Origin of the sequence: Devosia naphthalenivorans (assembly GCF_003056355.1) — a bacterium.
Lineage (GTDB): Bacteria > Pseudomonadota > Alphaproteobacteria > Rhizobiales > Devosiaceae > Devosia > Devosia naphthalenivorans.
This window is the reverse complement of sequence record NZ_PYVW01000014.1, coordinates 56,262-113,251: the sequence shown is the minus strand read 5'-3', so window position 1 is coordinate 113,251 and position 56,990 is coordinate 56,262. Positions and strand designations below refer to the sequence as shown.

At 63.0% G+C, this 56,990-nt stretch carries 51 protein-coding genes and 1 riboswitch (2 of these 52 cut by a window edge); of the genes, 26 read left to right on the top strand and 25 right to left on the bottom strand.

Going from position 1 to position 56,990, the window contains the following annotated elements; genetic code table 11:
* Together C8264_RS16420 and C8264_RS16415 are read left to right on the top strand one after the other, a co-directional pair.
* Positions 1–474: the 3' portion of an HD domain-containing protein gene (locus C8264_RS16420; protein ID WP_108462053.1), read on the top strand. The gene continues 129 nt to the left of window position 1, outside the view; only the last 474 of its 603 coding nucleotides appear in the window; its start codon lies off the left edge, out of view; it ends in the stop codon at positions 472–474.
* A gap of 123 nt (positions 475–597) precedes the next feature.
* Positions 598–1,053 carry a hypothetical protein gene (locus C8264_RS16415; RefSeq protein WP_108462052.1) on the top strand — a complete coding sequence of 152 codons (456 nt, stop codon included), beginning with the start codon at positions 598–600 and terminating at the stop codon, positions 1,051–1,053.
* 119 nt (positions 1,054–1,172) lie between these two features.
* Here the strand turns inward: C8264_RS16415 and C8264_RS22955 are convergent, their stop codons facing one another.
* The 3 genes from C8264_RS22955 to C8264_RS16400 all read right to left on the bottom strand — a co-directional run bounded on the left by C8264_RS22955 (position 1,173) and on the right by C8264_RS16400 (position 5,498).
* Entirely contained in the window at positions 1,173–2,210 is a 1,038-nt protein-coding gene (locus tag C8264_RS22955; protein WP_108462051.1) for a cell wall hydrolase, read from the bottom strand.
* A 377-nt stretch (positions 2,211–2,587) separates the two neighbouring features.
* On the bottom strand, positions 2,588–3,148 hold the full coding sequence (locus C8264_RS16405) for a hypothetical protein (protein ID WP_162783699.1): 561 nt from the start codon (positions 3,146–3,148) through the stop codon (positions 2,588–2,590).
* A gap of 64 nt (positions 3,149–3,212) precedes the next feature.
* Positions 3,213–5,498 (bottom strand): putative PEP-binding protein, encoded by a 2,286-nt coding sequence (locus C8264_RS16400; protein WP_162783698.1) that lies wholly within the window; start codon positions 5,496–5,498, stop codon positions 3,213–3,215.
* 100 nt (positions 5,499–5,598) lie between these two features.
* Between C8264_RS16400 and ispH the strand changes: the two genes are divergently transcribed.
* From ispH to rnhA, 3 genes are read left to right on the top strand one after another with little or no spacing between them, the layout of a single operon-like run.
* Entirely contained in the window at positions 5,599–6,570 is a 972-nt protein-coding gene (gene ispH / locus C8264_RS16395; RefSeq protein WP_108462048.1) for a 4-hydroxy-3-methylbut-2-enyl diphosphate reductase, read from the top strand.
* A complete protein-coding gene (locus C8264_RS16390; RefSeq protein ID WP_108462047.1) occupies positions 6,567–7,088 on the top strand; it encodes a GNAT family N-acetyltransferase in 522 nt (173 codons plus the stop codon). The genes ispH and C8264_RS16390 overlap by 4 nt, the downstream gene beginning before the upstream one ends.
* Positions 7,085–7,555, top strand: coding sequence for a ribonuclease HI (rnhA, locus tag C8264_RS16385; protein ID WP_108462046.1), 471 nt, complete (start codon positions 7,085–7,087; stop codon positions 7,553–7,555). Before C8264_RS16390 ends, rnhA begins: the two co-directional genes overlap by 4 nt.
* On the opposite strand, the gene C8264_RS16380 is transcribed toward rnhA, so the two are convergent.
* The 8 genes from C8264_RS16380 to C8264_RS16345 form a co-directional block, all read right to left on the bottom strand.
* Entirely contained in the window at positions 7,556–8,536 is a 981-nt protein-coding gene (locus C8264_RS16380; protein ID WP_108462045.1) for a DUF808 domain-containing protein, read from the bottom strand.
* A gap of 256 nt (positions 8,537–8,792) precedes the next feature.
* Positions 8,793–10,817, bottom strand: coding sequence for a glycine--tRNA ligase subunit beta (gene glyS, locus C8264_RS16375; protein WP_108462044.1), 2,025 nt, complete (start codon positions 10,815–10,817; stop codon positions 8,793–8,795).
* 82 nt (positions 10,818–10,899) lie between these two features.
* Positions 10,900–12,822 carry a DUF2207 domain-containing protein gene (locus tag C8264_RS16370; protein WP_162783697.1) on the bottom strand — a complete coding sequence of 641 codons (1,923 nt, stop codon included), beginning with the start codon at positions 12,820–12,822 and terminating at the stop codon, positions 10,900–10,902.
* A gap of 146 nt (positions 12,823–12,968) precedes the next feature.
* Positions 12,969–13,529, bottom strand: coding sequence for a LemA family protein (locus tag C8264_RS16365; RefSeq protein WP_108462043.1), 561 nt, complete (start codon positions 13,527–13,529; stop codon positions 12,969–12,971).
* A gap of 141 nt (positions 13,530–13,670) precedes the next feature.
* A complete protein-coding gene (locus C8264_RS16360) occupies positions 13,671–14,591 on the bottom strand; it encodes a glycine--tRNA ligase subunit alpha (protein WP_108462042.1) in 921 nt (306 codons plus the stop codon).
* A 52-nt stretch (positions 14,592–14,643) separates the two neighbouring features.
* Positions 14,644–14,868 (bottom strand): hypothetical protein, encoded by a 225-nt coding sequence (locus C8264_RS16355; protein WP_108462041.1) that lies wholly within the window; start codon positions 14,866–14,868, stop codon positions 14,644–14,646.
* A gap of 3 nt (positions 14,869–14,871) precedes the next feature.
* Positions 14,872–15,705, bottom strand: a complete 834-nt coding sequence (locus tag C8264_RS16350) for a S49 family peptidase (RefSeq protein WP_108462040.1) — start codon at positions 15,703–15,705, stop codon at positions 14,872–14,874.
* Between the two features lie 48 nt (positions 15,706–15,753).
* Complete coding sequence (locus C8264_RS16345) at positions 15,754–16,539, bottom strand: tRNA1(Val) (adenine(37)-N6)-methyltransferase (protein ID WP_108462039.1); 786 nt, start codon at positions 16,537–16,539, stop codon at positions 15,754–15,756.
* A gap of 96 nt (positions 16,540–16,635) precedes the next feature.
* On the opposite strand from C8264_RS16345, the gene C8264_RS16340 reads away from it, so the two are divergent.
* A complete protein-coding gene (locus C8264_RS16340) occupies positions 16,636–17,649 on the top strand; it encodes a polyprenyl synthetase family protein (RefSeq protein ID WP_425430689.1) in 1,014 nt (337 codons plus the stop codon).
* A 199-nt stretch (positions 17,650–17,848) separates the two neighbouring features.
* Here the strand turns inward: C8264_RS16340 and C8264_RS16335 are convergent, their stop codons facing one another.
* From C8264_RS16335 to C8264_RS16325, 3 genes are read right to left on the bottom strand one after another with little or no spacing between them, the layout of a single operon-like run.
* Positions 17,849–18,724, bottom strand: a complete 876-nt coding sequence (locus tag C8264_RS16335) for a 4-(cytidine 5'-diphospho)-2-C-methyl-D-erythritol kinase (protein WP_108462038.1) — start codon at positions 18,722–18,724, stop codon at positions 17,849–17,851.
* Between the two features lies 1 nt (position 18,725).
* Positions 18,726–20,540, bottom strand: a complete 1,815-nt coding sequence (locus tag C8264_RS16330; RefSeq protein ID WP_108462037.1) for a tetratricopeptide repeat protein — start codon at positions 20,538–20,540, stop codon at positions 18,726–18,728.
* Between the two features lie 30 nt (positions 20,541–20,570).
* Positions 20,571–22,274 carry an electron transfer flavoprotein-ubiquinone oxidoreductase gene (locus tag C8264_RS16325; protein WP_342748706.1) on the bottom strand — a complete coding sequence of 568 codons (1,704 nt, stop codon included), beginning with the start codon at positions 22,272–22,274 and terminating at the stop codon, positions 20,571–20,573.
* A gap of 10 nt (positions 22,275–22,284) precedes the next feature.
* Between C8264_RS16325 and C8264_RS16320 the strand changes: the two genes are divergently transcribed.
* From C8264_RS16320 to moaB, 3 genes are all read left to right on the top strand, one after another.
* A complete protein-coding gene (locus C8264_RS16320) occupies positions 22,285–23,088 on the top strand; it encodes a uracil-DNA glycosylase (protein WP_108462035.1) in 804 nt (267 codons plus the stop codon).
* Between the two features lie 109 nt (positions 23,089–23,197).
* A complete protein-coding gene (locus C8264_RS16315; protein WP_108462034.1) occupies positions 23,198–24,529 on the top strand; it encodes an MFS transporter in 1,332 nt (443 codons plus the stop codon).
* Complete coding sequence (gene moaB / locus C8264_RS16310) at positions 24,516–25,052, top strand: molybdenum cofactor biosynthesis protein B (RefSeq protein ID WP_108462033.1); 537 nt, start codon at positions 24,516–24,518, stop codon at positions 25,050–25,052. Before C8264_RS16315 ends, moaB begins: the two co-directional genes overlap by 14 nt.
* 192 nt (positions 25,053–25,244) lie before the next feature.
* Here the strand turns inward: moaB and C8264_RS16305 are convergent, their stop codons facing one another.
* Positions 25,245–26,732, bottom strand: coding sequence for an MDR family MFS transporter (locus C8264_RS16305; RefSeq protein ID WP_108462096.1), 1,488 nt, complete (start codon positions 26,730–26,732; stop codon positions 25,245–25,247).
* A 432-nt stretch (positions 26,733–27,164) separates the two neighbouring features.
* Between C8264_RS16305 and C8264_RS16300 the strand changes: the two genes are divergently transcribed.
* Positions 27,165–28,313 (top strand): PA0069 family radical SAM protein, encoded by a 1,149-nt coding sequence (locus C8264_RS16300; RefSeq protein WP_245893294.1) that lies wholly within the window; start codon positions 27,165–27,167, stop codon positions 28,311–28,313.
* Here the strand turns inward: C8264_RS16300 and C8264_RS16295 are convergent.
* On the bottom strand, positions 28,310–28,996 hold the full coding sequence (locus tag C8264_RS16295; RefSeq protein WP_108462094.1) for an HAD family hydrolase: 687 nt from the start codon (positions 28,994–28,996) through the stop codon (positions 28,310–28,312). The two genes, C8264_RS16300 and C8264_RS16295, sit on opposite strands and share 4 nt — an antisense overlap.
* Positions 28,997–29,190: 194 nt before the next feature.
* Between C8264_RS16295 and C8264_RS16290 the strand changes: the two genes are divergently transcribed.
* From C8264_RS16290 to C8264_RS16280, 3 genes are all read left to right on the top strand, one after another.
* Positions 29,191–29,967 (top strand): phosphotransferase family protein, encoded by a 777-nt coding sequence (locus C8264_RS16290; RefSeq protein WP_342748705.1) that lies wholly within the window; start codon positions 29,191–29,193, stop codon positions 29,965–29,967.
* Positions 29,968–29,992: 25 nt separating this feature from the next.
* Positions 29,993–30,646, top strand: a complete 654-nt coding sequence (locus C8264_RS16285; protein ID WP_108462032.1) for a ribonuclease HII — start codon at positions 29,993–29,995, stop codon at positions 30,644–30,646.
* Positions 30,647–30,748: 102 nt separating this feature from the next.
* Positions 30,749–31,882 (top strand): site-specific DNA-methyltransferase, encoded by a 1,134-nt coding sequence (locus C8264_RS16280; RefSeq protein ID WP_108462031.1) that lies wholly within the window; start codon positions 30,749–30,751, stop codon positions 31,880–31,882.
* Between the two features lie 236 nt (positions 31,883–32,118).
* Here the strand turns inward: C8264_RS16280 and C8264_RS16275 are convergent, their stop codons facing one another.
* Positions 32,119–33,171 (bottom strand): A/G-specific adenine glycosylase, encoded by a 1,053-nt coding sequence (locus C8264_RS16275; RefSeq protein WP_108462030.1) that lies wholly within the window; start codon positions 33,169–33,171, stop codon positions 32,119–32,121.
* A 481-nt stretch (positions 33,172–33,652) separates the two neighbouring features.
* Between C8264_RS16275 and C8264_RS22230 the strand changes: the two genes are divergently transcribed.
* The 12 genes from C8264_RS22230 to gcvPB all read left to right on the top strand — a co-directional run bounded on the left by C8264_RS22230 (position 33,653) and on the right by gcvPB (position 46,715).
* A complete protein-coding gene (locus tag C8264_RS22230) occupies positions 33,653–34,171 on the top strand; it encodes a DUF721 domain-containing protein (RefSeq protein ID WP_162783696.1) in 519 nt (172 codons plus the stop codon).
* A 117-nt stretch (positions 34,172–34,288) separates the two neighbouring features.
* The gene (locus C8264_RS16265; RefSeq protein WP_162783695.1) at positions 34,289–35,134 is read left to right on the top strand and encodes a thioredoxin domain-containing protein; all 846 of its coding nucleotides are present in this window, start codon (positions 34,289–34,291) and stop codon (positions 35,132–35,134) included.
* A 183-nt stretch (positions 35,135–35,317) separates the two neighbouring features.
* Positions 35,318–38,773 (top strand): chromosome segregation protein SMC, encoded by a 3,456-nt coding sequence (gene smc / locus C8264_RS16260; RefSeq protein WP_108462092.1) that lies wholly within the window; start codon positions 35,318–35,320, stop codon positions 38,771–38,773.
* Positions 38,774–39,019: 246 nt separating this feature from the next.
* Positions 39,020–39,409 (top strand): AtpZ/AtpI family protein, encoded by a 390-nt coding sequence (locus C8264_RS16255; protein ID WP_108462027.1) that lies wholly within the window; start codon positions 39,020–39,022, stop codon positions 39,407–39,409.
* Between the two features lie 21 nt (positions 39,410–39,430).
* On the top strand, positions 39,431–40,204 hold the full coding sequence (locus C8264_RS16250; RefSeq protein WP_281261459.1) for a F0F1 ATP synthase subunit A: 774 nt from the start codon (positions 39,431–39,433) through the stop codon (positions 40,202–40,204).
* A gap of 71 nt (positions 40,205–40,275) precedes the next feature.
* The gene (locus C8264_RS16245) at positions 40,276–40,503 is read left to right on the top strand and encodes a F0F1 ATP synthase subunit C (RefSeq protein ID WP_108462026.1); all 228 of its coding nucleotides are present in this window, start codon (positions 40,276–40,278) and stop codon (positions 40,501–40,503) included.
* Between the two features lie 98 nt (positions 40,504–40,601).
* Complete coding sequence (locus C8264_RS16240; RefSeq protein ID WP_425430692.1) at positions 40,602–41,237, top strand: F0F1 ATP synthase subunit B; 636 nt, start codon at positions 40,602–40,604, stop codon at positions 41,235–41,237.
* Between the two features lie 6 nt (positions 41,238–41,243).
* Positions 41,244–41,729 carry a F0F1 ATP synthase subunit B family protein gene (locus C8264_RS16235; protein WP_108462024.1) on the top strand — a complete coding sequence of 162 codons (486 nt, stop codon included), beginning with the start codon at positions 41,244–41,246 and terminating at the stop codon, positions 41,727–41,729.
* Between the two features lie 295 nt (positions 41,730–42,024).
* Positions 42,025–42,112, top strand: a riboswitch (glycine riboswitch).
* 156 nt (positions 42,113–42,268) lie between these two features.
* On the top strand, positions 42,269–43,435 hold the full coding sequence (gcvT, locus tag C8264_RS16230; RefSeq protein ID WP_108462023.1) for a glycine cleavage system aminomethyltransferase GcvT: 1,167 nt from the start codon (positions 42,269–42,271) through the stop codon (positions 43,433–43,435).
* A 12-nt stretch (positions 43,436–43,447) separates the two neighbouring features.
* Positions 43,448–43,813, top strand: a complete 366-nt coding sequence (gene gcvH, locus C8264_RS16225; protein WP_108462022.1) for a glycine cleavage system protein GcvH — start codon at positions 43,448–43,450, stop codon at positions 43,811–43,813.
* A gap of 14 nt (positions 43,814–43,827) precedes the next feature.
* Complete coding sequence (gcvPA, locus tag C8264_RS16220; protein WP_108462021.1) at positions 43,828–45,171, top strand: aminomethyl-transferring glycine dehydrogenase subunit GcvPA; 1,344 nt, start codon at positions 43,828–43,830, stop codon at positions 45,169–45,171.
* Positions 45,168–46,715 (top strand): aminomethyl-transferring glycine dehydrogenase subunit GcvPB, encoded by a 1,548-nt coding sequence (gene gcvPB / locus C8264_RS16215; protein WP_108462020.1) that lies wholly within the window; start codon positions 45,168–45,170, stop codon positions 46,713–46,715. The genes gcvPA and gcvPB overlap by 4 nt, the downstream gene beginning before the upstream one ends.
* Before the next feature lie 177 nt (positions 46,716–46,892).
* Here gcvPB and C8264_RS16210 read toward each other — a convergent pair whose 3' ends face one another.
* The 3 genes from C8264_RS16210 to C8264_RS16200 all read right to left on the bottom strand — a co-directional run bounded on the left by C8264_RS16210 (position 46,893) and on the right by C8264_RS16200 (position 48,936).
* Positions 46,893–47,480 (bottom strand): hypothetical protein, encoded by a 588-nt coding sequence (locus tag C8264_RS16210; protein WP_108462019.1) that lies wholly within the window; start codon positions 47,478–47,480, stop codon positions 46,893–46,895.
* 19 nt (positions 47,481–47,499) lie between these two features.
* On the bottom strand, positions 47,500–48,012 hold the full coding sequence (locus C8264_RS16205; protein WP_245893286.1) for a peroxiredoxin: 513 nt from the start codon (positions 48,010–48,012) through the stop codon (positions 47,500–47,502).
* Positions 48,013–48,126: 114 nt separating this feature from the next.
* Complete coding sequence (locus C8264_RS16200) at positions 48,127–48,936, bottom strand: protein-disulfide reductase DsbD domain-containing protein (RefSeq protein ID WP_108462017.1); 810 nt, start codon at positions 48,934–48,936, stop codon at positions 48,127–48,129.
* 130 nt (positions 48,937–49,066) lie between these two features.
* Here C8264_RS16200 and C8264_RS16195 point away from each other — a divergent pair, with 130 nt between their 5' ends.
* The gene (locus C8264_RS16195) at positions 49,067–49,642 is read left to right on the top strand and encodes a YqgE/AlgH family protein (RefSeq protein WP_108462016.1); all 576 of its coding nucleotides are present in this window, start codon (positions 49,067–49,069) and stop codon (positions 49,640–49,642) included.
* Between the two features lie 138 nt (positions 49,643–49,780).
* Here C8264_RS16195 and C8264_RS16190 read toward each other — a convergent pair whose 3' ends face one another.
* The 5 genes from C8264_RS16190 to C8264_RS16170 form a co-directional block, all read right to left on the bottom strand.
* Positions 49,781–52,660 carry an EAL domain-containing protein gene (locus tag C8264_RS16190; RefSeq protein WP_108462015.1) on the bottom strand — a complete coding sequence of 960 codons (2,880 nt, stop codon included), beginning with the start codon at positions 52,658–52,660 and terminating at the stop codon, positions 49,781–49,783.
* Between the two features lie 186 nt (positions 52,661–52,846).
* The gene (locus C8264_RS16185; RefSeq protein ID WP_425430688.1) at positions 52,847–53,422 is read right to left on the bottom strand and encodes a GNAT family N-acetyltransferase; all 576 of its coding nucleotides are present in this window, start codon (positions 53,420–53,422) and stop codon (positions 52,847–52,849) included.
* A 40-nt stretch (positions 53,423–53,462) separates the two neighbouring features.
* Positions 53,463–54,725, bottom strand: a complete 1,263-nt coding sequence (locus tag C8264_RS16180) for a M16 family metallopeptidase (RefSeq protein WP_108462013.1) — start codon at positions 54,723–54,725, stop codon at positions 53,463–53,465.
* A 51-nt stretch (positions 54,726–54,776) separates the two neighbouring features.
* Entirely contained in the window at positions 54,777–56,171 is a 1,395-nt protein-coding gene (gene thrC, locus C8264_RS16175; RefSeq protein WP_108462012.1) for a threonine synthase, read from the bottom strand.
* A gap of 69 nt (positions 56,172–56,240) precedes the next feature.
* Positions 56,241–56,990: the 3' portion of an SURF1 family protein gene (locus tag C8264_RS16170; RefSeq protein ID WP_108462011.1), read on the bottom strand. 6 nt of this gene lie beyond the right edge of the window; the window shows 750 of its 756 coding nt (coding positions 7–756); the start codon falls outside the window, past its right edge; its stop codon occupies positions 56,241–56,243.

Genomic DNA, 56,990 nt, shown 5'->3' with positions numbered 1-56,990 from the left:
AACGGGCAGACTCAGGGGGACTACCCCTTTTCGGTGGCGCAGCATTCGGTCCTGGTGCTGGAACTGTTTCGCGGCATGGACCCCGACGCCAGCCCCGTCTGGCAATTGCAGGCCCTGCTCCACGATGCCCCCGAATACGTCATGGGCGACATCATCTCGCCCTTCAAGGCGGCGATGGGCGGCAATTACAAGGACGTGGAAAACCGGCTGCTGTCCGCAATCTTCCTGCGCTTCTCCCTGCCCGCCAGCATGCCGGCGCAATTGACCAAACTGGTCAAGAAAGCCGATCGCGAGGCCGCCTTTTTCGAGGCAACCTATCTGGCTGGGTTTGAAGATGCCGAGGCCCGCAAATTCTTCGGCGAACCCAGCCAACCGGCCTTCGACCTCGACGCCTTCGAGCGGCTGATTCGCCCCTGGCCAACCCGGGAAGCCCATGACCGCTTCGTGGCGGCGTTCGAGGAGATTGCGGTTTAGGGCGGGCACGCCCCACCCGCGCTATTAACCCTAACAAGAGATTAATTTTGCCCCGCTCAATTCGGCATGGTTACTGATCCGTTAAGATCGCGATACTAGTCGCACCAGATTGGGACGGAAGCCATGAACCTGCCGACGCGCCATGCTTTGATCGGAATGACCCTGGGCGCGCTGGCCGCCTCCGTGATCGCGATGACCGGCCCCGGCATGACTTTGCCGGCCGTGGCCGACGAGATGATCGCGGCAGTGGCGCCGGGTTTTGATCCTGACAATCTGGTCAAGTTCAATGATCGCGAGTACCGGATGGAGCACGAGGATTGGGTGAGCACCGAGCCGCTCAAGAAGGTCCGGCTCAAGAAGATCGAGGGCGGCCGGGTTTCCTATGTGGATATCACCACGACCGCTACGGGCACCTATTCGACCGACGCCATGTTTTCGCGCCACGTGCAGTACCCCGGCGTCAGCGTCGAGGAAGTGCTTCCGCGAAATCGGTTTTCGTTCTGGAGCAGCAATGGCTGGCAAAGCTTCTCCAGCCGCATCGGCGACTCGTTCGTGTATCGGCATTACAGCCGAAACTAGCCCCTGAGACCTCATGGTGAGCTTGTCGAACCACGAGGTCGGGCGCACCGATCGTGCCACGACCTCCTCCTTCGACGGGCTCAGGATGAGGTCTACTGCATCACCCGGCTCGAGAGGCCCTACCCAAACAACCAACCACGCTTGAACTCGTAGAACACGTGCAGGCCGATCTGTGTCAGCTTGACCATGCGCGGCGCCCAGGCGGGACGGACATAGGTTGCGTGATAGTGCGTCGCCTTGCCGACTTCGGTCAGGTAGAGCTCGCCATCGGCGAAGCGCTTGGCGATGTCCTGGGCCTGGGCCCAGGAGGATTTGTCGTTGATGACTTCGGGGATGCCGTCGCAGGCGAACGAGAACTGGCAGGAATTGCGGCGGTTCTGGTTCTGGAACACGACGCCACAGATGGTGTCGGGATAGCGGCGGTCCCTAACGCGGTTCTGCACCACCTGCGCCACGGCGACCTGGCCGCGATAGCTTTCGCCCCGGGCTTCGAAATAGATCGCGGTGGCAAGGCACCACAATTCCTTGTCGGTCGTTTCGATGGGCTGCCCCGTCGCAAAGCCGCCGGTGATCGGCGCCTCGGCTCGGGCATAGGCGAGTTGTTCGGAAGCGACGACCGGCATGGGCGTCGACATTTCAGGTGCAATGCCGGCAATGGCGTCCAGCGCCGAAGCGCGCGACGGATCGATCGATGCGACGGACATGCGCGGGCCGATTTCAACGTCGCCGGTGGGTGCTATATCGAGCGCCGCGAAACGGGATTGTCCCAGATCGGCCGGGTCGGAGCGCAGGGCAGCGAGGCGAACGCGCACTTCCTCGAAGCTGCGGGACAGCGCCAGAGCATCGACCTTGGGACGTACGCGGTCAGCCTTTTCGGCCCGATTGGGCCCTGTGAAGCTGGCGGTGGTGAACAGGTGATCGACCGAACCGGTAATAACCGGATCGACGCCGGTATAGGACAGGCTGGCCTGGACTAGATCGACCTTGGGCGGCAGCGCCTCCGCCAGGTCGGACGCCGGCCCGAACGCGCCTGCGGTGAGGCCGGTATAGGTCAGCGCACAAAAAATCCCGACAGCCAGAATTCTGGTGAAGGGATGTGTGCGACGAACCGCTCTAGCCGGGCGCGAAGGCGCCGCCGGCCGGTGTGGATAGACCATCAATGCTACTCAACTCAACGCAACAAAACTACTGGCCGGCAAAAGTGACGCTAGAATGCCGATGTTTGTGATGATGTCTGATTAGGGTTAGCGGCGAGTAAACAGCCAATGGGGCGTAGCGATGGATTAACCATGGCGAGCCCCGGGCAGAAATGTGGAGGTCTAATTTGTCGCGGGGGCCGGTTCACTCTGTATCATTCCCGCGAGGTTTCAAACGGCGTCATTCCCGCGAAAGCGGGAACCTCACTTCTGGAATGAAGGAAAGTAGAATTCCCGCCTTCGCGGGAATGACGCATTGATAACTAAAAAGCCGACAAGTGCCGGGAATGAAAACTCCCGCTCAGGGCAAACATAATCTCCCGCCCGTACCCGGCAACTTAAACCCCGCAAGCAGCCCGTACCGGCTCAACCTGTTCCATGATCGTATCGACCCGGAAGCGCACCGAAAGCGAGCGGGAATTAACCGGGGTCACGCGCGCCGTGAGATTGTTCGTGCCGGCGAGCCCGTCAAGGAAGGCTGCGGCATCGCGCGTGTTGTCGAGCAGGATGGCGGTGTTGCTGTCATTGACCGGCAGGGTACGGCTGCGCGCGGCCTGAAGATCGCTTTGCAGCGTCAGGCCCGCGTCATTGCCCAACGCCGACATAGTGTTACCGGCGAAGGCGAAGGCAATGGTGAGAACATCAGCCTCACAGGCGATGGTCATGGTGGCGGGACCGCGGCCGGTCGGACGAGCGGGGATCAACTGCTCGGATTCAACGGTCACGCTGATGGCACCCGCTTCCGATCCGCCCTCATTGCGGAACAGACCATCGTAGCAGGCCAGGCGCTCCGCATCGGCGGCCAGTGCCACGCATTGGGCAACCCCGGTTTGCGCCATGGTCGCAGGGACAGGAAGCGCAAACAGCGGCAGGAGCGTCAGCAATGGCAGGATTTTCACTTCGATTGGGTCCCCCTCGTGCCGCCGTTGCGGCTACGCCCCTGATATAGGCATGGTGTCGTGGTTATTTAAGCATGGCTTGCGCCAGCGTGAGACGCGCCACCGGGACACGATAGGGTGAGCAGCTGACATAGTCGACGCCAAGCCCGGCAAAAAACCGCAGCGAAGCGGGATCACCGGCATGTTCCCCGCAAATGCCGATCTTGAGGCGCGGATTGGCCGCCCTGCCCCGCTCGATGGCAATGGAAATCATCTCCCCAACACCCTTCTCGTCGATGGTGACGAAGGGATCGCGCTCGTAAACGCCTTTGCGCTGGTACGCGGCTAGGAAGGTCGGCGCATCGTCGCGGGAAATCCCGAACGTGGTCTGGGTCAGGTCGTTGGTGCCAAAGGAAATGAAATCCGCAATATTGGCAATGTCGCCGGCCCGCAGACACGCGCGGGGCAACTCCAGCATGGTGCCAAAGGAAAAGGTGGCGCGTCCCGAGCGGAGCAGGCCGGAATTTTCGACGATATCCATGGCCCGCTGGCGCACCCAGGCCACCTCGGAAGCCGTGGATACGAACGGCACCATGACTTCGACCGCTACGGGCTCGCTCTGTGTTTCGGATGCGGCCCGAGCGCCTGCCATGATGGCCTGCATCTGCATCTGCAGGATTTCTGGATAGGTAATCGCCAGGCGCACCCCCCTATGGCCCAGCATCGGGTTCACCTCGGCGATACGGTCCAGCCGCAGGCGCAAAGCGCGTACCGCAAGGCCCAGGGATGCCGCGGTCTCCTCGATATCCTCATTGGTACGGGGCAGGAATTCGTGCAGCGGCGGATCGAACAGGCGCACGGTAACCGGCAGCCCCTTCATCGCCGAAAACAGGGCCGAATAGTCGCCGGTCTGGAAGCCGACCAGGCCATTGACCGCGCGCAAGCGGTCATCCTCGTTCTCGCTCAGGATCATCCGGCGCAGCGCCACCATGCGCTCGGGCGAAAAAAACATATGCTCGGAGCGGGCAAGGCCGATCCCTTCGGCGCCGAAGCTGAGCGCCGTCATCGCCGAATCGACGGTTTCGGCATTAGTGCGAACGGCGATGGTGCGGTTGGTGTCGGACCAGCCCAATAGCGTGCCGATTGCGCCACCGATATGCGGCTGTGCCAGCGGGAGCATGCCGACATAGACCGAGCCATCGCTGCCATCGATGGTGAGGCGGTCTCCAGTGCGAAATTCGCGGTCGCCGATGCGGCAGATCATTTCTCCGGTGTCGACCGACAGAGTACGCACGCCCGCCACGCAGGGCTTGCCGGTGATGCGGGCAATGACGCCCGCGTGGCTCGACATGCCGCCGCGGGCGGTCAGAATACCAGTGGCGGCCTTCATGCCTTCGATATCGGCGGGGCCGGTTTCGTTGAGCACCAGGATGCAGTGCTTGCCTCGGGCGCGCAGGCGGGCAGCGTCCTCAGGGTTGAAGACGATGGCACCCGAGGCCGCGCCGGGAGAAACTCCGAGGCCTGTCGCAATCGGAATGGCGCTTTCGGCGGAACTCAGGCGCGGGTGGAGCAATTGGGTCAGGCGCGTCGGGTCCACCCGCGAAACGGCGTTCTGGGCCGACCAGACCTTGCGATTGACCCGGTCGACTGCAGCCTCCAGCTCGGCGGCCGCGGTCACTTGAGAGGGGCGCGCCGACAGGAAAGTGACCTTGCCGCGTTGGATGGAGACCGTGCAGACCATGTGACGCCCGGCCTTGGCATCCACCAGCGCCACCAGTGCCCCAATCGATTCCGGCAGGCGCGGCAAAGGGGCGCCGTCGATCGGCGATGGGCCCAATACGCCAGTGGTGCTATTGCGCGTGAGAAACTGCTCGATCTCGCCTTCGGCACTGGCCTGGATCAGCACGATCTGCTTGCCCCGATCCTCATCGGGACGCGCGGTCCAGCCTTGCCCAAAGCCATAGCTGTCAAAGGCGTTCTTGATGGCGCGAGCGAGCGGGCGGGACGGATCGACCGAATCCTCAGAATGCGCAGGCGCCGGAATCCCCGTCTTGGCGGGCATGAGGCCGGCATTGAGGGTGGCGGCCGAGGTGCGCACCACAAGCAGGGGCGCCTTGCCATCCTTGTCCACGAGCTTGAACAGGGACGCCACCCAATGGGTGCGCAGCTTGGTATCCTTGCGCGTGCGCTCGGCCTGCAGCGCGTCCCAGGCGGCCCGGGTGATGAGGATGGTCGGGATCGTGGGAAAGCCCGCTTCCCCCACGCGGAAAATCCAGCGCGCCTTGCCACTCAAAAGCTTGAGTTGGCTGGCAGACAGGTTCGCCTTACCCATGGCGGGAGCAATCGCGAACATTTCCTGCGCCAAGCTCACACTTAAGTCCTTGCTCTTATTGTGGGGGCATATTGCCCATGAGGCGGTGCGACCGCAACAAGACTTGACTTGCTCGCTCAGCGAAAGCATCTGATCTCATATGGAAAAGCGGCCACAACTAGACATTCTGCTGTGTGCCCCGCGCGGTTTTTGCGCCGGGGTCGACCGGGCGATCCAGATCGTCGAGCTCGCACTCGAAAAATATGGCGCGCCGGTTTATGTGCGCCATGCCATCGTGCACAACAAATATGTGGTGGATGGCCTGCGCGACAAAGGCGCGGTGTTTGTCGAGGAACTGAGCGAGATCCCCGAAACGGATGCGCCCGTGGTGTTTTCGGCCCATGGCGTGCCCAAATCGGTTCCCGCCGATGCGAAAAGCCGCAACATGTTCTTTCTCGACGCCACCTGTCCGCTGGTGAGCAAGGTTCATGTCGAGGCGCAGCGCCACTATGCCGAAGGCCATGAGATCGTGCTGATCGGGCACAAGGGGCATCCCGAAGTCGTGGGTACCACGGGGCAATTGCCGCCCGGCTCGATCACCCTGATCGAAACGGTCGCGGATGCGCAGGCGTTCGAGCCGCGCGATGCCGCCAATCTGGCGTTCGTTACCCAGACCACGCTCTCGGTCGATGACACCCGCGAAATCGTCGAGGCACTGAAACTGCGCTTTCCCGCGATCAACGGACCGCACAAGGAAGACATCTGCTACGCGACCACCAACCGGCAGGAGGCCATCAAGGCCGTGGCGCCGGAAGTGGACGCCATGATCGTGGTCGGCTCGTCCAATTCATCAAACTCGCTGCGGCTGGTGGAAGTCGCCGAGCGGGCCGGCTGCCGCAACGCCATGCTGGTCGATCGCGCCTCGGAAATCGACTGGGCCCGCTTTGAAGGCATCAAATCACTGGGCGTTTCGGCCGGCGCATCGGCGCCCGAAAAGCTGGTGGACGAGGTCATCGAGGCCTTCGCCCAGCGCTACGACATCAAGGTCGAGGCGCGAGTAACCGCGCGCGAAAACATCGCCTTCAACATCCCGCGCGAACTGCGCACAATCGAAGCGGCCGTTGGGCAATGAGCGCACTCAAACTGTTCGAAACCGACCGGCTGATCCTCAGCGGGTGGCGGGACGATGAACTGGACGATCTGGTCCGGCTGCACGGCGACCCGCTGGTCGCACGCTATCTGGATGCGGACGGGCAGCCCTGGAGCCGCGAGAAGGCCGCCACCCGGCTTGCGCTTTGGCACGACAACTTCGCCCGCCACCGCATGGGCAAGCTGCGGCTGACGCGCAAAAGCGATGGCGCGTTCATCGGCCGCGCCGGCTTCGGATTGTTCGGCGACAAGGGCGAGCCCGAGATCGGCTATGCCCTGCTGCCCGAGCATCATGGCCAGGGTTATGCCAGCGAAGCCGCGAGCGGCCTGCGCGACTGGATCTTTCGCGAGACCGACTGGGACTATTTCCTGGGCTTTGCCGATGTGCGCAATTCTGCCTCCCTGGCCGTTCTGCAGCGGATCGGCATGACCAGGACCCATGTCGCTGTCATCGACAACCAGGAATGCCAGTTTCACATCATGCGGAAGCCGGCAGCTTGAGCGACAAGGTCATCATCCACACCGATGGCGCCTGTTCGGGCAATCCCGGTCCAGGCGGCTGGGGCGCGATTCTGGAATATGGCGGCCACACCAGGGAACTCAAAGGCGGCGAGGCGCTGACCACCAACAACAAGATGGAACTGACCGCCGCCATCGAGGCGCTAACCGCGCTCAAGCGCCCCTGCGAAGTGGAAATCCACACCGACAGCCAATACGTCAAGAATGGCGTGCAAAGCTGGATGCACGGCTGGAAGCGCAATGGCTGGAAGACGGCGGACAAGAAGCCGGTCAAGAATCTCGAACTCTGGCAGGCGCTGGACGAAGCCACCAAGCGCCACACCATCGAGTGGAAATGGGTCAAGGGCCACGCCGGGCATGAACTCAACGAGCGCGCAGACCAGCTTGCCAACGAAGGCATGGCGCCCTTCAAAACCAAGCGCCGCGACCCGCTGATGCCGCCGGTTTGACTACGCCCGCTGAGGCAACGCGCTCTTGATGACTTTCCAGGCCGGGGCGATGAGATAGCCGGCCACCGGGATCATGGCGGCACCCAGAGCGAGCCCGAACACGAAGTCCACCATCGCAGTGGCGAGCCATCCGGCAAAGGCTGCAATGGCAGGGAAACTGTGCTCCGCCCAATGCGCCGCCGCCTCGATAATTTGCTCGGGTGCATCCAGGCCGAATTCGAACAGCCCATGGGCGACGATGCTGCCGCCGACCCAGGTCATGGCGGCGGTGCCGATAATGCCGAGCACGGTCATGAACTTTGGCATGAACGAAACAATGCCCCGGCCAAACGCCCGCCCCGCGCCGGTGCGCGCATGGCGTGCGGTCCAGACGCCAAAATCATCGGCTTTGACGATCAGTGCGACGGCACCATAGACCGCAATGGTGATGCCCACGCCCGCAAGAGCCAGAATCGCGGCCCGCGTCCAGAACTCGGGAATATCGATAGCCGCCAGGATGATGGTCATGATCTCGGCGGAAAGAATGAAATCGGTCTTGATGGCGCCCGCCACCTTCTCGTCTTCCAGCGATTGCGGCGCCAGGGCTGCCGGCTCAAGCCCTGCCTCATGCGCCTCGGCCTTGTGCGGCAGCAGGGCATGAAACACCTTCTCGGCGCCTTCGTAGCAAAGATAGGCGCCGCCGATCATCAGGAGCGGCGTGATGAGCCAGGGCGCAAAAAAGCTCAGCCCAAGCGCCGCCGGCAGGAGAAAGATCAGCTTGTTCTTCACCGACCCCCAGGCGATCTTGCCAATGATGGGCAATTCGCGGTCCGCGGTGAAGCCGTGCACGTAGTTGGGTGTCACCGCAGCATCGTCGATCACCGCGCCGGCCGCCTTGACGCCGGCCTTCGCCGCCTGCCCCGCGACATCATCGAGGGACGCAGCAGCGACCTTTACCAGTCCAGCGACATCATCGAGCAGGGCGAGCAGTCCGACACTCATGGGAAATCCTTGGACGTGTTTAAAGCAAGGCGGCTTGCCCGGCGGGCCTACCGGAACGCACTCCGCTCAACGCCGTTCCGCGCGTCAGGTGCAGGGGTTCGCTGCACACGCCTTAATGTGAAGGGACCTGAGACCTCATGGTGAGCCTGTCGAACCACGAGATCGGGCACGCAAATGTGCCACGACCTCGTCCTTCGACAAGCTCAGGATGAGGTCTACTGTGTGAAGTCTATGCGACCCCACGCCGCCCCCACTATTACCCAGCCACCTTTGAAAAATCCGCCACCAGGTGCATCGTATCGCGCAGGCGGGCCAACAAATTCAACCGGTTCGCCCGGATCGCCGGATCGGCATCATTGACCAGCACCGCCGTGAAGAAAGCATCGACCGGCGCGCGCAGCGTCGCCAATTCGGCCATCGCCCCCTTGTAGTCATCCTTGGCGACATGATTGGCGACCGCCGCATGGACCGCATCCACTGCGAAAGCGAGCCCCGTTTCCTCAGCGCCCTGCAGATCATCCTGCGACACCGTCCCTGGATAGCTCTTGCCGTCCTTCTTCTCCTCGGCCGCCAGAATATTTGCCGCGCGCTTGTAGCCGGCCAGCAAATTCTGCCCATCGGCTGACGACAGCAAGCTCGAAAGCGCCTCGGCCCGCTGCGTGATCTGCAGGATATCGTTGCTATCCGACGAGATCACGGCATCCACCAGATCATGGCGGGCACCGGCATCGCGCAGCGAAACCTTTAGGCGATCATGGAAAAACGCCAGCAGATCGGGTTCGACCTGGAGCGGGAAGCGCAGGCCGTTTTCGGAAATGATGCGGATCACGCCCAGGGCCGCCCGCCGCAGTGCAAACGGATCGCGCGAACCAGTCGGCTTTTCATCGATCGCCCAGAAACCCTTGAGCAAATCCAGCTTGTCCGCCAGCGCTACGGCGATGGACGTCGGCTCGGTCGGCACTTTGTCCGTCGGCCCCAGCGGCTTGTAGTGCATCTCGATAGCGGCAGCGATATCGGCCGGTTCGGCCTGCGCCGTCGCATAGTAACGCCCCATCAGGCCCTGCAATTCGGGAAATTCCCCGACCATTCCCGTCGTCAAATCGGCCTTGGCGAGCATGGCTGCGCGCTTGGCGCGTTCCGGGTCCGCCCCCACCTGCGGCGCGATTTCGCCCGCAAGCTTGACCAGCCGTTCGACGCGGGCAAACTGGGTCCCCAGCTTGGCGTGGAACACGCTGTCTTCCAGCTTGGGAATGCTGTTCTCCAGCGGGGTCGCCAGATCGCCATTGTAGAAGAATGCCGCGTCGCTCAAGCGCGCACGGATGACGCGCTCATTGCCCGCGGTAATGATGGCGCCGCCATCGGTAGCGACCGTATTGGCGGTGATGATGAAGTTTGGCGCCAGCTTGCCCGAGCCATCGCGCAGGCAGAAGCACTTCTGGTTGGCGCGAATGGTGGCGATGATCACTTCCTCGGGCAGCTTGAGGAAATCGGGATCAAATGACCCCATCATGACCACGGGCCATTCCACCAGCCCGGAAACCTCTTCAAGCAGCCCCTCGTCGCTGATGACGCTGAGCCCCTGCGCAAATGCCAGGTGCTCCGCTTCGGAGCGGATAATGTCCTTGCGGCGGTCGATATCGAGCACGACCTTGGCGCGTTCGAGTGCCGTCACATAGTCGTCGAAGCGCTTCACCTTGATTGGCTGTGGCGCGAGGAAACGGTGGCCGAAGGTGGTCTGGCCCGATGTCAATTCATTGGAATCAAAGGAGATCACCACCGGGTCTTCGTTTTCGCTGCCGAATGTGGCCGTAATGGCGCGCAGCGGCCGGACCCAGTTGAAGCTGCCAGTGCCCCAGCGCATCGACTTGGCCCAGGGAAAATCCGTCAGGACCTTGGGCAAGATGGCTGACAGCAGCGCTACGGCATCGGCGCCCGGCTTGTTGATCTGGGCAACATAGAAATCGCCCTTCTTGGGGTCGGATTCTACCTTGGCCTGATCGATCGATTGAAGGCCCGCAGCACGCAGGAACCCGTCGATTGCCGGCTGCGGCGCCCCAACTTTCGGGCCCTTCTTTTCCTCTCGCGTATCAGGCGAACGCGCCGGAAGCCCGGTCACGGTCAGCGCCAGGCGGCGCGGCGTGGCAAAAGCCTTGGCACCCTCATAGACCAGGCCCGCATCGACCAGGCCGTTGGTCACGGCCTTGCGCAGGTCATCGGCCGCACGACGCTGAAAGCGGGCGGGAATTTCCTCGGAGAAGAGTTCGAGCAGCAGTTCGGGCATGGCGGGTACCAGGGAGGAAGAATGCGAGGTTTGCTTAACTTGGGCAGGCGGGCATGTCTACCGCCTACCAGCCGTCTGCCGCCTACCAGCCCCCTCCGCCACCGCCGCCGCCCCCGCCGCCGGATGAGCCACCCCCGCCACCACCGCCCGAACTGAAGCCCGAGGAGCTTGCCTGCACCGGTTGGGCCGCGACCATGGCCGCCGTCATGCTGGCGGCAGCGGCGCTGACCGCGCTGGTCATGGATGCGGCCGAACGGGCGGCAGAACCATGCGAGCCGCCACGATACCAGTGGGGCGAATAGGACCGGTCGGCGTCTGCCACGGCATGGCGGGCGAGTTCGGCGTCGAAATGCTCGCTCCAGGGCTTCTCGACACCCAGCGCTATGGCATGGGGCAGAAGCCGCTCGAAGCGTTCGATGGTCATCGGCGGAGCGCCCGCCATGTTGAGGCGCTCTTTCTCGGCTGTTTCGAGGTAAAGCTTCAGGCCCTCGATCTCGTCCATCGCCTTGCGGCCCGGAGCCGTCGGGGCGCCCATCAACATGGCGAAGACGACGGTGGTCAGCACAATGCTGACGGCCGAAATGGCAGCCGTGTTGATCGCCATCTCGGAAAACCCCGAGGCGAAGCTACCCAGGACATTGAACCCGAGCAGCGCGATCATGCCGAGGGTGAAAAGATTGCCGGGCTTGAATGCGCTGAAGCCACGGCTGGCAACACCCAGGATCACCCCCACAACAACGCCGCCAACGACCGAGCCGACCAGCCACAGCGGGTCCAGCCATTCCATGGCGGCCATGACAAAGAGCAGGATCGCAGCCACCAAAAAGCTGAGCATGGAATAGGCCGTATTGGTCTTGAACCAGCGCGAGCCATTTTCCCGTTTGATCGCGCTGGTGAATTCGGCCCGCTTGGCGGCCCATTTAACGCCGCTGGACTTGTCGATCACCGTCGTGCCGCCGCCATCCAAATAGTCGAAAAGCACCTGCTCGCCCTTGGGCAGGGGTTTGTCTGGCCGCTTGCCGGTGCGGCTGATGGCAAGCTTGCCCTCGGAATTGTCGATGGTGACGAGGCCCTTGACGCCCAGGTCGAAAATAGCCGCCGTCAGCGCGGTCCAGCCCGCGTTCTGAAAGCCCCATTTGTGGACGTAATGGACCAGCGGCGGCGAAAAACCCTTCGGCGGATGAAACAGGGGAATGACCACACCCTTTTGCGGATCGCGGCCGACGCGGCTCCAGGTCAGGGCGTTAAACACAATGGCGATTGCAGCCGCAACCAGTGGGAAGATGACGCCGCTCAGGTCACCCAGCAATTGCGCCAGCGCCCCTGCCCCGGTCGGAAAAGTAATGACGCCTTTGTTGAAGGCCACCGCAATGGTCATGCCCTCACCGGCTCCGAGCGCGCGTGTCGCGCGGAAGCTGGCCGTGGTGTCTGAACTGCGCTCGGCAGAAACGGCCTGCTCTGTAGAACCCACCGGCCCGGTATAGCCCGCCAGCTGGGAAATGACCGCACCATCAGGCAAATGCACCGTGGCGCGCGCCGACAGGATCGGAAAAATCCAGTAATTGCCGGTGACATTCCAATAGAGTTCGTCGTGATCCTCAAACGCCCGGGCGGCGCGGCTCATCGTGTAGGTGATGGCGTAGCTATGCACTCCGCGCCCGACGAACTCATCCGGGTTGCCGATCCAGATACGCTGGAAATCCCCCATGCGCTCGACGCGAAACACCTCGTCCTGGCCATCGCGCGTAACGCTGGTGACTTCCAGATCAGGCCGGATTTCGGCGCCATTGCTGCCCAGGAGCAGGACAGGAATATCGCGATAGATGCCGCGCCGAATGTCGACACCCTCGGCATTCACCTCCAGCGTCTCGGTAACCGTCACCGAAGCATCGGTGTTGACGATGATATCGGAATGAAAGGCGCGAATTTCCTCGCGCGCCATGGCAGGCAGCGCGAGGAGGAGGCAGGCGGCGATGAGATAGATTATGCGCAGAGTTGTGTGCATGCGTCAGCCAATCAAGAGTTCGACCGATATCGACCAGTAGACCTCATGGTGAGCCTGTCGAACCACGAGGTCGTGGCACGCAAGCCTCCACTCGCCCGCCCTCGTGGTTCGACAAGCTCACCATGAGGGCTGCTGGAAGTCCGGTTCTAGCCGAACTTCACGCTCGGAACCGCACGCTCGGCCGTGTTGTCCAACTCGAAATACTGCGCCTTCTGGAACCCGAACGGCCCGGCGATGAAGTTGGACGGCACCGATTCCACCATGACATTGAGGTTCCGCACCGCGCCATTGTAGTAACGCCGGGACATCTGGATTTCGTCCTCGACCGTCTGCAGCGCTTCTTGGAACTCCAGAAAAGTCGTATTCGCCTTGAGGTCGGGATAGGCCTCGGCCGTCGCAATCAGCCGGCCCAGCGCCGATGAAAGCTGACCTTCAGCGGCCGCGCGCTGTTCGGGCGTACCGCTTGCAGCGCTGGTCGCTGCGGCACGGGCATTGGTGACCGCCTCGAGCGTCTCGCGCTCGTGGGACATGTAGCCCTTTACGGTTTCCATGAGATTGGGGATCAGATCGGTGCGGCGCTTGAGTTGCACATCGATGCCGGACCAGCCCTCCTCCACCATCTGCCGGTTCTTGACCAAGCCATTATAGATGGTGACGGCGTAAAGCGCGGCGACGACGACGACGCCCAGAACAATCCAGCCGAACATGTGCTTCTTATCCCCTCAGGCAAAACCCCGGACCGGACACTTGCATTGGCGCAGAGCGGGCGCAATGGGTGCATTGCTGTTTTAAAGCAGAGCAAAACCGAAGCATGCTCGAAGCAAACCGGGCACAAAACGGGAGAAAGATCAGGCGCTGCCGCCTTCAGTTTGCAACCATGCTTCCCCGCAGCTTTTCGCCAATTCGCGAATACGCAGGATATAGCTCTGGCGCTCGGTAACCGAGATCGCGCCCCGCGCATCGAGCAAATTGAAGTTGTGAGAAGCCTTGATCACCTGCTCATAGGCGGGGATAGCCATGGTGTGGCGATTGCCTTCGGCGCTCTTGTCGAGGATCGCCCGGCACTCGTTTTCCGCATCGGCAAAGTGGCGGAACAGGATCTCGGTATTGGCGACTTCGAAATTGTATTTTGACGATTCCTGCTCGTTCTGCAGGAACACCTCGCCATAGGAAACCCGGTCCTCGCCGGTGCCCCCGTTGAAGTTCAAATCATAAACGTTTTCAACGCCTTGCACATACATGGCAAGGCGTTCCAACCCATAGGTTATCTCGCCCGGAACGGGGGAACACTCGAAGCCGGCGACCTGCTGGAAATAGGTGAACTGCGACACTTCCATCCCGTCGCACCAGCACTCCCAGCCCAGCCCCCAGGCACCCAGCGTCGGGCTTTCCCAATCGTCTTCGACGAACCGGATATCATGCAGCGAAGCATCGAGCCCGATCTCCGCAAGCGACTGCAAATATAGTTCCTGGATGTTGGCGGGCGACGGCTTCAGGATCACCTGAAACTGGTAATAATGCTGCAACCGATTGGGATTTTCGCCATAACGCCCATCCTTGGGCCGCCGCGAAGGCTGCACATAAGCGGCCTTCCACGGCCGCGGCCCCAACGAGCGCAGGGTGGTCGCGGTATGGAAAGTGCCGGCGCCCATCTGCATGTCATAGGGCTGCAGGATGACGCAGCCTTGCGCTGCCCAGAAGTTCTGGAGCGTCAGGATCAGGCCCTGGAACGAATTCTTCGGGTCCAGGTGGGGCGGGCGATCGGTCATGTGGCAGTCCCTAGATTGCAGGGCAAAGCTCTAGTTTGAGCTTACCGGGCGGTCAATTGCGTTTGTCGCGATCGCCGGGGCGGAAGGTGCCGTCCTTGTCGCGCGTCAGGTCGATGACGCCGGGCTGTTCGCGCTCGCGCAGGTCGCGTTCACGTCGAAGGCGGCGGGCTTCTTCATCGTCGGCTTTGAATTTGCCGGTCCAATCTCGGTAAATCTTGCGTATTCCCAAGAAGATAACAAAGAAAAGGGCAGTGAGGAGGAGGATGCGCCAGAGCATGGTTCAGAGTCCCAAACGGGCCCAGAGGGCGCGATCTTCGATGGTTGCGGCGAAGCCTTCGGCGGAGAAACCGAGGCGGGGAATGCCGAAGAAGGGGCGCTTGGGGGCGATGATCTTGAGGTGGATATTTCGGCCGTACCGGGCTTGCAGAACCTCGTGCATATCACCCAGCGCGTCGACCAGACCGAGTTCCACGCCGCGCATCCCAGTCCACCATTCGCCGGTAAAGAGCTGCTCGTCGGGTGCCTTAAGCCTGGCGCCCCGCCGCGTTTTCACCGCGTTGATGAACACATCATGGATGTCCAGTTCGAATTGCTTGATGCGTTCGATGTCGCTCTGCTTTTCGGGCAGGAACGGGTCGAGAGTGGACTTGTTGTTCCCCGCGGTATGAACGCGACGCTCGATGCCGAGCTTTTCCAGCGTTCCGACAAAACCGAACCCGGCCATGATGACGCCGATGGAGCCCACGATCGAGGATGGATCGACGATGATCTCGTCGCCGGCAATGGCAATGAAGTAGCCGCCCGAGGCTGCGGCGTCTTCCACGAAGACCAGGACTGGCTTGTCATGCTGGTCGGCAAGATCGCGGATGCGCTTGCCGATGAGGCGGCTCTGGACTGGCGAGCCCCCGGGTGAATTGACGATGATGGCGATTGCGGGCGCGGACTTGATCGCGAAGGCGCGCTCGAGCAGCGGATTGACCGTTGCGATATTGAGCCGGCCCTGACGCTGTTCGGCGGCGATGACGCCGTGGAGGCGCACGACGGGGATGGTGGTCTTGCCTCGGCGCAGCAGGCGCTGCAGCCAGTTGCGGCGGGGCGTGGTCAGTTCGGCCATGTCTCGTCTCTCCCTGCGTCGGGCTGATTTAGGGCTTGCAGCCAAGGATTACCAGACAAGCCGTTGTTCCCCACGGAAGATTGCGTCGAATGCCGGCGCGAAGGCGCGGCCTTCGCCGTCGTGCAAGGCGCGGCTCGGCAAGATGGTCAGCGGCGCGCGGGAGCCCTTGATGGCGCGGATAAGGACGCGGCTGATCGGCGATTCGGCGCGCGGAGACAGCGGCAGAATGGTGATGGCACCAAAGCGTTGCGCGAAGGCGGCAAGCAGGGGCGCCAGGTGAACGGCGGGATAGACGAAGATGATTTCGGCACCACCGGCGCCGGAGCTAGCGGCAGTCTTGACCCAAAGGTCGAGCGCCGCTGCGTCCATGTGGCGCGCCCCCGCCCGGCTGGTGTCCTGCGCGAGCGTGCCGGCGGCATCGTCGAAGAAGGGCGGATTGGCGATGACGGCGTCGAAGGCGTTTTCGGCAAGGCCGGCGGCAAGGCGCTCAGCGCCTCGCGCGGTTACATCTACGGGAAACGCCTTGGCGCAGGTAGCAAAACCGTTTTCAGCTATGTTCGCCTCCGCAAGCGCCAAGGTTGCCGCATCCTGCTCAGCCAAAACAGCGCTGAGTTCGCCGTTGTGGGCAAGCGCCACGAGGCTTGCCGTACCCACACCGCTGCCAAGGTCGAGCAGCCGCTTGCGGCCCTGCCCCACGGCAGCGCCCAGCAACACGCTGTCGAGCCCGGCACGAAAGCCGTGGCGCGGCTGCGACAGAGTGAGCCTGCCCCCTAAAAAGGCATCGCGCGTTACGGTTTGGTGTTTTACAAAGCTATCTGGCTGGTCTAGGGACATCGCACCCGAAAAGGCCGGTTTTGCACGACCTTACATGCGCAACCGCAGCGGGCTCAACCAGATTTGCCGATTGGCGAACGAGGAACGGATAGTTTGGTGTCAGTTCTGACGCAGATCAAAGAGACGCAGGCAGCCAACCCGATCGACCGGCTGCTCGCCGCAACCGCCACGGATATGGCCAAGGTCAACGCGCTGATCCTGTCGCGCGCCGATTCGCATGTCGAGATGGTGCCGGACCTGGCGCGCTACCTCATCGAGAGTGGCGGCAAGCGGCTGCGGCCGATGCTGACTGTGGCGGCGGCCATGCTGTTCGGCAAGGGAAGCGGCACCGCAATCAATTTCGCGGCAGCCGTCGAGTTCATGCACAATGCGACGCTGCTGCACGACGATGTGGTCGATGACAGCGACATGCGGCGCGGCAAGCCCGCGGCCCGCATGGTGTGGGGCAACAAGGCCTCCATCCTGGTTGGCGATTTCCTGCTTGGGCAGGCCTTCATGATGATGGTTGAAACCGGGGACATCGCTTCGCTGGGTGTGCTGTCGTCCGCGTCGGCCGTGATGGCTGAAGGTGAAGTGTTCCAGCTGGCAAAAACCGGTGATTTGACGACGACGCCCGAAGATTATGCGGAAGTCATTCGCGCCAAGACGGCCGTGCTGTTCCAGGCGGCGTGCGAAGTGGGCGCGATGTCTAGTGGCGCCGATGAGACCGGCAGACAGGCGCTCGCGACCTATGGGCTGGAACTGGGCAAGGCCTTCCAGCTGGTGGACGATGCGCTCGACTATGGCGGGCAATCGGGAACGTTGGGCAAGAATGTCGGCGACGATTTGCGCGAGGGCAAGATGACGCTGCCGGTGATTTTGGCGCTGGCGGAAGGCAATGTGGCAGAGCGCGAGATCATTACCAGCGCGCTGGGCCAGGCCGATGCGACTGATGCACAGGTGAGTGCCGTTGTGGCGGTGATGGAGCGGCACAATACGCTGGTCCGCACGATGGAACTGGCGCAGGCCCATGCGCGTGCGGCGCAGCAAGCGCTGGCGGTAGTGCCGGAGAGCGAAATGCGCGCGCTGCTGGTGGATGTGGTCGAGCATAGCGTGATGCGCGCGTATTAGGCTCGGGGACGACGGGACGGCGGGCTCGGTTTGTGGGCGATAGTTCGTCCGGGACTACACTGGATTCGAGCGCGTTGTGGGTGCGGCACCTCACCCTTGATCCCTCCCCGCGACGGGGAGGGTGTCGACTGAAACGGCGGCGCAAAGCGCCCGATATGCCCCCCCTCGCCTCAGGGAGGCGAGATGAGGAACCGATGGCCTAGGGCAGCAAGAGCGGTGCGGCGGCTACCCAGTGGTCGGGGTGGGCGGCGCGCATCACCTGGGCGGCTTGGTGGGCTTGGCCGGTGGAGCCGAAGAGGCCGAAGCAGGTGGCGCCGGAGCCGGACATGCGGGCGAGGATACAGCCTTGGGTTTGAGCGAGTTGTGCGACGATGTCGCCGATGATGGGAACCAGCTTGACGGCGGGAGGCTGCAGATCGTTGCGGGTTTCGGCGAGCCAGAGGCCGAGTTGGGCAGGTCGAGTCAGTGGCGAGGGTAATTCCGGCAAAGGGTAATTGTCATGGGCGCGCAGGCGCCGGAACACGTCGGCGGTGGCCAGCGGCACCAGGGGATTGACCAGCACGATATGAAGGGCCGGAAATTGCGGGAGCGGCGCCAGCACTTCGCCGACGCCGCGCGCGATCAAGGGTGTCGAAACGAGACAGGCAGGCACGTCAGCGCCAAGGCGAGCGGCCATATCGGCGAGGTCAGCCACGGGGATGGGCTCGCGCGATAGTGACGCCATCAGACGCAGCGCGGCGGCCGCATCGGCGGAGCCGCCACCGATGCCGGCGGCGACCGGCAGGTTCTTGGTGAGGCGCATGGCAAGGCCGTGATCGACGGCCTCCGGCCAGCGCGCACGGAAAGCGGCGACGGCGCGCAGCACGAGGTTGGTTTCGCCGTTGTTGAGGCCAGCGGCGAAGGGTCCGATTATGGCGAGGGTATCGGTGTCGGCGGGAACGGCTTCGAGTTCGTCGGCGAGGTCGGCGAAGACCACCAGGCTCTCGAGATCGTGGTAGCCGTCTTCCCGGCGCCGCGTGACATGCAGCGCCAGGTTGATCTTGGCGGGAGCGAGCTGAACGAAGGGCTCGACCAAGCTATTCGGTCTCGTTCTCTTTGGTCAGGCCTTCGGCCAGCTTTGGTGCGGCGCGTTCCTTGACGGTACCGACGGTATCGACTGAAGAGGCAATGTTCCACTGGAAGCGGGCTTCGAGCTGGCGGCCGGCCTTCCAATAGGCATCGCCCAGGTGGTCGTTGATCTCGGGATCGGTCGGCATCATCAGCACGGCCTGCTCAAGTGTTTTGACCGCCTCGTCGATGCGGCCGAGCTTGTAGAAGGCCCAGCCGAGCGAATCCACGATGTAGCCATCCTGCGGAGAAGCAGCGACGGCCTTTTCGATCATGCCCAGGGCTTCCTCGAGGTGCATGTCCTTGTCGATCCAGCTGTAGCCCAGATAGTTGAGCACGGCCGGCTGATCAGGATTGAGCTCGAGCGCCTTCAGGAAATCGGCTTCGGCCTTGGGCCATTGCTTGTCGCGCTCATAGGCAATGCCGCGCACATAGTAATAGCGCCAATCGGCCGGGCTATCGCCGCCGGTGATTTCCAGCGCCTTGGTATAGGCCTCGGCCGCCTTGGCATATTGCTCGTCGGTGCGCAGCAGGTCGCCAAGCACGGACACCGCGTCGAGATCGTTGGGCTGTGCGGCTACAATATTGCTCAGGCGCCGCAGAGCGTCCTCGCGATCACCCAAGGCATCGAGATTGGTGGCGACGCGCACGATGGCGGTGGGCTTCATGGCCGAAGTGGCGGGCACGGCGTTATAGATGCGATTGGCCGCGTCGTGTTGGCCAGCGGCATCGAGTAATTGGCCCAATGCCAGGGTGATGACGTCGGCAGACGGGTCGAGATAGAGGCCCATGCGCAGGAAGACCAGGGACAGATCCATGCTGCCATCGCGCGCCAGCGCAACACCGATGCCGTGGAACATTTCGGCGGCGCCAACCTGAACATTGGTGGCGAAAACGCCGGGGCGCTGGCCGGCATCGACCTGCTCGCGCACGATGGTGACGATGGGATGGGTGAGCCCCTGATCCTCGAACTGCTGCAGAACGTCCTTGGCTTCGTCGAACCTGCCGGCATTGGCCAGAATGCGGGCATAGACTTCCACGACGCGCGCCACATAGGGCTCGTTGTCGAACGCCTGCCCTGCAAGGGCGATGGCTTCCTCGGTCTCACCGGCGGCCTCGGCCATGAGAGCAAGGTGGAACACCAGAAAATCCTCGAGGCCCGACGCGCCCAGCTCGTTCATGACGGCGTCGGCTTCGGCCTTGCGATTGTCGCCCACCAATGCCCAGGCGCGCAGGATGGACGCGGTAATGCCGGTAAAACTATCCTGGCCTATGGCCTTGAGCAGCCGGTCTGCGGCGTCGTAGCGGCGCTCCTTGAGCGCTTCGGTGGCGACGACCAACTCGGCAAGCTCGTTATTCTCGTCAAGATCAAGCAGGTGCTTGGCGGTGGAGGCCGCCTGCCCGATCTGACCGTCGGCGGCAAAGGCGATGAAGGCGCGTTCGACGAGCAGCGGATTTTCCCAATCGGCCTGGGCGGCCTGGAAGAAATAGCGGGCCGCTTCATCGGTGCGCAAATCCTTGAGGGCCTGCTGGCCGGCCATGAACGAGCCGGTGGCGCTGGCGCGGAACATGGGCATGAGATCGAAGCCCGCAAACGGATCGGACTGTGCCGTCTGCACCGATGGCGCGGCAAAGCCAGGCGGGGTCGCTATCGCCGTTAGCAGGAGGGCTGCCAGAGCCGGGCGTGCGAGGCGGGTCAGAAGCGATGTCACGAGGTTCTGTTCTCCATTGGCTTTCGCCAGTATCTGGTCGGCAAGATTGGCGGTTTTGGGACTGCGCCGCAAGAGAGCGCCACAGAGCGTGATCGCCGCGTCCTACATACCGGCATAATTGGGCCCGCTGCCACCTTCGGGTGGGACCCAGGTGATGTTCTGGGCGGGGTCCTTGATGTCGCAGGTTTTACAGTGAACGCAATTGGCGGCGTGGATGCGGAATACGGGGGCGCCGCCCTCCTCGGCCACTTCGTAGACGCCGGCGGGGCAATAGAGCGGTGCGGGTTCGCCGTATTTCGGCAGATTGTCGCGGATCGGCACGGCAGGATCGGTGAGGCGCAGGTGCACCGGCTGATCTTCGTCGTGAGCGATGTTGGCGAGATAGACCGAGGAGGCGCGGTCGAAGGTGAGCTTGCCGTCGGGCTTGCTGTAGGTTTTCGGCGGCAGGGTGTCCTTGGGCTTGAGGCCGGAATAGTCGGGCTGCTTGTGATGCAGGGTTCCCAGCGGGGACTGGCCGAAGATGGCCGAGGTCCATAACTCCACGCCGCCCGCCAGCGCTCCCAGCACCGTGCCCAGCCGCGACCACAGCGGCTTGACGTTTTGCACGGCCTGCAGTTCCCGCGCGATGCCGGTCGCCATGATGCGGTGGCCGAAATCCCCAATCAGATCATGCTGGCGGCCTTTGCCAATCGCCTCGGCCACTGCATCGGCCGCGCCGATGCCGGACAGGATCGCATTGTGGATGGCCTTGAGGCGCGGGGCGTTCATGAAGCCGGCGGAGCAGCCGATCAGCCCGCCACCGGGGAAGGCCAAGGTTGGGATCGATTGCCAACCGCCTGCGGTGACCGCGCGGGCGCCGTAGCTGATGCGCGTCGCGCCCTCGAGCAGGGGGGCCACGGATTTGTGGGTCTTGAAGCGATGAAACTCGTCGAAGGGGGAGAGCGTGGGGTTCTGGTAATCTAGGTAGGTGACCAGCCCGACATAGAGCTTGCGATCTTGCGCATGATAGACGAAGCCGCCACCGGCGGTTGCGTTGTCGAGTGGGAAGCCGAGATAGTGCTCCACCCTGCCCGGCTGGTGCCGGTCAGCGGGGATTTCCCAGACTTCCTTGATACCCAGACCATATTTCTGCGGCTCGCGCGCCAGAGAGTGGGCGCCGATAATTTTCCGGGCCAGAGACCCGCGGGCGCCCTCGGCGATGAGGGTGTATTTGGCTTGCAGCGCAATGCCTTCGGCAAAGCCGGGCTTGGGGTTGCCCTCACGGTCGCGGCCCAGATCGCCGGTGATGACGCCACGAATGGGGCCCTTGCCGGTTGAGAGCACATCGACGGCGGCCGTCATGGGGAAAATATCGACGCCGAGTTCGGTTGCCTGCTCGCCCAGCCATCGCACGAGATTGCCCAGGCTGACGATGACGCCATCGGGTGTGCGCATCTGGGGTGGCATAAGAGCGTGGGGGAAGGCAAAATCGCGGGTGGCTGTGAGGAAATGGTAGGTGTCGGTGGTGACGGCGGGGCCGACGGGAGCGCCCTTTTGGCGCCAATCGGGGATGAGGGCATCGAGCCCACGCGGGTCCATGACGGCGCCGGAAAGGATGTGGCCGCCCAGTTCCGCGGATTTTTCAACGATGGTGACGCTGAGTTCGGGATGGCGCTGCTTGAGCCGGATGGCGGCGGCAAGGCCCGATGGACCGGCGCCGACGATCAGCACATCGGTCGAAAGGGTTTCGCGCGAGCCGGCCTCTGCCATATAGGAATGCCCCAAGTTCTGGATGCGCGGGTGGCCGCGCCAAACGGGCTGTGACATAACAGAGAACATGGCTGAAGATCGACCGCTAAATCACGACGAAATGCTCTCGGTACTGGAGTGGTACCGGGCAGCGGGCGTCGATGTCGCGGTGGGCGAGGAGCCGGTGGACCGGTTTGCGCAGCGGCCACCGGCGCGGGTAACGCCGCCGGCTGCGGTGGCCAGTGCTGTCGCCGAGCGGCCGGCGCCGATGCTGCCGCTGGGGGGTGATCCCGGCGAAGCGCGGGAGCTGGCGGCACGGGCGCAATCGCTGGACGAGCTGGAAGCCATCCTTGGCAGCTATGATGGATGCGGGCTCAAACTGCGCGCAACGCAACTGGTGTTTGCCGATGGCAACCCGCAGGCACAGATCATGCTGATCGGGGAAGCGCCCGGCGCCGAAGAGGACCGGCAGGGCAAGCCGTTCGTCGGCAAATCGGGGCAATTGCTGGACCGCATGCTCGCCGCCATCGGGCTGGACCGGACCAAAGTTTATATCGCCAACACCGTGCCGTGGCGGCCACCGGGCAACCGTGCACCGACGCCCGAGGAGATCGCGTTGTGCCTGCCGTTCCTGCACCGGCAGGTGGAACTGGTGGCGCCCAAACTTGTCATGACGCTAGGCGGGCCGGCGATGCAGACCGTGTTCCAGACCAGCAATGGCATCATCAAGATGCGGGGCAAGTGGAGCGAAGTCAGCATTGGCAACCACAAGGTCGACGCTATGCCGACGCTGCACCCGGCCTATCTGCTGCGCAATCCACCGGCCAAGCAACAGGCGTGGCGCGACCTGCTGAGCCTGAAGCTGAAGATGATCGGGATGGGGATCGCCTGAAGCTTTTTTGCGTGGAGGGCAATTCTTCCCTGCCCTTCTGCGATTGCCGCGCTATTGTCACCGTTGCGTGATTTGCAACGTCATTCTGGTTCCATAGTCCGAAAGCGTCATGGCCTCTGTCATCAAGATTTACGCCCTGTTCCTGGGGTCGGCTCTCCTCATGTTCGGCGGCGGTCTGCAGGGCCTGCTGCTCTCCGTGCGCGGCGCGGAAGAGGAATTCTCGCTGCTGGCGCTGGGCCTGATCGGCACCGGCTGGTCGGTCGGTTTCGTGACAGGCTCGATCGCCGTACCCATGATCGTGCGCAATGTCGGCCATATCCGCGCTTTCTCGGTGATGGCGGCGATCGGCAGCATCACGATCCTGCTCAACCTGCTGTTCATCAACGACGTAGGCTGGATTCTGCTGCGAGCGCTATCCGGCTTCTGCTTTGCCGGGGCGGCGATGATCGTCGAGAGCTGGCTCAACGAAGTGGCTGACAATAAGAGCCGCGGCACGACCTTTTCGATCTATGTGACCATCAACATGGCCTCCTCCACGCTGGGGCAGATCGCCATGTCGGTGACGGGCACATCGGGCTATGTGCCGTTCGTGATCGGCGCCATCAGCTTCATCTGCGCGATTTTGCCGACGGCGCTGACCTCAAGCCCGCAGCCGCGGCCGCTGTCGTCGGCCAAGATCGACGTGCGCCTGCTCTACAAAACTTCGCCGGTCGCGGCGATTGCAGCCTTTTCGGTGGGCATGGCCAATGGCGCATTCGGCACGCTGGCACCGGTTTATGGCTATCAGCGCGGACTGGACGCCAGCGGCATTGCGCTGCTGTTCGCCATTGCCGCGATTTTGGGTGCGGTGGCACAAATCCCATTCGGACGGTTGTCGGACCGGATCGACCGGCGCCTGGTGCTCATCGGGCTGGCCGGTTTTGCCGCTTTTGTCGGTGCACTGACGGTCATCATCAACCCGCAGGCCGGATGGATGATGTATGTGCTCTTTGCCTGCTACGGCTTTGCGGCCAACCCGATCTATGCGGTGGCTGTGGCCCATGCCAACGACTTCGCAAAGGACGGCGATTTTGCCAAGATCGCCGGCGGCATGCTGTTGATCATGGGCGTCGGGCTGGCCATCGGGCCGGCGGTTGCCTCGATGATCATGGGCGCGTGGTCGCCGGTGGGCCTGTTCGTCGTGACCGCGCTGTTCCACGGATTGCTCGCAGTGGCGGCCTTCCTGCGCATGCGCATCCGCCGGAGTATCGATGCTGCCGACCGCGCGCCATTCCAGCCGATGACCAATGACGGCAAGCAGACACTGGAATCAATCGTGCTCGATCCGCGGACTGAGAGCGAGGAGGACACCGAAATGCCGGTGGACGAGCCGATCCTGCCCGAGGAACTCGCCACCCCGATCGACACGCCCAACGAGGACAAGCGCGATGTTCAAGACTGACCGGTTTGCCGACCGCGCCTTCAAGCCGCTGTCGATTGCGGTGATCGCGGTATCGGATACGCGTGATCTGGAAACGGACACGGGCGGCGCCCTGCTCAAATCCCTGCTGGAAGTCGATGGTCACCGCTGCGCCGAGCGGGTGGTGGTGCGCGACGATATCCAACTGATCCGCCGGGCTGTGCAAGGGTTTGTGGCTGATCCGGGCGTGGATGTGGTGCTGACCACGGGCGGCACCGGGTTTTCCGGCCGCGACGTGACGCCGGAAGCCGTGGAGCCGCTGTTCGACAAGCGGATGGAAGGCTTTTCGGTGCTGTTCCACCAATATTCAGCAACGACGGTGGGCACCAGTTCGCTGCAGTCTCGGGCGACGGCGGGATTGATCGGCACGACGTTCGTGTTCTGCCTGCCCGGCTCGCGCGGCGCATGCCGGGATGCCTGGGAAGGGATATTGAGCCACCAGCTGGATTACCGGCATAAGCCCTGCAATTTCGTGGAGTTGATGCCGCGGCTGGATGAGCGGTAGAGGGGCCTGCCTTCGCGCGAGCAACCAACCACCGATGCTTCCCTCGGACTTGATCCGAGGGCCTTTCACCGCTTGTGCCATGTTGCGAGCGGCCCGCGGATCAAGTCCGCGGGATGCAATTGTGGGTAGGGAAGATTGTGCCACACACATTATGACCGACGGCCCGCTCCGCATGGGAGTGGGCCAGCCGGATCAGTGGCCGCCGTGGCCTGCCGTCCCGCCTTCGGGCTTGCGGATGAAGAAGGCTGCAACGACAGCGCCCAGCGAGATGATCGCGCCGACTAGGAAGGCCGAGCGGACACCCGAGGCGAGGGCTTCGACGGGGTCGACGCCTTCCGCTGTGAGCGATGCCGTGCGGATGGTCATCAGGGCGATGAAGAGGGCAATGCCCGCGGCACCGGCCAGTTGCTGCACCGAGCCAAGGACGGCGGAGGCGTGGGAATATAGCTCCTTGCGCACCGAGCCCATGGACGAGGTGAAGACCGGCGTGAAGATCAGCGCAAGACCGACGCTCAGCACCATGTGACCGGCCAGGAGCGCCCAGACCGATGTATCGCGCCCCACGGTGGTCAGTGCCCACATCACGGCCGAGACCAGGATGGCGCCCGGCACGGCCAGAACGGTGGGACCAACACGGTCATACAGACGGCCAACAACCGGACCCATCAGGCCCATGACGAGGCCACCGGGCAGCATGAGCAGGCCGGTCTGCAGCGTATCGAGCCCCACCACGTTCTGCGTATAGATCGGCAGAAGGATGATGGTCCCGAACAGCGCCATCATGGCGATGAGCATCATGGAAACCGAGACGGTATAATTGCGGGACTGGAAGACGCGCAGATCGAGCAGCGCCTTGTTCTCCTGCTGCAGGCCCAGTTGGCGCCAGACGAAGACCGCCATGGCCACGACGCCCACGGCGATCGGCACCCAGAGCGGAACGACGCTGGGTTCACCGGCATGAGCGAAGCTTTCGCCGAAGCTGGAGAGGCCATAAATGAGCCCGCCAAAGGCGAATGCCGACAGGATCACGGAGATGACATCGAGCGGAGCATAACGCGGCGTCGAAACGTTCTGGATCTTGCGGAAGCCGAGAGCCAGCGCGCCGAGGGCAATCGGCAGCACCAGGATAAACATCCAGCGCCATTCGAGATTGGCCAGGATGAAGCCGCCAATGGTCGGGCCGATGGCGGGGGCAACCGACATGACGATGGAGATATTGCCCATGGTCTTACCGCGCCCTTCGGGGGGCACCAGCGTCATCACGGTGGTCATCAGCAGCGGCATCATGATGGCCGTGCCGACGGCCTGCACCACGCGGCCGGCGATCAGCAGTTCGATGCCGGGCGACACGGCGCAGAGCAGCGTGCCCGCCGTGAAGACGGACATGGCCAAAAGGAAGATCGGGCGCGTGTTCATGCGCTGTAGCAGGAACCCGGTGATGGGGATGACGACAGCCATGGTGAGCAGGAATGCCGTGGTCAGCCATTGCGCCGCGCTGGCAGTGACGCCGAGATCGGCCATCAAATGGGGAATGGCCACGCTCATGATGGTTTCGTTCAGAAACACCACGAAGGTGGAGACCAGCAGCAGGGCGATGACCAGCTTATTGCGCGCCGCGTCGGTCTGATCGACTGGCGCGCCGACTAGGTCGGCGTCGTACGTAGGTGCATCGGTACTCATGATTTCTCCTCGGCCATTGAACTGCGCTGCCGGCACTGCGACGAACGGCATCGACGGGTTTCGACGCCATCTCACAAAACTCCGCGACAGCCCCTGTCAGCAGAATGGTCGAGCGCAATGTTTTTGGTTTCACCCTTTGAATGGGTGGATCTGGGTTCCCGTGCCGACATTGTTCAGGACACGCGAAAACGGCCTGTTTGTTTAGTCCTGCCCTCCCGAAGCGTCTACCCGCGCAAACGCATTTCTGCGATGCGAAATCATGATTCTGCACCTTGGCGGTGGAGGGCGAACTTCCCATATGTGCTGTGGCCGCAGCCGCAAGAGGCGCTGCCGCGCGGCGATGTTCTTGATTTGTTCCCATGCCGCTGCTACATGTTCTCCCAAGGCCAGCAGCGCGATTCGCCCTGCCGGCCAGCTGGCAGGAGATGTATCATGGCCCTTTACCAGGCCCCTTCCTTTGAAGCGCTTGAAATGCTCAGCCGCAGCCGCGACGCCGATCTGGCGCGGCGCGAACTGCTGGACCCGGACCGCGTGCGCGGCCGCGGCGCACAAAGCAACCGCAGCGGTCGGTTCGAGAAGCAGACGCGCGAACGGTTCGATGATGGCTGGGACAATGTGGAGCCGCTGCCGATCTTCGAGACGGTGGAACACAGCGAACGCGCCAAGACCATCATCACCACCAATGACAGCCCCGACATCGGCTTCGAGCGCTCGATCAATGCTTATCGCGGCTGCGAGCACGGCTGCTCCTATTGCTATGCCCGCCCGACCCACGCGTTCCTCGGCCATTCGGCAGGGGTGGAATTCGAGCGCGACATCTATGTGAAGGTCAATGCCGTCGAGGCGCTGCGGGCGGAGCTGGCGGCCAGGAACTACCGCGTGAAGCCGGTGGCGATGGGCACCAATACGGACCCCTATCAGCCGGCCGAGCGCAAGCACAAGCTGACGCGCGGCATCCTCGAAGTGATGCTGGAAACGCGCCATCCGGTGATGATTACCACCAAGTCGGCCTTGATCATCCGCGACCTGGACCTCCTCACCGAATTGGCCAAACTGGGGCTGGTGAAGGTTGCCATTTCTATGACCTCGATGGACCACAAGCTCAGCCGCAAGATGGAGCCGCGAGCCTCCTCCCCTGCCCGGCGGCTGGAGGCGATCCGGCTATTGAGTGAGGCGGGTATTCCCACCGCGGTGTTCGCGTCGCCGATGATCCCGGCGATCAACGACATGGAGCTGGAACGCATCCTTGATGCCGCCAAGGCGCAGGGAGCGGTCAGCGCATCGATGATCCTGCTGCGGCTGCCGGGCGAAGTGCGCGACGTGTTTCGCGAATGGCTGCTGCGCCATTTCCCCGACCGGGTGCGGCACGTGCTGGCATTGGTGCGCGATACGCGCGGCGGCAAGGATTACGACTCGCGCTTTGGCACCCGCATGACGGGCGAAGGCCCCTATGCGACGCTCTTGCAGCAGCGCTTCCAGAAGGCGCGCGAGCGTTATGGACTGGACGCCAAGCTGCCGGGCCTGCGCAATGATCTGTTCATCGCGCCAAAGCCCGAAGAACGGCAGATGAGCCTGTTCTAGACGCGGACCGTTTGGGCCATGCGCTGCTTGATCAGCGCGAGTACTGACGGATCATCATAGCCGGTGGCGCTGATCGTCGCGCCGGCGGCGATCATGTCGGGATCGAGCAGCGAGGTGCGGATGCCGATTGTCGTGAGGCCGGCAGCTGTGGCCGAAGCGATGCCGGTGCGCGAATCCTCGAAAGCGAGGGACGTAGCCGGATCGGCGCCGAGCAGGCGCAGGGCCTCGAGATACGGGAACGGGTGCGGCTTGCTGTGGGGTAGTTCATCGCCGATGACGATGGCCTTGAAGCGATCGGCGATACCCAGGCCATTGAGAATGAGATCGGCATTGGGCCGGGGTGCGTTGGTGACAGCGGCCATGGGCACGCCCCAGGCGTCCGCCAGATCGAGCAATTCGAACAGCCCTCCCACGGCATGAAGCTCCGTCGCGGCGATGTCGCGGAACAGCGCTTCCTTGGCAGCCATGACAGCCATGCCCTCATCATGGGGGAGATGCGGCAGGAAGCTTGCGGCGATATCTTCATTGGCCCGGCCCTGCAATTCCCGGACGAATCGGGCCTTGTCCATGTGGTGGCCGAAGGGCGCAAAGGCCTGGTTGAAGGCTGCGAGGTGAACAGGGTCGGTATCGGCCAGGGTGCCATCGATATCGAACAGCAGCGCCGCGCCGGGCTTGGGGATCATGGTGGCATCCGCTAGAAAACGCTGCGGATCGTGCAGCGGGCGGAACCGACAGCAAAACAGCGCGCGCGTCAATCGTGGAGGAATGCCATGCCGGCCTCGCCGTTCGAACTCGATGAACTGGTTGGAGTGGTCACCGGGGCGTTTCCTGATCTGCGGCAGTCTAGATTTACGCTTGCGGCTGCGGCTGGGACAGTGTGGCGGTAGATGTCGATGACCGACTGATCTTCAAGTTTCCGCGCCATGCCGATGGCGAAGCCGGACTGCGGCTCGAGGCGCGTATTCTCCAGCTGGTCGCCGACAGCGTCACCATGCCGGTGCCAAGGCTCACTTTGTTCGATCATCCACGCCTGTTCTCGCGTCACGACAAAATCCCCGGCGAGCATCTGCTGACCGCGGAGTATGAAGTGCTGGACGCACCCGACAAACAGGATCTGGCGGAGCGCATGGGTCAGTTCCATGCGGAGTTGCATGCCATCGAGCTTGCTGCGGCGCGGCACGCTGGTGCCGAACCGCTCCCGCCCTGGTCCGGCGCGGAGCAGATATTGCAGCGCGCATGGCCGGTGCTGCCGGAGAGTCTGCGCGGATTTGCCGAGCGGACCATGGCGCAATGGGCGGCGCTGGCGCCAGACCCGCACGGCGCACGCTACGGCTTTTTCGACGGGCATGGCTGGAACATGGCGTTCGACCATGAGCGCAGGCGGCTCAACGGGGTTTATGATTTCGGGGATTCAGGAATTGGCCCGCTGCATCAGGAATTCATTTATTCCAGCCTTATTTCGCCAGACCTGACCGCGCGGATCATTGCCGTTTATGAGCGGCACACAGGCCTGCCGATCGACCGGGATCGCGTTGCGGTTCTCACCGGCACGCACCGGCTTTGGGAGTTGGCAGAGGAGGCTCATCTGCCCGAGCACGTACCGGACCTCGTCGCCAGCGTGGCCGATTGGGCGCGGCTTGAGCAGTTGACTTGAGCCTGTCCTTGGCGATTCTGGCGGGATGCTGATTGATTCGATCATCCAGACCGAGCCGGACTATTCCCATGAGCTGGCGCTCAAGGCGCGAGGCGCGCGCGTGATTGCGGGCGTGGACGAAGCCGGGCGCGGGCCGCTGGCCGGGCCGGTGGTGGTTTCGGCGGTGATTCTGGACCCCGACAATATCCCCGCGGGGCTTAACGATTCCAAGAAGCTGAGTGAAGAGCAGCGGGAGGTGCTGTTCGAGTTGATCGTCGCCAGCGCCATGGTTTCGGTGGTGGTGGCGCCGCCTTCGATCATTCTGAGCCACAATATTCGCGGCGCAACGCTGTGGGCGATGGCGCGCGCGGCGGGGAGCCTGAGCGTGGTGCCCGACCGGGTGCTGATCGACGGGCGCGACGTGCCGATGGGGCTGCCCTGCGAGGGCTTGGCGCTGGTGGGTGGCGACGGGCGCAGCGTTTCGATCGCGGCGGCCTCAATCGTTGCCAAGGTGACGCGCGACCGGATGTGCCGGATCATGGATTGCGATGCGCCCCATTTCGGCTTCGCCGGGCACAAGGGCTATTCGACGCCCCAGCACATGAAGGCGCTTGTCGCTCATGGGCCGTGTCGGCATCACCGCGAGGAATTTGCCCCGGTTGCAGCGGCTTGGGAGCGGATCAGGGTGCAAGTCGCCTGACTGCATAACTCACTTCTTAACCTCCCGCTAACTCCTTGCGAACGCTCCATTAACCCTCGTCCCCTATAAGGGGATTGTTAGTCCTTTGTTAGGGTTAAGTGTATGTTGCGTACCCCGCGTACGGCTCCTGTAGCCGCTGCGGAGGAGCCCCAGCGGCTCCCGATCGATACTATCCTGGTGGGCGATTGCATCGACCACATGAATGCCCTGCCGGCCGGCTCCGTTGACCTTATTTTTGCGGACCCGCCGTATAATCTGCAGCTGGAACAAGGCCTCACCCGCCCCGACCAGAGCAAGGTGGATGCCGTCGATGACGAATGGGACAAGTTCGACAGCTTTGCCCATTACGATCAGTTTACCCGTGCCTGGCTCAAAGCTGCGCGACGGCTGCTGAAGCCCGATGGCGCGATCTGGGTGATCGGCAGCTATCACAATATTTTCCGTGTCGGCACGGCGCTGCAGGATCTGGATTTCTGGATGCTGAACGACGTGATCTGGCGCAAGGCGAATCCCATGCCGAACTTCCGCGGCACAAGGTTTACCAATGCCCATGAGACGCTGATTTGGGCCTCGCGCAGCCAGAAGAGCCGGGTGACCTTCAACTATGAAGCCATGAAACTGGCCAATGACGACACCCAGATGCGCAGCGATTGGCTGTTCCCCATCTGCACCGGCGCCGAGCGGCTCAAGGATGAAGACGACGGCAAGGTGCACCCGACGCAAAAGCCGGAAGCCCTGCTGTTCCGCATCCTTAATGCGACGACCAAGCCCGGCGATATCGTGCTCGACCCGTTCTTCGGCACGGGGACAACCGGCGCTGTGGCCCGCAAGCTGGGCCGGCACTTCATCGGCATCGAGCGGGAAGAGAGCTATATCAACGCCGCCCTCACCCGCATCGCGTCGATCCGGCCGGGCGTATTCGAGGCGCTGCAGTCGGTTACGCCCAAGCGCAAGGAAACCCGCATTCCGTTCGGCTCGCTGATCGAGCAGGGATTAATCGAGCCGGGCGCGCAACTTTTCGACTTAACGAAACGTTACTTCGCCATGGTTCGTGCAGACGGCTCGCTCGTCTCCGGAACGCACCAGGGCTCCATCCACAAGGTGGGCGCGCTGGTCCAGGGTTCGGAGTCGTGCAACGGGTGGACCTTCTGGCACCACGAACAACAGGGACAAATCGTTCCTATCGACGATCTTCGCGCGGGTGTCCGCGCAAAACTTGATTTGCTTTCTGCCTGATCCTGACCTCCAATCAATCAGGCTCTATCCTTGGCCACCGGTTTGCCCCGGTGGCCTTTTTGTTTGTGCCAATTTCGTTCCGGCTCGCACAGCGGCCCGTCAGTCCTCACACAGTACAGAATTTACACAGTAGACCTCATCCTGAGCCTGTCGAAGGACGAGGTCGTGGCACCGGGCATCCGCTCGCTCGACCTCGTGATGGCTCCTTTAATTGAGGCCACCAAACGCGATGCGATCTAATCCAATCCTGCCACCGCCAAAACCTTTCGGAACAGGGTCGGCAGCGCTTCGCCCTTGAGGGCAGAGGGTTCCGCCCACCAGCCAGCCTCGAAGCTTTCGGGCGGCACGGTGGCGGACCAGACCTCCAGTTCGAGCCGGAAGTGAGTGAAGACGTGGACGATCTGGCCGTGATGGCGCCAATCGCCAGCGGCTGGGTAATCGGGGGCTGGCAGGTCTTGTGTCCAGACCGAGCCCGGCACCTCGGTCATACCGCCCAACAGGCCCTTGGTCGGGCGGCTTTGCAGGTAAACATCGCCCTGCGCGTCGAGCATGACATAGGCATGCCCTTTGCGGACGGGGCGTTCAGCCTTGATAGGCTTGACCGGATATCGGGTTGGATCGGCGGTTTTCGTCGCGATGCAGCCACCCTGGATGGGGCAAAGCATGCAGATGGTGGTTCGCGGGGCGCAGATGGTGGCGCCCAAATCCATCATGGCCTGCGCAAAATCCCCTGCCCGCGCGGGGACGGATGCCTGGAGCGCGGCGCGCAGTTCGTCCTTGGCGTCGCGCACGGGAACATCGAGCGCGTAATAGCGGGCAAGGACCCGATCGAGATTGCCATCGAGCACGGCAACGGGTTCGTCAAAGCAGATGGCGGCGATGGCGGCGCTGGTATAGGCGCCGATGCCCGGAAGGGTTTGCAGGCCAGCCGCGCTGTCGGGAAAAATGCCGCCATGGGTTTGAACCACGGCTTGGGCGCAGGCGTGCAGATTGCGGGCGCGGGCGTAATAGCCCAGCCCTGCCCACTCCTTGAGGACGCTGTCGAGCGGCGCTGCGGCGAGGTCCAACACCGTGGGCCAGAGGCTGGTGAAGCGGAGGAAATAGTTTTTGACGGCAGCAACGGTGGTTTGCTGCAGCATCACTTCGCTCAGCCAGATGCGATAGGGATCGGGTTTGATGCCCCGCACGCGGTCGGCCGGCGACACCCGCCAGGGCAAATCGCGGGCGTGCCGGTCATACCAGGCGAGCACGGCCGGAGCGTCGATGAGCGCGGGGTTGAGGAGGTGCATGGGTGGTGGATAGCGGTTTGAGCGGGTTATCGGCAAGTGGGTGATAGGGATGGCGTTGTTGAGTAGGAGGGATCACCTCGGCGCATCATGGTAGTGCCTCTAACTTCGCTCTGAGGGGATAGGTTGGCGCAGCGCCGGGTAAGGTGCGATGCGCAACGGACGTGAGGTCCTGGCATCGCCCCCCACGCTTGATCCTCCCCTTGCGAGGAGTGTTCACCGTGGCCGCATGGCTCAGATTTATCCCCACCCACCGCGTTGCCCTCGGGCTCGACCCGAGGGTCAGGTTCCGCAAACACACCGCTCCGGCAAGGCCCCCCGGAATGGCCCTCGGGTCGAGCCCGAGGGCAACACGGCGTTTTTGGCCACATCGCGCCATCGACAAGCGTTCGATGTGAACACTCCCCGCAAGGAGAGTGTGTCGATTGAAGCATCATGCGAGCGGGACTCTTGCTCCAACAAGCCTGCGGGAGTAATTCAGGCCATGGCCAAGGACGACCTTCCAGAGCCCAAGCGGCGGAACAAGACGTTGAACCTGGGCGATGTGCTGGCCGGGGCGCTTGATCCTGTGCTCAAGAAGCGCGGCTTTGCCAGCCGGGATATTCTGACCCATTGGGCGGTGATGGCGCCAAAGCCGTATGACAGCGTAGCCGTGCCGGACAAGCTGGTGTGGCCGCGTGGAGAAAAAAGCGCCGAGGGCGCGACGCTGGTGTTGCGCTGCGTGCCGGGCCACGCGCTGGCCATCCAGCACGAGGGGCAAAAGATCGCGGCGGCGGTGAACCGGTATTTCGGCTATGTGCTGGTGGGACAAGTTCGCCTGTCGCCCGAGCCGTTCACGCCGGGTTCAGGCAAGAAGGCCGAAAAGAAAATCCAACCGAGCCAGAGCGTGCAAGCAAAGGTCGGGGCCCAGGTGGCCGAAGTGGAAGACGAAAACCTGCGGGAAGCGTTGCGGACCCTTGGTCACGCGCTCTCCGGCAGGTCGAGAAGCGACACGAAGCATTGAGGGCAAAATTGTTCGCAGCCAGCAACCGCAGCGTTCACGCCGGGTTGATGCATGTGCCTACTTGCCCACACAATTGCCCCGTGTAGTGTCGCGCATAACAAAAATGGAGCGTTAGCCGTGAACTTTACCCGTCGTGACACCCTCATTCTGGCCGCTGCCGCATCGGCTCTGAGCCTGTGCGGGGTTGCCGCCGCCAACGCTGCCGAAGGCGACATGGTCGATGTCGAGAAGCTGATGGCGCCTGCGGGCGATCTGGCCGATCACGTGCAGGGCAGCGACACGGCGCCCGTCACGGTTATCGAATATGCCTCGCCCACCTGCCCGCACTGCGCAGCCTTCTCCAACAATGTGAAGCCGGCTTTTGTCGAGGCCTATGTCGATACGGGCAAGGTGAAGTACATTTCGCGCCCCTTCGTGCGCAATGTGCTCGACGCTGCCGTGTTCATGCTGGCCGAAGCCTCTGGCCCGACCAATTACCACAACGTGCTGTCCACCTATTTCCGCACCCAGACGCAGTGGGCAACCTCGGAGCAGCCGCGCGATGCGATCCTCGAAATCGCCAAGCAGCTCGGCTTTACCCAGGAAACTTTCGACGCCGCATTGACGAATCAGGCGCTGTTCACCGGGATGGAAGCCGTGCGCGAGCAGGCATTGAACGAATTCGGGCTCGCAGGGACGCCGACATTCTATGTCAATGGCAAGACGCTCAGCGGTGACAAGACCCTCGAACAGCTCGCAGCTGAAATCGATCCGCTCATTCCTGCCGATTTCGTGCCCAGCACCGGCAATGCCACGCCAGCCGCCGTACCGCCGGAAACCCCGCTGCCAGCCGAGACTGCACCAGGCGCAGTACCGGCGACCCCAGCCGCGCCAACCGACACCATGGCCCCTGCAGCACCAGCGGACGCAATGGCACCGGCAGCACCTGATGCCATGGCTCCGGCTGCACCTGCCGCACAATAGTTTTCAAATAGGTGATGGCTCCACAATCACCGGCGTTTCCCCCGGACTTGATCCGGGGGTCTTTCGTTGTTTGTGCCGTGCTGATGGTGACCCCCGAATCAAGTCCGGGGGCAGCGATTGCGGGTGGGAGAGATGGGTAGCTGAGATGGCTCTCCATTGCTGCTCCCGCACCGGTGGCGCGAAGTGAAGTTCTCCCGTCTCAAACTGCACGGCTTCAAATCCTTTTCGGACGAGATGACGCTTGTGATGGAGCCGGGCCTGACCGGAATTGTCGGGCCGAACGGGTGTGGCAAGTCGAACCTTGTGGAAGCCATGCGCTGGGTGATGGGCGAAAGCTCGTACAAGGCCATGCGCGCCTCGGGCATGGACGACGTGATCTTTTCGGGTTCGGGCAACCGGCCGGCGCGCAATAGCGCGGAAGTGACGCTGGTGCTCGACAATTCCGATCGCACTGCGCCGGCTGCGCTCAACGATGCCGACATTCTGGAAGTTACCCGCCGCATCGAGCGGGAAGCGGGCTCGGTCTATCGCGTCAATGGGCGTGAGGTGCGGGCGCGCGACGTGCAATTGCTGTTTGCCGATGCGTCCACCGGCGCGCACTCGCCCGCCATGGTGCGGCAGGGCCAGATCGGGGAGCTGATCGCGGCCAAGCCCACTGCCCGGCGGGCATTGCTGGAAGAGGCCGCCGGCATTTCGGGACTGCATTCGCGCCGCCACGAGGCCGAATTGCGCTTGCGGGCCGCTGAGGCAAATCTTGAACGCGTCGACGACGTGATCGCCCAGATTGATACACAGCTCGAAGCGCTCAAGCGCCAGGCGCGGTTGGCGACGCGTTACCGAACCCTGAGCGGGGATATCAGGCGGGCCGAGGCGACGCTTTATCATATCCGCTGGGTGGCGGCGCGCTTTGCCGAGAAGGAGGCCGAGGCGCAGCAGGCGGTATTGATCCGTCAATTGGCCGATGCCACCCATGCCCAGTTCCAGGCGCAAAAGCAACTTGATGCTGCCGATGCCGCGCTGCAGCCCCTGCGTGAGCGCGAGTCCGTCACCGGTGCGGTGCTGCAGCGCTACACGATTTTGGGCGAGCAACTTGCCGCCGAGGCCCGACGGGCCGATCAGCGCCGCCAGGAACTGGAAGACCGGCTGAAACAGTTGGAACGCGACGGCGTGCGCGAGCAGGAACTGGCGACCGAAAGCGAGATGACGCTTGCAGCCTATGCCGAGGAGCAGGCGGCGCTGGAGACTGAGGCAGAGGCGGCGCAGGTCGACTACGATGAGGCGCGGCAGGTTGCCGAGGAGGCGCGGGCGGCCGTAGCCTCAGCCGAGACGGTGGCACGGACGGCGGGGGATGCCTTGTCGCAATTGCGGGCACGCCGGGCGCAGACCATCCGCGCCGCGCAGGACGCGGCGATCCGGCTGGAACGGCTCAACGGGCAATTGGCCGATGTGGAGCGCGAAGCCGAACAGATCGCCCGCAGCCTCGGAGCCGATGAAACACTCAGCGCCATGCAGGCGGCTTTGAGCGAGGCCAAGGAGGGCGCGGCCGCAGCGGAAGAGCTGACGCTGGAAGCCGACGAAACAGTCGCCGTCGCTGAAGAGGCGCTGGATGCGGCGCGGCCGCGGCTTGCCTCGATCGAAGCGGCGCTGAACCGGCTGCAAGGCGAGGCGAGTACATTAGGCAAGATGCTCAATGTGGGTGCAAGCCTCTGGCCCGCCATTGTCGATGAACTCAAGGTCGCGCCGGGATATGAGACTGCGCTGGGTGCCGCGCTGGGCGATGATCTGGAGGCAAGCTCCGACGCCGGCGCCCCCATGCACTGGTCGGTTCCGGTGGACCATACCGACGACGCCGCCCTGCCCCAGGCCGCCGAGCCGCTGTCGCGCTATGTAACGGGTAGTGCCCTGCTCAAGCGCCGGCTGGACCAGATCGGCCTGATCGATGCGGTGGATGGGCCGGGCCTGATGCACGCGCTCAAGCCCGGGCAGCGACTGGTGACCATGGACGGTGCCTTGTGGCGCTGGGACGGTTTTGTAGCCGCCGCCGATGCCCCGAGCCCCGCCGCACAGCGCCTGGCGCAACGCAACCGGCTGGCCGAATTGGACGAGGAAATCTCGCGCACCAAGGGCGAGCACAATTTCATCAAGCGCGAGATCGAAACGCTGAATGGAGGCTTGGACGCTGCCCGGCAGGACCAGCGGGCCAAGCGCGACGCATGGCGTACCGCCCAGCACGCCATCGGCGCGGCACAGGCCGAGGTGGACAAGGCCCAGCGCGCCATGGGCGATCTGACGGCGCGGCAATCGGCTGTGGAAGAAGCCCGCATGCGGCTCAAGGCCAACGTCGCGGAAGCGGCAGCCCTGCGCGAGGAAGCCGAGGCAGCGCTGGGCGAGGCGGGCTCCGAAGAGGAAGCCGCTGCATTGGCGCAGGAGCAGCAGGCGGTCCTTGCCGTGGTGCGCGAGCGGGCTGAACAGGCGCGGTTGCGGCTTGGTAATTTCGAAACCGCAGCCCGCATGCGCGACAGCCGCCTGGCCCAATTGGAGCGCGACACCCAAAGCTGGCAACGCCGCCGCGATGGCGCACAGGCGCAATTGGCAACGCTTGAGCAACGGCGAAAGGAAGTGGCCGAGCAACTCAGCGGCGTCACCGAGACGCCGGATGGTTTCGCCGCACGGCGGGCGCAACTGGACGAACAGATCGAACAGGCCAAAATCGAGCACAAGGCTGCGGGCGATAGTTACAGCGTTGCCCAGACCCGGTTTCGTGAAACGGACAAAGCGCTGAAGGCGGCGAGCGATGCCCTGGCCAGTGCGCGGATCGAGCTCACCCGCATCGAGGAGCGGGCGAAGGGCTTCATCGCACAACGCCAGCAGATCGAGAGACAAATCGAAGAAACTCTCGACATTCTCGCAGCAAAAACGCTGGAAGCTTCGGGCATCCGGCCCGAAGAGCCCCTCCCCTCAGAAAGCGCAACCGAACAGAAGGTCGACCGGCTGAAAGCCGAACGCGAGCGGCTGGGCGGGGTGAACCTTTCGGCTGAAAAAGAGGCCGTGGAAGTTCAGGAAAAGCTCGACACCATGGTCCGCGACCGGGACGATCTGATCGAGGCCATTGCCAAGCTCCGCACCGGCATTCAGTCGCTCAACCGGGAGGGCCGACTGCGGCTCAACGAAGCATTCGGCAAGGTCAATGCCCATTTCCAGGAGCTGTTCACCAGCCTTTTCGGCGGCGGCACGGCGGAGCTGAGCTTTGTGGAAAGCGATGATCCGCTCGAAGCCGGACTCGAAATCATCGCCCGCCCACCCGGCAAGAAACCCCAGACCATGACGCTGCTCTCGGGTGGCGAACAGGCATTGACCGCAATGAGCCTGATCTTCGCGGTGTTCCTTACCAATCCCGCGCCAATCTGCGTGCTCGACGAAGTGGATGCCCCCCTCGACGACGCCAATGTGGAGCGGTTCTGCAATCTGTTGGAATCAATGCGGCAGCGCACCAATACCCGCTTCATGGTGATTACCCACAATCCCATCACCATGAGCCGGGTGGATCGCCTGTTCGGCGTAACCATGGCCGAGCGTGGCGTCAGCCAGCTGGTCTCGGTCGATTTGCAGACGGCGGAGAGTTTTCGCGAAGCCAGTTAGCCGGTGCGCTCAGCGCCTGATCGCGGGCGTGAAGGGAGAGAATCCCCCGGCCCCTGCCCTTACATCGCCACGATGGCATGTGGACAGCATGCCGCACCCTGGTCACGACGCAATTTTGTTTGCAAGATCAGTTACTTGCGTGGGCCAAGGTTGTCTTGACACTCCCCAACCCCGCCACTATGTTGCGCGCGACTTAAAAGGGTGTCCCGGAAACAACGGGAAACGGCCGGCTGGAGGAGCGAGCGGATGGTAAAACCGCAAGGTACCGAAGGTCAGCCTGAACGCACCGGAGAGGCGACACGTGATCTTGCATCGCGCATCGCCTCGGCCAAGCGGGATCGCGCAGTAGAGGACAACAGAGCCTCCGCAGATGCATCCCCGGAGATGAGCGGTATGGCGCGCGGAATGCGCATCGGCACCGAGTTCATCGCCGCGATCCTGGTGGGTACCGGTTTCGGTTACCTCATCGATCTTGGCCTGGGGACCAGCCCCTGGGGCTTGCTCATCATGTTCATGGTGGGCTTCGCCGCTGGAATACTCAATGTCACCCGCGTGGTGGCGAAAATGAATGCCGCTTCGCCTGCCCCGCCGCAGTCCGATCCTGGACCCGGCGCGGAGGACGAAACAGATAAATGATGACGTTTAGAGGGCTCTATCTTGGCCGGTACTGATCCTATCCACCAGTTCGTCATCGAGGACATGTTCCCGATTCACCTCGGCGGTGACGGCACGGCCGGCAGTGGTCTCAATCTTTCCTTCACCAATTCTTCGCTGTTCATGGTGGCGACGGTGGCGGTGATTTCACTTTACCTCATCCTGTCGACCGCTTCGAAGCGCGTGGTGCCCAGCCGGGCGCAGCTCTTGAGCGAAATGACCTACGAATTCGTGGCCAATATGGTGCGAAGCGCGGCGGGCACGGCGGGGATGAAGTTCTTCCCGCTGGTGTTCTGCCTCTTCACCTTCATCTTTGTGGCCAACATGTTCGGCATGGTGCCGTACTTTTTCACCGTTACCAGCCACATCATCGTGACCTTCGCCCTGTCGATGCTGGTGTTCCTGACCGTGGTGATCTACGGCTTCATGAAGAACGGCCCGAAATTCCTCAAGCTGTTCGTTCCTTCGGGCGTCCCCGGCTATATTCTTCCCATCGTGGCGCCGATCGAGTTCATCTCGTTCATGAGCCGCCCGATTTCGCTCTCCGTGCGTTTGTTCGGCAACATCCTGGCCGGTCACATCACGCTCAAAGTCTTCACCGGTTTCATCGTGACCATGAGCAGCCTCGGTTTCCTGGGCATCCTTGGTTCGGCGCTGCCGCTGATCATGGCCGTTGCGCTCACCGGCCTCGAATTTCTCGTCGGTGCCGTTCAGGCGTACGTCTTCGCCGTCCTGACCTGCATGTATCTTAACGACGCGATCCACCCCTCTCACTAATCACTCACCCAAAGTCACGGCGGGCTGTTCCGCCAGAACCCCCGCCTAAAGTCGCTTGAAAGGACTAAAAAATGGAAGCTGAAGCCGCAAAGTACATCGGTGCCGGTATTGCTTGTTTCGGTATGGCCGGTGCCGCTATTGGCGTGGCCAACATCTTCGGCAACTTCCTGTCGGGCGCCCTGCGCAACCCGTCAGCTGCTCCGAGCCAGTTCTCGAACCTGATCTTCGGCTTCGCCGTGACCGAAGCTCTGGGCATTTTCTCGTTCCTGGTTGCCCTGATCCTGCTGTTCGTCGTCTAATAACGGCAACGACCTCGATCCTGGCGCAGCCGGCACTGCTTCGGCTGCGCATCTTTTTCCGGCTTGTCGCCGGCTGACCGGATTTAACGGGACCTCACCTGATGGTAACGCAAGCCTACGCCCAAGAAGCGGTTGCACCGGCCGAAGAGCACGTCGAAGGCGCTGAAGGCGCAGTCGACGCGACCCACGCCGATCCCACCGCCGATACCCATGCCACCACCGAAGCTCATGGTGGCGAGCATGAATCGGGTGTTTTCCCTCCATTCGACCCCGCAACTTTCCCATCGCAGCTGTTGTGGCTCGCCATTACGTTTGGCGCGCTCTACCTGCTGATGAGCAAGATCGCCCTGCCCCGCATTGGCGGCATCCTGGAAAACCGCAAGAGCATCATCGATGCCGACCTTGCGGCTGCCGATGCCTCGCGCCAGAAGACAGAAGCTGCTATTGCGGCCTATGAAACGGCACTGGCAGAAGCCAAGGCCAAGGCGCAGGGAATTGCCAACCAGACCCGCGAGGCCATCCAGGCCGATCTTGCTGCAAAGCGCAGTGCGGTGGAAGCGGATTTGACCGGCAAGGTCGCCGCCGCCGAAGCGCGCATTGCCAGCACCAAGGCAGAAGCGCTGACCCATGTCGACGAGATCGCCACGGAAACCGCGCAGACTGTCGTGACCCAGCTGGTCGGCGACGTTTCGACCGACAGCGTTCGCGCTGCGGTCGCCAAGGCCAAGGAGTAGCCGAGAATGGAATGGCTCGATAACTCATTCTACGCTCTCGTAGCGCTCGTCATCTTCCTGGCTATCGTCGTTTACTTCGGCATTCCCCGGATCATCGGCAAGATGCTGGACAAGCAAATCCAGAAGATCGCCGACGATCTGGCGGAGGCCAAGAAGCTGCGCGAAGAGGCTGCGGCCCTGCTCGTTGAATATGAGCAGAAGCGCGTTGCCGCCGAAGGCGAAGCTGCCGGCATCATCGCTGCCGCCCAGGAAGAGGCCACCCGCCTCACCGCCGAAGCCCAGACTGCGTTGGCTGAACTGGTTGCCCGCCGCAGCCGTGCCGTGGAAGACAAGATCGCCCAGGCCGAAGCCCAGGCCGTCGCCGAAGTCCGCGCCCGCTCTGCCGACGTTGCAATCGAAGCTGCCCGGCTGGTGCTGACCGACGAAATGAACCGCAAGGGCGGTCAGGTTGTCGACCGCGCTATCGGCGATGTGGCGAACCGGCTGAACTGAGGTTAGGTAGAACAAGAAGATTTGAGGCGGGCCGCGAGGTCCGCCTTTTTTGTTTGTGGGTGGCGACATCCGCCGGCGGAACAGCGCTATGGCATATGAACATCCCCCGGCTGATCGTCCCCTCGCCCCTGAGGGGAGAGGGCGAGGTGAAGTCTGGTGGGCGGGATTGCATTGTGCCCAGCTGCTCGTAGCAGTCTTCTTCCCTCCTCAGGTCGTGAGACCAACACCGCTTGTACAAATCGCTGTGGCTTCCCGCCGCGCGCGATTGACGCCTAAACAAAACTCCACCATGGTGGCCCCGACTGCGGGAGAGACTGGTGTTCTCCAGCGCCGAAGGAGCAACCGCCCCGGAAACTCTCAGGCAACAGGACCGCAGTCGGTCAACAACTCTGGAAAGCGGACCGGCTCGATGCACGGTCCCACCGAAGGAGCAACCAGCGCTCAGCTGGGAAATCTCTCAGGGCAAGGACAGAGGGGGCACGGACTTCGCCGCGAGGCGAGCGTAATCGTGTCGCCTTGTTCATATCCGGGATGTGTTGATGGCCCAAACCTCAGCCGATGACCTCAAGACCACACCGCTGTTTGAGCGCCACCTTGCCGCGAGCGGCCGCATGGTGCCCTTTGGCGGCTATAATCTGCCAGTGCAATATCCCAGCGGAATCATGGCCGAGCACAAATGGACGCGTGAGCAGGCGGGCCTGTTCGACGTGTCGCATATGGGGCCGTGCTATCTGACGCTGACGAGCCCGAGCGGGGATGATGAGGCCGATCATGCCGCTGTGGCGGCGCTGCTCGAGCCCTTGGTCTGCGGGGATATTGCGGCGCTAAAGCCCGGCCAGATCCGCTATACGCTGCTGCTTAACGCGCAGGGTGGCGTCATAGACGATCTGATGGTGGCGCGCTCACCGGTGCAGCCGGGATCGCTTTACATCGTGGTCAATGCCGGAACCAAGGACAACGACTTCGCGCTGATCGCCGCGGCGGCGGGCGATCGGGCCCAACTGCGCCGCGCCGATGATGGCGCGTTGCTGGCGCTGCAGGGGCCCGAGGCGGTCAACGTCATGGCCCATATCGTTCCCGGCGCGACGGAGCTTGGCTTCATGCAGTGCGGAGTGTTCGACTGGCAAGGTGAGAAGCTGGTCGTTTCCCGCTCCGGTTATACCGGCGAGGACGGGTTCGAAATCCTGGCGTCGGCCAAGGCCGGTCCGCTGCTGTGGGATGCCCTGCTCGGCGATGACCGGGTGAAGCCGATCGGCCTTGGCGCGCGCGACAGTCTTCGGCTCGAAGCGGGACTGCCGCTTTATGGGCATGACCTAAACGAGACCATTTCACCAATCGAAGCCGATCTGGGCTTTGCCGTTTCAAAGCGCCGGCGGGAGGCGGCGGACTTTCCGGGCGCGCGGCGCATCCTGGCTGAGCGCGATGGCGGCTTGAGCCGTATTCGCGTTGGTCTGATCGTCGAGGGCGCACCGGCGCGTGAAGGCGCCGAGATTCTGGACCAATCAGGCGCCCCCCTTGGCGTGGTCACCAGTGGCGGGTTTGCGCCTTCCCTGGGCAAGGCCATTGCCCTTGGCTTCGTGCCGCCGACGCAAGCCGCGCCCGGCACGAAGCTGCAGGTATCCGTGCGCAACCGCGCACAAGCCGCCGAAGTGGTGCAAATGCCCTTCGTGCCGCATCGTTATTTCCGTAAGCCAAAAGCCAGCTGAGAGGCCTTCGCCATGACCACCAAGTTCACGCCAGACCACGAATACCTCCGGGTTGAAGGCTCGATCGGAACCGTGGGGATCACCCCCTATGCCCAGGAAGCGCTGGGCGACATCGTCTTTGTCGAACTGCCTGAAGTGGGCAAGGTGCTCAAGAAGGGCGATGAGGCCGCCGTCGTGGAAAGCGTCAAGGCCGCGTCGGAAATCTATGCGCCGGTTTCCGGCACGGTGACCGAAGTCAATACGACCCTGAGCGGCGAGCCAGGCCTGATCAACAGCGATCCCGAAGCGGGCGGCTGGATCTACAAAATTGAAATCGCCGATGCGGGTGAGATCGACGGCCTGCTCGATTCCGATGCCTATGCCCAACTGACGCTTTAACTCAGGCCTTATCCATGCGCTACCTTCCCCACTCCGAAGCCGAACGCGCCGAAATGCTTGGCGTTATCGGCGCGGCCAATATCGATGCCCTGTTCAGCGCCGTGCCCGCGCGCGCGCTCAAGAGCTTCGATCTGGGCCTGCCCGCCCATAGCCCCGAATTCCTGGTCGAAGCGCATATGAAGGCGCTGGCGGCCAAGAACCATGCGGGGGCCGATGGCCCGTTCTTCATCGGTGCGGGCGCCTATCGGCACCATGTGCCGGCGACAGTCGACCATCTGATCCAGCGCTCGGAATTTCTGACCGCCTATACGCCCTACCAGCCCGAAATCTCGCAGGGCACGCTACAGATGCTGTTCGAATTCCAGACGCAGGTGGCCAAGATCACCGGCATGGATGTGGCGAACGCATCGCTTTATGACGGCTCCACCGGAACGGCAGAGGCCGTGCTGATGGCGCGGCGGCTGACGCGGCGCAATAAGATCGTCCTGTCCGGTGGACTGCATCCGCACTACCGCGACGTGGTGAAGGCCTATCTCAAAGACGATGCCGATCTTGAGTGCCTTTCGGCTTCTCCCGAAGGCCAGGGTGACATTCTCGACCATATCGACGAGCAGACTGCTGCCATCGTGGTGCAGACGCCGGATTTCTACGGCCATCTCCGCAACATCAAGACCGCCGCTGACGCGGCGCATGCCAAGGGTGCGCTGCTGATCGTGGTGATCACGGAAGTAGTGTCGCTGGGGCTGCTTGAGGCACCCGGGGCGCTGGGGGCAGATATCGTGGTGGCTGAGGGCCAGTCGATCGGCAATGCGCTCAACTTCGGTGGTCCCTATCTGGGGCTGATGGCAACGCGCAAGGAATTCATCCGGCAGATGCCGGGGCGGCTGTGTGGCGAGACCGTGGATGCCGAGGGGCAGCGTGGGTTCGTCCTGACGCTGTCGACCCGCGAGCAGCATATCCGCCGCGAGAAGGCGACCAGCAATATCTGCACCAATTCGGGGCTTTGCGCGCTGGCGTTCTCCATTCACATGGCCCTGCTCGGGGAAGCCGGGTTCAAGCGGCTGGCGCGGCTCAATCACGCCAATGCCTGCAAGCTGGCCGATGCGCTGGCGGGCGTTGAGGGTGTCGAAGTGCTTAACAAGAGCTTTTTCAACGAAATGACCATTCGCACCCCTCTGCCAGCCGCAGCGCTGGTCGAGCGGCTTGCGGCGCGCGGTATTCTCGCGGGCGTGCCGGTAAGCCGGGTGGAGCCGACCGACGCTTCGGTTGCTGACCTCATCGTTCTGGCCGCCACCGAACTCACCACCGGCAGCGATATTGCCGCGCTGTGCGCCGCGCTCGCGGAGGAACTGCAATGAGCATGAACAATCAGGGTCGCCCGACCGGCACCGGCACCTCCAGCTATGCGGCAAGCTCTGGCTCGGCGCTGCTGCCGAACGAACCGTTGCTGTTCGAAATCGGCGACACCGAACATTCTGGCGTCGATCTGCCTGAGGTGGAGATTTCATTGGATCGCCTGGGTGGGTTCGAGCGCAAGACTTCGCTTGATCTGGCTGGTCTCACCGAGCCCGAAGCCATGCGCCACTATGTGCGGCTGTCGCGGCTCAACCACTCTATCGATAGCGGCATGTATCCGCTGGGATCGTGCACGATGAAGCACAATCCGCGTCTCAACGAGAAAATGGCTCGCCTGCCCGGCTTCTCTGACATCCATCCGCTGCAGCCGGTCTCCACCGTGCAGGGCGCCCTGGAGTTGATGGAAGAGCTGTCGCACTGGCTGATGACGCTGACCAACACGGCGGCCGTGGCGCTGACGCCCAAGGCGGGCGCACATGGCGAGCTGCTGGGCATGATGGCGATCAAGGCAGCGCAGGACGCAGCTGGCCAGAGCCACCGCAAGATCGTTTTAGTGCCCGAGAGCGCCCATGGCACGAACCCGGCGACGGCAGCGTTTTTGGGCTATGCGGTAAGGCCGATCCCAGCACGCGCTGACGGAACGGTGGACGTTCAGGCGGTCAAGGAGGCATTGTCACCGGAAGTGGCGGCGATCATGCTGACCAATCCGAACACGTGCGGCCTGTTCGAGCCGCAGGTGATCGAGATTGCCGAGGCCGTGCACGCGGCGGGCGCCTTCTTCTATTGCGATGGCGCCAATTTCAACGCCATCATGGGGGTGGTGCGGCCGGGTGATCTGGGCATCGACGCCATGCACATCAATCTGCACAAGACCTTCTCGACGCCCCATGGCGGCGGCGGACCGGGTGCGGGTCCCGTGGTACTGTCGGAAGCATTGGCGCCCTTTGCCCCGGTTCCGTTCCTGCGCAAGGGCGAGAACGGGCTGGAACTGGTGGAGCATAATGAAGGCACCGCCCTTGGTCGGGTCACGGCCTTCCAAGGCCAGATGGGCATGTATGTGCGGGCGCTGACCTATATGCTCAGCCATGGCGGCGACGGGTTGGCACAGGCGGCGCAGGATGCGGTGCTCAACGCCAACTACATCAAGGCGCGATTGAGCCACGCCTTCTCGGTGCCGTTTAACGACTATCCGACGATGCACGAAGCGCTGTTCGACGACAGCTTCCTTGATGGCACTGGCGTCACCACGCTCGACTTCGCCAAGGCGCTGATCGACGAGGGTTTCCACCCCATGACCATGTATTTCCCACTTGTCGTGCATGGCGCGATGCTGATCGAGCCGACCGAGAGCGAAAGCAAGCAGACGCTGGATCGCTTCTGCGATGTAATGGAAGAACTGGCGGCAGACGCCAAGGCGGGCAACAAGGATCGGTTTACGGCCGCTCCGGTAAAGGCTCCGCGGCGGCGGCTCGATGAAACCCGGGCGGCGCGGTCACCGGTGCTGCGGTGGGAGCGGCCGGTGGATACGCTGAAGGCGGCGGAGTAGTTTCTCCGCCCTCTACTCCTATGGGAGAGGCACTGTGCTGCCCCGATCACCGATCGGCACCTCCCCCTCGACGGGGGAGGTTGGGAGGGGGTGTCGTAAGCGCCGCCGATATTCGGGCTTGCCACCCCTACCCTTGATCCCTCCCCGCAAGGGGGAGGGTGTCGACTGAGGCATTCCCTACCCCCGCGTGTCGAACCCCACCCAGATGGTGATGTCCTCGCCGCCCAGATAAGGCACCTGGACGTTTTCGATCACTTTGACGAATTCGGCAGAGCGGGCCGGCGCGGCGAGGGCGACGGGGATAGTGTACTTTTCCGAGAAAATGGCCTGTCCGTCGCGTTCGACCGCGAAGCGGATCGGCGCGTTTACGGAGCTCTGATTGCCCTTTGGCCCCAGCAACACGCGGCCGACGATGCCCATGTTGACTGTGATCAGTCCATTGGACACCACGCAATTGCGCGACGTTTCGTCGATTACGCCCTGGTATTGCAGCGCGCTGGCATCGCCGGTGCGACCGCCGCCATAGTAGAACATGGCTTCGCTGCCGGGGCGCACCTTGATGGGCGGGCATTGGGTCGCGATGGCGGGCAGAGCGCTGGTTTGTGCCTGGGCGAGCGCAGCTGGCGAAGCCGTGGCGTTTTGCAGGCTCTGGGTCTGGGCAGCGTCACCGCCGCCCATCAGCCCACCCATGGAACAGCCGGCCAGCACGGCAGCGCCGATGGCAGCAGCGGACAAACGCAGGGCACTTGAAACGAAATTGCTCATAAGCTGATCCTGACGCATTCTAGACTTTGAGTGTTTCGAGCGCCATCAAAATGGCCGGGGCGCCAGTGGCCGTAACGCCGGGCGCATCTTCAACAAATACATCCTGCACGATGCCGTCGCGGATCAGCGCCGCGGAGCGGGTGAAACGCTTGCCCATTCCGGCGCCCGAAAAATCCTTGGAGAGGCCCAGCGCATCGGCGAGTTCCCCATTTCCATCGGCAAGGAAATCGATCTGGCCCAGGGCGCCGGAGGCTTCGGCCCAGGCCTTCATCACGTGCTTGTCGTTGACGGCAGCGCAGACGATCCGGTCGACGCCCGCGGCGCGCAGCTTGGCAGCATTGGCGACGAATCCCGGCAGGTGATTGACGTGGCAGGTGGGGGTGAACGCGCCGGGCACGGCGAAGAACACGACAAGGCCCGAGCCGAGCACGGCTTCGCTGGTGGTCTCGCTGGTGCCATCTGCAGTGATGAGCTGTGTCGTTACCGACGGAATTGGACTGCCGCGTTCGATCATATTTTCAGTTTGCCCCATAGCTGTTGCCGATAATCGGCGGCTTTTCGCCACCCTTGTGCAGTCCCCTGTCATTCGGGATATGCGGCTTTACCGCCGCAAACAAGACCTCAGCGGCCTTTCCCGATCTGCTCATTACTTGTTTGCCGCCGCCTTGATGGGGCGGCTGACTTCGAAAGATCCCATATCGGTCATGAATGTCAGCTGAACGGACTGGCTAGACCAGTCGATTTCATCTCTCTCCCCCAGAACGGGGACGACGACTAGGTTTGGTTCTCGGCTTTTTTGCGGCGTGCCATAGAGCGGTTCGCCGCCCGGCGCAGTGACGATCAGCGACGCGATATCGATGGCGGACGACAGCACCGGAACCAGCAATTGCCCGCTTGTGGGGTCAAAGGAAACCTCGCCAAAGCTCGGTTCTTCGTCGGGCCAGGCGATCGGCGCCAGGGCAATGGCCTGCTTGAGGCGCAAGCCATTGGGCCGGTCGGGTTCGGCCTCAAGCGGCATCGAGAAGCGGGCCTGCGCGGGGATGCAGATTTCGGAACAGATGCCAAGGACGGCGGCCAGTTCCAGATGCTGCGCACCAGGCGCCAGTTCGAGTTCGACGGGCAGGACTGTGGGTCCGTAATAGACATAATCCAGATATTCGGCCGTCTGGTCGCGGATGGGGAACGGCCAGTGAATGGCGTGGGCCTCGACATCCGGCGAGCCGGAGAAGTCCAACTCCGTCGGCAGGCCGGTATCGCCGGGCACCCGCCAATAGGTCTTGGTATCGGAAGGCATGTTGATTTCGAGGCCAATCAAGGTCGTGCCGTCCGGCCTGATCTCGCCCGAGGAGACGAGGCGCATATCGACGCCCGGAGCGATCTCCTGCCACGGCGTCTCGCCCGCCAGGGTCGGCAGGGAGGCAAGGCTCAACAGGGCAAGGGCTGGTATTGCGTGCATCAGGAGGCATTAACGCAGGTTGAAATGAAGAAATAGCTGACGCGCCATCAGGCCTTCGTGATCCTCTGCCCAGGGCCGGCACGGGAATGCAGCCTTGGCAGAGGCAGCGCCTCGGCCTACATTATTGCCCATGAACTCACTTGAAGGACAGTTCCTCATCGCCATGCCCGATATGGAAGATGAGAACTTTGCAGAAAGCGTCATCCTGGTCGTCGGCCACGGCAGCGAAGGCGCCATGGGCCTCGTGGTGAACCACGAACTGGCGGATCTGCGCTTTGCCGACATCCTTGATGAACTCGATCTGGGTGATCCTGACGCCGTCATCCGGTTGCCGGACTCCATCCGCGAGCGCAGCGTCATGCGGGGCGGCCCCATCGAGAAGGGCCGTGGTTTCGTATTGCACTCATCGGACTATTCCAGCGGCAACAGCTATAAAGTCAGCGAGGACATCTGCCTGACGGCAACGCTCGATATCCTCAAGGCCATGGCATTCGGTCCAGCCCCAAAGGCTTCGCTGTTTGCGCTAGGCTGTTGCGGCTGGAGCGCCGGGCAGTTGGAAGACGAAATCGCCCGCAATGGCTGGCTGACGGCGCCGTTCAGCCGCGAATTGCTGTTCGATACGCCGGTGGAGAAGCGCTATGACGCGGCGCTGGCGAGCCTGCACATTACGCGGGCCAGTTTGAGCCCGGATATCGGGCATGCGTAGGGGCGGACACTCCGGCGACCACACTCGGCGTCATTCCCGCGAAGGCGGGAATCTCACTTCGTTGGTGTAAAGTGGGATTCCCGCTTTCGCGGGAATGACGCGGTGGTGTCGGAATGACGTGCTCGGTCGGGGCGGGGTTTACCGCCCCAGTTGGGCGCTGAGCTTCTTCGTGAACTCCGCCCCAGTCATCGCGGCCCCAAACGCAAAGCCTTGCGCATAGCGGCAATTGAGCTGGCGCAGGCGTTCGATTTCGTCCAGCGATTCCACGCCTTCGGCGATCAGCATCAGGTCCAGGTCCGTCGCCAGCGCCACCACCGAGCGGATGATCGGAGCCTGGGTGTGGGCCATGCCATTGTCCTGTCCCATTTTCACAAAGGGCTGGGGGATCTTGATGGTGTCGAAGGGGAAACGGTGCAGATAGCTCAGCGATGAATGGCCGGTGCCGAAGTCGTCCAGCGCCAATCCCAGGCCCAGATTGCGCAGCGCCTGGAGCATGTAGGCGGAATGCTCGGGATTGCTCATTACCTGGGATTCGGTGATTTCGAGCTTGAGGTGCTGGGCCAGGTTCTTGTCCTGGCTGACAAGGCTGCGCATGTCGTTGAGCAGGGAATCAGTCGCCAATTGGCTGGGCGAAAGATTGACCGAGATGAAGAATTCATCGGGCAGTCCGATGGTGTTCAGCCAGTCCTTGGCCTGACCCGCTGCCTGCTCGAACGCCAGGCGCCCGAGTTTTTCGATCTGGCCGGAGCGCTCGGCCAAGGGCACGAATTCGTCGGGGTTGACGGTGCCGCGCGTGGGGTGGGTCCAGCGCATCAACGCTTCGGCGCCCGCCATCTGGCCGGTCTGGATATCCATGATGGGCTGGAACTGCACATGCAGCTCGCCCTGCTTCATGCCGCGCTCAAGGTCTTCCTCGTTGGCGCGATTGTAGGCGGCAATGGAGCGTGCGGAGGCGCGATAGGCCTCGATACGGTCGCCGCCCAGGCGCTTGGCGTAGTACATGGCCAGCTCGGCATCCCGGAGCACGTCTGCCGCCTCAGCGGGGTTGCTGTCATAGATGGTGACGCCGATGGAGGCGGTGAGCGTCAGGTCGCGGTCGCCGAAATTGAACGGCGCCTTGAGCGCCTTGCGAATCTGCTCGGCGGTTTCGGCGATCTTTCCGGCGGCCTGCTCGGAGGCCAGGATCACCGTGAACTGGTCGCTGGTGATGCGGGCGACAGTGTCGAGCGGGCGCAGGATGCGCGAGATGCGGCGCGAAATGGCCAGCAGCACGGAATCGGCTGCCGAGTGGCCGATGCGCTCCTCGAGTTCCATGAAGCGGTCGATGTCGATCAGGAACACCGCAGGTTTGGTGCCACCGGGCGTACGCGCACGAATGAGGGCACGATCGAGCCGGTCGAGGAACAGCATGCGATTGGGCAGGCCCGTGAGGCTGTCATGCACGGCGTCGTGCAGCAGGCGCTCGCGGGCGGCGCGATCCTCGGTGACGTCCTGCAGGGTGCCGACGATGCGGTTGACCTGGCCGTCGCCGCCGATCACGGGCTTCACCCGCATGCGGAAGGACCGATAGCTGCCGTCGTGGCCGGCGATGCGCATGTCGGAGGAGACCTTGCCGCGCCGTAGTTCGACGAGGGTATCGAAGGCGGTGCGAAAGCGGTCGCGATCATCGGGGTGGACGCGGTCGAGCCAGCGCTTGATGGCGCCGCGCAGGGCACCGCGCTTTTCGCCAAGGCGAGTGGCGAGTTCGTCGCTAACGGAAACCCGGTCTCGCTCGATGTTCCAGTCGAACACGAAATCGCCCGAGCCGGTCAGCGCCAGGGCGCGGCGTTCGACTTCGGAGAGCGTGCCGATGGTCACCTGCCCCTCCGAAAAGGCGTGTTGCACCGCGGTGAAGCCAAGCAGCATGACGATGAGGACGAGGCCGCCGCCGACTGCGGGCTGTGCGACGTCATTGGAAACCTGCCCCGAAACCACCAGCCAGGAATAAAACAGCCAGGCGATAAAAATGATCCAGGTGGGCACCAGCAGCACGGCGCGGTCATAGCCGCGCAGAGCCAGCAGCAGGATCAGGAAGAAGCCGGACAGGCCCAGCAGCGCCAGCACCAGCCGGGCGATGCTTGCGGCAATGGCAGGCTGGAAGAAGGCAAAGCCGAACAGCGCGAGGAACAGCGCCGCAAGGCCGAGCGCGAGATGAACGAAGCGCAGGTGCCATCGGTGCAGGTTGAGGTAGATGAACAGGAAGCCGGCAAGCGTTGTCGCGAGCCCCGCTTCGGCTGCGGCGCGCAGGGGCTGCATGCCGCTGGCGGGCAGCCCGAGCAGCCGGCCAAGCACGCCAAAGTCGATCAGCAGATAGACCATGACGGCCCAGGCGAAGGCGGCTGTTGCGGGGAACACCCCCCTGCCCTTGACCACGAACATGATGGTGAGGAACACGGCGGCGAGCGAAGCAACACCCAGCACCACGCCGCGGAAAAGCGTGAAGGAGTTGACGTAGTCGCGATAGGCGTTGGGCTGCCAGAGGTAGAGTTCGGGCAATTGGCCCGAACTGAGTTCAGCAACAAAGGTAACCGTGGCGCCGGGGTCCAGCGTCACCTCGAAGACATCGGCTTCGCTATCGGTGAGGCGGACCGGGCGGATGCCGGCGCTTGGCGTCAGCGCGGTCAGGCGATCATCGCCTAGGTCGGGCTGGAAAATGCCGGAGCCCGGCAGGCGGAAGAACGGCGCCACCAGCAAGCGTTCGATTTGCTGGTCGCTTTCGTTGCGCAGCGCAAACAGCGCGAAATTGGGCGTGGTGCCCGGCTCGGTCGCCAGCACCTCGATGCGCCGGATGATGCCGTCTTCGCCGGGAGCCGTGGACAATTGCACGCGGCCCTCTGGGCCGGGCTGGATCTCGACGACATCGGACAGATTGACGGCGTTCACATCCTCGGGGACGGAAATGACTTCGAAGGCGGAGGCGGGAGCGAGGGCGGCCAGCGCGAGCGCAAGACATATCGCGAGTGCAAAGAGGTGACGCATCAGGGGCGATTATATCCTGCGGTAGGCTTCATTGTGGCGGCGCGCCTGCGGATCGCGCGTGCGACCAGATTTCTGCTGTGGCGCGCTCCACCAAGGGGAACAAACCTTGGTAGCGAGGTTTAAACCATACGACAAGGTTCCTGCCGTGTTGCCGATCGGCAACAGAGGAACGACCCCGGGTCCCGATTAGCTGCGATTGATGTAGCGCCAGCTTTCGTAGCGCTCGCGGGTCAGGCCAAACAACACGTGGTCTTCCCAGCGTCCGTTGATCTGTAGGTACTTTTCCGCAAAGCCTTCTTCAACGAAGCCATTCTTTTCGAGCACCCGGCGCGAGGCCATATTGCCGGGCAGGAAGGCCGCATGAATGCGGTGAAGATCCAGCGTCTCGAACACGAAGGGAAGGCAGACCGCTACGGCCTCGGTCATGATTCCCTTGCCGGCAAAAGGCTCGCCCATCCAGTAGCCGAGATTGACGAATTGCGCGGCGCGGCGGCGAACATTGGAAAGCGTCACCCCGCCGACGAGAACTTCGTATCCGTTTTGCTGTCTGAACACGAAAAACGAATAGTCGGTGCCGGCCTCGGCCTCTTCGCGGGCCCGGCGCACCCGCATGGTGAACACGCGGCGGCTCAGATCGGCTTCAGTCCAGCGCGGCTCGAAGGGTTTTAGAAAATTGCGGCTGTCATGGCGCAGTGTGTACCACTGCTCGTAATCGCTCATCTGCGGCAGGCGCAGCAGCAGGCCCTTGCCCTGAAGGGACATCAACTGCGCGGGCGAGGACCAAGGCCACAGCACGGCCATTTTAGCGTTTGAGGTAGTCGCCAATGGCGCCGACATCGGCGAGATTGCCGATCGGCCCAATGCCTGCGAGCGTCGGTGCCCCCTGCGTAAAAATCTGTTCGGCCACGTCCTGCACCCGGCGGGCGGTAATGGCGTTGATGCGATCGACCGTCTCCTGCATGGGAATGGGACGGCCCCACAAAATCTGCTGCCGGGCCAACTGGCCGGCGCGCGCCGAGGGACTTTCGAGTGACATGAGGAGGCCCGCGCGAATCTGATTGCGCACGCGGATCACTTCGTCGTCGGTGATCGACTGGGTGGCCCGTTTGAGTTCATCCAGGACCACGGGAACGAGATCGGCCACTTCCTCTTCGCCGGTCGCGGCGGCGACGCCAAACACGCCACTATCGGCAAAGGCCCAGTGGAAGGAATAAACGGAATAGCAGAGGCCGCGCTTTTCGCGGACCTCCTGGAACAGGCGCGAGCTCATGCCGCCGCCCAGAATCGAGGCCAGCACCTGGGCTGCGTAGAAGCCATCGGCATTATAGGCGCGGCCTTCGAAGCCGACGACGATGTGGGCCTGTTCGTGGTCGGAAATCAGGCGCTCTTCGCCGCCCTGGTATTCGGCCCGTTGCGGAGCGGGAGCACCATTGGGTTTGAGATCGGCAAAGCGGCTGCGCGCCACATCCACCAGCCCGTCGTGATCGACATTGCCGGCCGCCGCCATCACCATGTGGTCGCCCACATAATTGCGGTTCATGTATTTGCGGACCATGTCCGGATTGAAGTCGCGGACCGAGTCGACCGTGCCCAGGATGGTGCGGCCAATGGGTTGGGTGGGAAAGGCTGCCGCCTGGAACAGGTCGAAGACGTGATCGTCCGGGTTATCGCGCGCCGCGCCGATTTCCTGAACGATCACCTGTTTTTCGCGCAGCAACTCATCATCGTCGAACAGCGAATTCTGCAGGATGTCGCTGAGGATATCGGCTGCGAGCACCACATCCTCCTTGAGCACGCGGGCGAAATAGCCGGTGTGTTCGATGGAGGTTGCAGCGTTGAGGTCACCGCCCACATTCTCGATCGCTTCGGCAATCGCCAGCGAGTTGCGCGACGCCGTGCCCTTGAAGGCCATGTGTTCGAGCAGGTGGGAAATACCGTGTTCGGCCTTGCGCTCGGAGCGGGCGCCCGCCTTGACCCAGACCCCCAGCGAGGCGCTTTCGAGGTGCGGCATGTCGTCGGTGAGAACCACCATGCCATTATCCAGGGTCGTCGATTGTACGCTCACGCAGTTCTCCTCGGGGCCGGCGATCGGGTGGACCGCGTGCTTCCCTTTCGGCTAGGCAGCGCGCGTACGCGCTGAAATGAAATCTTCAACTGCCTGTTGATCATTGGCAAGCACGCTGAGGCGCTCTTCCCGCGAATAAAGATCGGCCAGCCAGGCCGGCAAGGCCGGGTCCACGCCGGACGCCTCGCGCACGGCGGCGGGGAACTTGGCCGGATGGGCCGTCGCCAGCGTCACCATGGGCGCGGTGCCACGCGGTTGGTGGCGGGCAACATTGACGCCGACAGCCGTGTGCGGGTCCAGCAGATAGCCGGCGCCCTGGTGGGTCATGGAAATAGTGGCCCGCGTTTCCGCCTCATTGGTCGTGCCGGCAACGAAGTCGCGACGGATGCTGGCAACCGCATCGACCGGTAGCGCAAAGCCGCCGGACTGCTTGAGACTTTCCATCATGCGGACGACCGCCTGGGCATCGCGCCCTGCCCCCTCGAACAGCAAGCGTTCGAAATTGGAAGAAATCTGGATATCCATGGAGGGGCTGATCGTGGGCACCACGCCATCCATCTCGTAGCGGCCCGTTTCCATGGCGCGAGCGAGAATATCATTGGCGTTGGTAGCTATCACCAATTTCTCGATGGGCAGGCCCATTGCCTTGGCGCAATAGCCGGCAAAAATATCACCGAAATTTCCGGTCGGCACGGTGAAGCTCACCGGGCGGTAGGGGCTGCCGAGAGAGGATGCCGCGGTAAAATAGTAGACAATCTGCGCGACGATGCGGCCCCAGTTGATCGAATTGACGCCCGACAGACGCACGCGGTCGCGGAAGCCATGGTTGTTGAACATCGCCTTGACGATGTTCTGGCAGTCATCGAACGTGCCCTCGAGCGCCACATTATGCACATTGGCGTCGAGCACCGTGGTCATCTGCAGGCGCTGCACCGGGGACGTGCGGCCTTGGGGATGCAGGATGAAGATGTCCGTGGTGTCGCGCCCGCGAAATGCCTCGATGGCGGCTGACCCGGTGTCACCCGAGGTGGCGCCCACAATGGTCGCCTTCAGCCCGCGTTCGAGCAGGATATGGTCCATAACCCGGCTGAGGAACTGCATGGCCACGTCCTTGAACGCCAGCGTTGGGCCGTGGAACAGTTCGAGGATGAAGTGATTGGGCTCGAGTTCCAGGATCGGGGTCACCGAAGGATGGCGGAACACGGCGTAGCTGTCGTCGATGATCTGCTTGAGCTTGGCGGGCGCAATCTCGTCGCCGACGAAGCGCGAGATGATTGCGTAGGCCACATCGGCATAAGGCCGCCCGGCAAAACTAGCGATTTCATCGCGGCCGATTTGCGGCCAGGACTGGGGAACATAAAGGCCGCCGTCGGACGCCAGGCCTGCCAGGACGGCGTCGGAGAAACCGAGCACGGGCGCCTGGCCACGCGTTGAAACAAACTGCATTCGGGGAGAAGGCCCTTTCAGAATTCGTGCAACCTATAAAAACTGGAGGTGAACCGCAAGTTTGGTGGATCAGCCCTTCGTCGGGTGGCGCTGCCGCCATAGCCAGAACCCAAGCATGACGATTGCGACGATGGCAAAGCCATACCAGGTATAGGCGTAGCCCAGATGGTTGTTGGAAAAGTCGACAACCGTTTCGCCGCCCTGGGGCAGTTGGCCGGGCGCTCCAGCGGGCATGTCGACATAGAACGGCGCAACGGGCGCCAGAGCCGGGTCCACCATGGCCGCGAGGCGCGTGGTGTCTCTCACCCATTCGGTGCGGTTCGAGCTGTCCGGTTCCGGCGTCATGAAGCCGGCCGCTTCGGATGGGCGCAGCACGCCGGTGATCGTCACCTGGTTTTCATCGCCTTCGGCATCCGTGACGGCGGCTGCTTGGAATTCGGCAGGCACGAAGCCTCGATTGACGAACACCGTGCCGCCATCGGCCAGCACAAAGGGCGTCATTACCCAGTAACCCGGCCCCGAAGCAGGGCCACGCGCATTGGCGAGGCTGGTGAAGACCGTGACGGTCTGGTTATAGCGGAACGCACCGGTCAGGGAGACTGGCTGGAAGTTGAAAGCACCGAGATCAAGCGTCGGCCAATCGGATGCTGCCGGCGCTGGCACCGGATCGGCATCGAGCCGCTGATCGACGGCCGCAACCAGCGCCTCCTTTTCAGCCAGCCGGTTCATCTGCCAAGTGCCGAGCCATACGCAAGTAACGGCCAGCGCCAGCATCATCACGGCAAAGATGGCGGTCATGATGGGACGGGAACGCGGCGC

Excerpts from the sequence above, each read along its gene's own strand:
- C8264_RS16300 (WP_245893294.1), top strand. The coding sequence starts at position 27,165 with ATGGCCCTTTACCAGGCCCCTTCCTTTGAAGCGCTTGAAATGCTCAGC.
- C8264_RS16305 (WP_108462096.1), bottom strand. The coding sequence starts at position 26,732 with ATGAGTACCGATGCACCTACGTACGACGCCGACCTAGTCGGCGCGCCA.
- C8264_RS16350 (WP_108462040.1), bottom strand. The coding sequence starts at position 15,705 with ATGGCCGAACTGACCACGCCCCGCCGCAACTGGCTGCAGCGCCTGCTG.
- C8264_RS16390 (WP_108462047.1), top strand. The coding sequence starts at position 6,567 with ATGAGCGCACTCAAACTGTTCGAAACCGACCGGCTGATCCTCAGCGGG.
- C8264_RS16285 (WP_108462032.1), top strand. The coding sequence starts at position 29,993 with ATGCTGATTGATTCGATCATCCAGACCGAGCCGGACTATTCCCATGAG.
- C8264_RS16255 (WP_108462027.1), top strand. The coding sequence starts at position 39,020 with ATGGTAAAACCGCAAGGTACCGAAGGTCAGCCTGAACGCACCGGAGAG.
- moaB (WP_108462033.1), top strand. The coding sequence starts at position 24,516 with ATGTTCAAGACTGACCGGTTTGCCGACCGCGCCTTCAAGCCGCTGTCG.
- thrC (WP_108462012.1), bottom strand. The coding sequence starts at position 56,171 with ATGCAGTTTGTTTCAACGCGTGGCCAGGCGCCCGTGCTCGGTTTCTCC.
- C8264_RS16190 (WP_108462015.1), bottom strand. The coding sequence starts at position 52,660 with ATGCGTCACCTCTTTGCACTCGCGATATGTCTTGCGCTCGCGCTGGCC.
- C8264_RS16380 (WP_108462045.1), bottom strand. The coding sequence starts at position 8,536 with ATGAGTGTCGGACTGCTCGCCCTGCTCGATGATGTCGCTGGACTGGTA.
- C8264_RS16275 (WP_108462030.1), bottom strand. The coding sequence starts at position 33,171 with ATGCACCTCCTCAACCCCGCGCTCATCGACGCTCCGGCCGTGCTCGCC.
- C8264_RS16200 (WP_108462017.1), bottom strand. The coding sequence starts at position 48,936 with ATGCACGCAATACCAGCCCTTGCCCTGTTGAGCCTTGCCTCCCTGCCG.
- C8264_RS16210 (WP_108462019.1), bottom strand. The coding sequence starts at position 47,480 with ATGAGCAATTTCGTTTCAAGTGCCCTGCGTTTGTCCGCTGCTGCCATC.
- gcvPB (WP_108462020.1), top strand. The coding sequence starts at position 45,168 with ATGAGCATGAACAATCAGGGTCGCCCGACCGGCACCGGCACCTCCAGC.
- C8264_RS16325 (WP_342748706.1), bottom strand. The coding sequence starts at position 22,274 with ATGTCACAGCCCGTTTGGCGCGGCCACCCGCGCATCCAGAACTTGGGG.
- glyS (WP_108462044.1), bottom strand. The coding sequence starts at position 10,817 with ATGCCCGAACTGCTGCTCGAACTCTTCTCCGAGGAAATTCCCGCCCGC.
- gcvT (WP_108462023.1), top strand. The coding sequence starts at position 42,269 with ATGGCCCAAACCTCAGCCGATGACCTCAAGACCACACCGCTGTTTGAG.
- C8264_RS16280 (WP_108462031.1), top strand. The coding sequence starts at position 30,749 with ATGTTGCGTACCCCGCGTACGGCTCCTGTAGCCGCTGCGGAGGAGCCC.
- C8264_RS16320 (WP_108462035.1), top strand. The coding sequence starts at position 22,285 with ATGGCTGAAGATCGACCGCTAAATCACGACGAAATGCTCTCGGTACTG.
- C8264_RS16295 (WP_108462094.1), bottom strand. The coding sequence starts at position 28,996 with ATGATCCCCAAGCCCGGCGCGGCGCTGCTGTTCGATATCGATGGCACC.
- C8264_RS16235 (WP_108462024.1), top strand. The coding sequence starts at position 41,244 with ATGGAATGGCTCGATAACTCATTCTACGCTCTCGTAGCGCTCGTCATC.
- C8264_RS16245 (WP_108462026.1), top strand. The coding sequence starts at position 40,276 with ATGGAAGCTGAAGCCGCAAAGTACATCGGTGCCGGTATTGCTTGTTTC.
- C8264_RS16205 (WP_245893286.1), bottom strand. The coding sequence starts at position 48,012 with ATGGGGCAAACTGAAAATATGATCGAACGCGGCAGTCCAATTCCGTCG.
- C8264_RS16365 (WP_108462043.1), bottom strand. The coding sequence starts at position 13,529 with ATGTTCGGCTGGATTGTTCTGGGCGTCGTCGTCGTCGCCGCGCTTTAC.
- C8264_RS16345 (WP_108462039.1), bottom strand. The coding sequence starts at position 16,539 with ATGTCCCTAGACCAGCCAGATAGCTTTGTAAAACACCAAACCGTAACG.
- C8264_RS22955 (WP_108462051.1), bottom strand. The coding sequence starts at position 2,210 with ATGGTCTATCCACACCGGCCGGCGGCGCCTTCGCGCCCGGCTAGAGCG.
- gcvPA (WP_108462021.1), top strand. The coding sequence starts at position 43,828 with ATGCGCTACCTTCCCCACTCCGAAGCCGAACGCGCCGAAATGCTTGGC.
- C8264_RS22230 (WP_162783696.1), top strand. The coding sequence starts at position 33,653 with ATGGCCAAGGACGACCTTCCAGAGCCCAAGCGGCGGAACAAGACGTTG.
- C8264_RS16415 (WP_108462052.1), top strand. The coding sequence starts at position 598 with ATGAACCTGCCGACGCGCCATGCTTTGATCGGAATGACCCTGGGCGCG.
- gcvH (WP_108462022.1), top strand. The coding sequence starts at position 43,448 with ATGACCACCAAGTTCACGCCAGACCACGAATACCTCCGGGTTGAAGGC.
- C8264_RS16370 (WP_162783697.1), bottom strand. The coding sequence starts at position 12,822 with ATGCACACAACTCTGCGCATAATCTATCTCATCGCCGCCTGCCTCCTC.
- C8264_RS16195 (WP_108462016.1), top strand. The coding sequence starts at position 49,067 with ATGAACTCACTTGAAGGACAGTTCCTCATCGCCATGCCCGATATGGAA.
- C8264_RS16355 (WP_108462041.1), bottom strand. The coding sequence starts at position 14,868 with ATGCTCTGGCGCATCCTCCTCCTCACTGCCCTTTTCTTTGTTATCTTC.
- C8264_RS16315 (WP_108462034.1), top strand. The coding sequence starts at position 23,198 with ATGGCCTCTGTCATCAAGATTTACGCCCTGTTCCTGGGGTCGGCTCTC.
- ispH (WP_108462048.1), top strand. The coding sequence starts at position 5,599 with ATGGAAAAGCGGCCACAACTAGACATTCTGCTGTGTGCCCCGCGCGGT.
- C8264_RS16360 (WP_108462042.1), bottom strand. The coding sequence starts at position 14,591 with ATGACCGATCGCCCGCCCCACCTGGACCCGAAGAATTCGTTCCAGGGC.
- C8264_RS16185 (WP_425430688.1), bottom strand. The coding sequence starts at position 53,422 with ATGTCCCTTCAGGGCAAGGGCCTGCTGCTGCGCCTGCCGCAGATGAGC.